Origin of the sequence: Allobosea sp. TWI1241 (assembly GCF_039673065.1) — a bacterium.
In the GTDB taxonomy this organism is placed as follows: Bacteria; Pseudomonadota; Alphaproteobacteria; order Rhizobiales; family Beijerinckiaceae; genus Allobosea.
The window spans coordinates 1-56048 of sequence record NZ_JBDJKW010000008.1; the positions used below are offsets into that span (position 1 = coordinate 1).

Sequence of the window (56048 nt, forward strand, 5' to 3'; positions counted from 1 at the left end):
GCCGGCGGCAAGCCGGCGCGTCCCCTCCTGCGGCGGCGCCGCGCCCGGGGGCAGCGCCTCGGCCAGCACCACCGGCACGCCGAAGGCGGCCGCCATCGTCGCGGCGGCGATGCCGCCGGGGCCGGCGCCGAGGATGCAGAGGTCGGGCGTCAGCGTCGTCGCGCCGGCGATCTCGGTCAAGCCGCTACTCCAGGCTGTCGGTGGTCAGCAGATGCGCAGAGAGCTCGGCGGAATCAAGGCTCCAGGCCGCCGCAGGCCGCGAAAAACCGGAAGGTCGCGCCCGGTCCGCCGCGCTCAGGCGATCTTGCGCGAGGCCTTGCGCGCCGCGATGGCGTGCATCGGCTCCGGCCGGCCGAACAGATAGCCCTGGGCGCGCTGGGCGCCGAGCAGCTGCACGGCGAGCTTCTGGCTCTCGGTCTCGATGCCCTCGACCACCACGCTCATCGAGAGCCGGCGCGCCAGCTGGCAGACCGCCTCGATCACCGCCTTGGAGGCCTCGTCGCCGCTGACATTGCGTGTGAAGCGCCGGTCGATCTTCACCTGCGAGAACGGATAGGTCGAGAGATAGGCCAGCGAGGAATAGCCGGTGCCGAAATCGTCGAGCGCGAAGCGCACGCCGATCGAGCGCAGCTCGTTGATCACCTCGAGCGTGGTCTTGTTGTCCTCGATCAGCAGCGATTCGGTGACTTCGAGGGTCAGGCGCTGAGCCGGGAGCCCGGCCTTGAGCAGCGAATCCTTGACCGTCTGCACGATGCGCTGCGGCTCGCGGAACTGCAGCGGCGAGACGTTGACCGCGACGCCGGCGCCGTCGCTCCAGCTCGCGGCGTCGCGGCAGGCCTGGCCGATCGCCCAGTCGCCCATCGCCGCGATCAGCCCCGACTGCTCGGCGATCGGGATGAAGACGCCGGGCGGCACCATGCCGCGGGTCGGGTGGTGCCAGCGCATCAGCGCCTCGCGCGTCACCACCTCCTGCGAGCGCAGGTCGACGATCGGCTGGTAGTAGAGCGAGATTTCGCCATCGACCGACGCCTGGCGCAGGTCGACCTCGATCTCGTGGCGCTCCAGCATCTCCTCGGCCATGGCCGGGTCGAAGAAGGTCGCGGTGTTCCGCCCGGCCGCCTTGGCCTTGTAGAGCGCGGTGTCGGCATGGCGCAGCAGGTCGGCCGGCGAGCTGCCGTCGGTCGGCGCCAGCGCGATGCCGATGCTGGCGGTGACGTAGATCGTCTTGGTGCCGAGCTCGAAGGCCGGGCACATCGCGTCGATCATGCGCTGGGCGATCGCCTTGACGGTGGCGACGTCGGCCGCCGGCAGGATCAGCACGAACTCGTCGCCGCCGAAGCGCGCCAGGAGGTCGCTGTGCCGGATCGCGCTCTTCAGCCGCGCCGCGGTCTGGATCAGCACCTGGTCGCCGATGTCGTGGCCGAGATTGTCGTTGACCTGCTTGAAGCCGTCGAGATCGATGTAGAGCAGCGCGAAGCCGTCGCCGGTGCGCTCGCGCCGCAGGAAGGCGGCGGCGAGCTGCGAGGTGAACTCGAAGCGGTTGGCGAGGCCGGTCAGCTCGTCGAAGCGCGCCATCTGCTCGATGCGCGCCTCTGTGGCCTTCCGTTCGGTGGCATCCTCGGTCAGCATCAGCACGCCGCCCTCGGCCGCCGGGGCGATCGTCACCACCAGCATGCGCCGGTTGCGCGTCTCGAACTCGTAGACCGCCGGCTCGCGCGTCGCCTTGACCTGGTCGAGCGTCGCCTTGATGGCGCGGACCTGGTCGGCGGTGGCGATCTGCCGCTCGATCAGGAAGCGGGCGATCGCGGTGATCGGGGTGCCGGGGAGGGTCAGCGTCTCGGGCAGGCCGTAGAGCGCCGCATGCGGCGCGTTCGACACCGCCAGGCTCAGCCTGGGGTCGAACATGGCGAGCCCGTGGATCATCGTGTTGAGCGCGGTGTCGAGCGTCAGGTTCTGCGAATGCAGCGCGGTGGCGAGCCCGCGCGACTGCTTGGTCGCCTCGCTCAGCGCCAGCAGGTTGCGATGCAGCGAATTGGTGATCGCGATATTCGCGGCCACGTACAGGAAGGCGAAGTAGCCGATATAGTGGTAATAGGGGTTGTGGGCGAGCGTCAGCCCCAGCGCCATCGGGATGCAGAAGGTGAGCAGCTGCACCGCGACGAATTTCGGCCGGCCGGCATTGCGCGACACGTAGCCCGAGGCCAGCGCGATGGTCGAGGCGACCGAGGTGATATGCGCCGCCGCATCGTCGGTATCGACCAGCGCAGCATAGCAGCTATAGCCGAGGATGGCGCTGAACACCGTGGCGCCGAGGAAGTATTCGCGGTCCCAGGCGCGGGTCTGGGCGAGCGTATCCTCGGAATGGTCGAGCCGGCGATAGCGGATGACGGTGACGATGCGCAGCAGCACCACGGCCGCCACCAGCAGGGTCAGCGTCAGGAAGATCGTCAGGCCGGTGGAGAGCCAGCACAGGAAGGGCGTCAGCACGCCGGCGATGCCGCCGGGGATGATCGAGCCGGGCGAGGAGAACAGCGACGCGACGAGCAGGCGGTAGTCGGCGAGATCGAACTCGCCGCCGCTCACCGTATCGGCATCGGTCCGCGCCGGCTTCCTGCGAAGCCAGTTCAGTCCGAAGGGTCGGATCGGCGTCGCCGCCATCGACTGCTGTCCCTCGACGTCCTCGCGGGCGGCCTGCGGGGAGCCCGCATCTCGCCACTGTAGATCGTCTAGAACGCAAAAGTAAAAGTTCGGTTTGGCTCCTCGTATCGATTCTGCCGGTCGGCCGGATCGTCCGGGCAGGGCCGCGCCGGCGGTCCATCCCGGGATCGAGCGCGGGCTCGGTCACGGCGTCGGGTGGGCGGATTACGGATGGAGCGATCCGGCTCCGGCGTCCGGACCGTGCAGATGGTCGTCGGCGATAGGGCGTCAGGCCAGAGCTGCGGATTCGACGATCCGCCTGCCGGGATGCCCGTCGACGACCGCCGCGAGCAGCGCCTGGGCGATCGTCGAGGCCGGATTGACGCGCCAGGATCGCGGCAGGACAGGCCCCAGCACCGCCAGGACGCGCTTGGCGACATCCTCGCCCGCGCGCCGCTCGGAGCGCTCGCCCCCGATCAGGCCGGGGCGCACCAGCGTCAGCGAGGGAAAGTCGAGCGCGGTCAGGTCAGCTTCCAGCTCGCCCTTGACCCGCGAATAGAAGAACGGCGAGCGGCGGTTGGCGCCCTTGGCCGTCACCACGGCCAGCCGCGAGGCACCATGCGCCTTCGCGAGGCGGGCGACCGCGAGCGGGTAATCGTGGTCGACCTTGCGGAAGGCCTCGCGCGATCCGGCCGTCCTGATCGTGGTTCCCAGCGTGCAGATCGCCGCGTCGACCTGCCACCACGCGGCATCCGGCGGCAGAGCGTCGAAATCGACGAGCGGCGCCACGAGCTTGGCATGGCTGATGGCGAGCTTGCGCCGCGACGGAACGACGAGCGTCTCGATCCCAGGCTCGGCGAGCGCCCGTTTCAGGACCTCGCTTCCGACGAGCCCCGTACCCCCGACCAGCAGCAGTTTCATGGCCAGCCTCCCGCGCGCCGGTTCCAGATCTCGGTCTGCTGCTTGCGGAGCATCTCCGCGGCGTCGTGGCGCCGGTCGCGGTCCGAGGTCGCGTCGGCGCTATCAAGCGTCCTTGCGATCGTCCTGGCGACCGGGGATGTCCAGAGGGTCCTGCCCATGCCGCGTCTCCTGTCCTTAGCTAAGTGGCGATGTCGCGGCGCCGGATCGCGACGCGGATCGCCTGCGCCGTGGTGGCGACGCCGAGGCGCCTGCGGATCCGGCGCAGATGGTTCTCGACCGTGCGCCCGGACAGGCCGAGCGCCGCCGCGATCTCGCTTTGGCGCCGGCCTGCCGCGACCCAGCTCAGGATTTCGCGCTCCCGGCCGCTGAGGTCGGTCACCGGCGCCTCCGCCTGCGCGTCCAGAAGACGCCGCATGGCCGCGAAGGCCGCCCGCCCGACCAGGGTCAGCGCGATCCGCGCCGGCGGCGAGGCGTCGATGCGTTCGCCGCCGAGGCTGACCGCGCCTTCGAGACCCAGAGGGCCGAAGACGGGGATCTGCAAGCCGTGAACGCCCTGTCCGCGTGGCGTCGGCACGACGCGGTAGAGGTCCTCGCTGCCCCGCGTGGTCTTGGTCCAGAAGAAGGGAGCCTGGACCTCGACGATATGCCGGTTGACCGGGCAGCGCCGGATATAGGTCTCGGCATCGACGACCGTCCCGTCGCCGAACCAGTTCCCCTCGACCCAGTAGATCCGCGCGATCACCTCGTCGCGCGCGGCCGAGGCCGCGAACAGGACGAAACGGTCATAGCCGAACGAGCCGGCGAAGCCGCGCAGCGCTGCCTTGACGGCGGAGATATCCTCCGCGGTCTCGAGCGCCGCCACGAGGCCGATCGCCGCTTCGCCCGGCATGGCCGTCACCGCGGGCCGAGCGCCTTCAGCAGCGCCTCGGCGGCGAGCTTGCCGAGCGCATTGCCGGCGAGCGGGCTGTCGCCCGTCAGCAGCTTGCGGTCCTGGTGCACCGCGCCGGAAATGTCCGTGTTGACGATCTCGACGCCGAGCTTCTGCAGCCTCTCGCCGAATTTCCAGGTCAGGTGCCCGGGCATGTAGCCGATCTCCGGCGTCTTTGCGTCGAGCGCGTCGGGGAAGGCGCAGATCCTGTAGCCGCGATAGATGTCGCTGTCGCCGACCGCCAGGAAGGCCGCGGGCCCGTGGCAGAGCGAGATCACGAAACGGTCGGCCTTGGCCGCCCATTCGAGTACAGCCTTCACATCGGCGCTCTCAGGCAGGCCGATCAGGGCGCCGTGGCCGCCCGGGATGAAGATCGCGGCATAGTCGTCGAGGCCCTTGGCAATCAGGTCGGCGAGCTTCGAAGGCTCCTTGAACTGCGCCCGGTACTTGCCGAAGAAGCCCTTCACCGCCTCGTCCTGCGACGGCATCGCCCAGAACTCGAACTTGACCGGGTTGCCGGACACGGTCGCCACGTCGAAGGCGAAGCCGGCCTTGTCGAGATGGTACATCGGCAGCAGCGTCTCGACCGGGTGGTTGCCTGTCGAGAAGAACGTGCCGTTGTCGGTGAGCAGATAGCGCTCGTCCGCCCCGATCATCAGGATCTTCTTGGGGCCGGTATAGGGAGCGGGGTAGTCGGCGCCGCTCAGATCCGATTTCGGGCTGGTGAACTGGCTCAGCGAATAGGCGGACGGGAAGAAGGCGTTGTCCTCCGCCGGATCGGGTTGCGGGCGCTTGTCCTGGGATGGTGCGTCGGCCATGGCTGCCTCCGTTCGCAAGGTCGGACGCAGAAGGGTAAGCGCGAATCGACGATCCGCAATGAGGGATTTCCCTCAATGCTGTCGGGTGTCCAGTTCCGGCATCCGGCGGACCGGGCGGCGGATGAAGGCGAGCCGGCCCTGACGTCCAGGGCTTGCAGATCCGCAAGACCTGCCGGGCAGGACCTTGCAGGCCTGTCGATCGGCCAGCGGGCGAACCGCGCGACGGTCTCTGGCGATCGCGGGCATTCCGCCGGGCCTGCGACGGGACCGCGCCCAAACCCTGGCCTCGCCGCCCGCGCGGCGACGCCGATCAGTTGCGATAGACCCGCGCCAGCATCCGGTCCTGCGTCTGCGCGATGCGCTGCAGCTTGGAGATCGAGGAGGGCGGCAGCCGCAGCATGCAGTCGGTCCAGATCGCGCCGAGATGCGCGAGCTCCTCCTGCAGGTCGCCGGCCCGGCGGTGGAAGGCGCAGTAGAGCGCCGTCTTGGCCGAGTGCACCGGCAGCGTCTCGGCGGCGAAGCGGCGCAGCCAGTCCTCGCCGGTGCCGGCCGGCACCACCGCTTCCAGCCCGCCGGCCGCCATGAATTCGGCGGCGCTCATCTCCTCGCCCGACATCAGCATGCGCTCGGCGGCGCGCGCGCCCATCCGGCGCGACAGGATCGCCACCGCCGTGATCGGGAAATGGTTGAACTTGATCTCGGGGTAGACGAACGAGGCCTGCTCCTCGGCGATCATCACATTGCAGGAGCGCGGCGCGTCGATGCCGCCGCCGATCGCCTTGGCGTGGATGGTCGAGAGCGTGATCACCTGGCCGCCGAGGCAGCCGGCATTGCGAACCGCGCCGGCGATCGACAGCCGCGAATACTCGGCCAGCGCCGCGCGGTCGTTCTTGGCCAGGCAGTCGAGATAGAAGTCGAGATCGCCGCCCAGCGTGAAGAACGGGCCGGTGCCGCGGAAGGCCAGGAAGCGCACCGGGCTGGCCTGGTAGCGCTCCGGCGCCCCCCACAGATCCATGATCGCCTGCTGGATCTTGCCCAGGCTGTCGAGCAGCTGGAGCGTGAAGACCGGCTTCAGCTCCGGCTTGATCGTCACCCAGACCAGCTTCAGCGCCGGCTCGTAGGCCAGCTGCACCTCCGGCAGGAAGCCGCCCGCCCGCTGCCGGATCCTGCCGACCACATCGTCCGTCCCGGCGGCTGCGACCGAATCGACGATGGGAGACGCACAGACCTGCAACATGACGCCGACCTCCACCTTGCAACGCAACAAACTGATGGGGCGACGGTAGATGAAGTTAACGAAGTGTAAACGAAAAGCCGCAGAAATGGTTAACATCATTAAGCTTTGTCGGCTGTATCTCGGCGCGGCGAGGCCGCCGCGTCCCGGTTGCGGCGCCGAAGAAGCGCCCCGCGGGGACGGTCGTCGGGATGCCGGAGCGCGGGTTTCAATCGTCTTGAATGCGGGGAAACGCGGAGAAAGACGGAGCGCGGCGGGCTTCGCCGTCCGCCCGCCACAATTGCCGGCTTTCGCAAGGGGACGCCGCGTCGCGGCGCCGCTTGTCGGCCGCCGGCCGAGCGGCTAACCATTCCGCATCGTCCGCCGCCCTCGTGCGGCGGCACCACGACGAGCCGATCCTTGAGCCGCCAGACCGACGCCGACGAGCAGAAGAGGGCGCGCCTCGCCGCCGCCCTGCGGGAGAACCTGAAGCGCCGCAAGGCACAGGCCCGCGCGCGCCGGTCGACGGGAGCAGTCGCCGAGGACGAGACCACGCCCGCCCAGGCCGATCCCGACCGGTCCTGACCTTTCACATCCCCCGGCCGGCAGCCGCCGGCCGCGTCAGCAGGACGTGCCACGCATGGACCGCATCCGCATCACCGGCGGCCGCCGCCTCGACGGCGTCATTCCGATCTCCGGCGCCAAGAACGCGGCGCTGCCGCTGATGATCGCCAGCCTGCTCACCGACGAGACACTGACGCTGGCCAATGTGCCGCGCCTGTCCGACGTCAGCACGCTGTCGCGCATCCTCTCCAATCACGGCGTCGACCGTTCGGTCGCCGGCAAGCGCGCCGGGCAGACCGCCGAGACCGGCCAGACCTTCGCCCTGACCGCGCGCCAGATCGTCGACACCTGCGCGCCCTACGAGCTGGTCTCGACCATGCGCGCCAGCTTCTGGGTGCTGGCGCCGATCCTGGCCCGCATGGGCGAGGCGCGGGTCTCGCTGCCGGGCGGCTGCGCCATCGGCACGCGCCCGGTCGACCTGCTGCTGATGGCGCTCGAGCGTCTCGGCGCCAAGATCGAGATCGAGGGCGGCTACGCCGTCGCCCGCGCCCCCAAGGGGCTGAAGGGCGGCGAGATCGTCTTCCCGAAGGTGACGGTCGGCGGCACGCATATGGCGCTGATGGCGGCGGTGCTGGCCGACGGCACCACGGTGATCGAGAACGCCGCCCGCGAGCCCGAGGTCGCCGATCTCGCGGCCTGCCTCGTCAAGATGGGCGCCAAGATCAGCGGCGCCGGCACCTCGCGCATCGAGATCCAGGGCGTCAGCCGCCTCGGCGGCACCCATCACGCCGTGCTGCCGGACCGGATCGAGGCCGGCACCTACGCCATGGCCGTGGCGATGACCGGCGGCGACGTGCTGCTGGAAGGCGCCCGCGCCGACCTGCTGCAGGCGGCGCTCGACGTGCTGGTCCAGGCCGGCGCCGAGATCTCCGAGACGCCGGACGGCATCCGCGTGCGTCGCGGCGACCAGCCGCTGCGCCCGGTCGACGTCACCACCGATCCCTTCCCCGGCTTCCCGACCGACCTGCAGGCGCAGCTCATGGCGCTGATGACACGCGCCGGCGGCACTTCGCGCATCCGCGAGACCATCTTCGAGAACCGCTTCATGCATGTGCAGGAGCTGGCGCGGCTCGGCGCCAAGATCCGGCTGGACGGCGATGCAGCCTATGTCGAGGGCGTCGAGAAGCTGACCGGCGCGCCGGTGATGGCGACCGATCTGCGCGCCTCGGTCTCGCTGGTGATCGGCGGGCTGGTCGCCGAGGGCGACACCACGATCAACCGCGTCTACCATCTCGACCGCGGCTTCGAGGCGCTGGAGGCCAAGCTCGGCCGCTGCGGCGCCCAGATCGAGCGCATCAGCGGTTGACGCCGGCGAGGGCGCTGGCCAGATAGGGCTTGCCATGTCGGATTCCGCCACAGAGCCGCTCAAGCTGATCGCGATGGACGCCGAGGACCTCGCGGTGGTCTCGGCCCATCTGCAGGACGCCGTGCTGCGGCGCGGCGACATCGCCTGGCTGCCGGCCGAGGGCCGCTTCGCCCTGGTGCTGCGCCGCTTCGACTGGGAGGGCGCGGCCCATGGCAGCCGGCGGCGCCGGCTCTCCGCCCTGCATTTCGACCGGGTGACGGCGGCGCGCAGCACCGGCATCGCCCAGGGCGGCGCGGGCGTCGGCGCGGACGCGATCCTGAACCTGCTCGCCGTGACCTTCGCGGTCGGCACCGAGCCGGCCGGCGAGATCACCCTGCATTTCTCCGAGGGCGCCGCCATCCGGCTCGCCGTCGAGTGCATCGAGGCCCAGATGAAGGATCTCGGGCCGGTCTGGGAAGCGGTGGCGACGCCCTCGCATCCCGAAGCCGGCTGAGCCTCCTCATCTCCTCACTTCGCGTCAGGATCACCCCATGCCGATCAGGCTCGACATCAGCGAGGCCGGCTTCGAGCAGGCCTTCTCCGCCCTGCTGGCGATGAAGCGCGAGGTCTCGGAGGACGTCGACCAGACGGCCGCCGCGATCATCGCCGATGTGCGCGAGCGCGGCGACGCGGCGTTGATCGACTACACGCAGCGCTTCGATGCGCTGGCGCTGACCCCGCAGACGCTGCGCGTCACCGCCGAGGAGATCGACGCGGCGGTGGCCGCCTGCGCCCCGGCCGAGCTGGCGGCGCTGGAGACGGCGCGGGCGCGCATCGAGGCCTATCACCGCCGCCAGCTGCCGGCCGATTCCTGGACGCGCGACGTGCTCGGGGTCGAGAGCGGCTGGCGCTGGAGCGCCATCGAGGCGGTCGGCCTCTACGTGCCGGGCGGCACGGCGAGCTATCCCTCCTCGGTTCTGATGAACGCGGTGCCGGCCAAGGTCGCCGGCGTCGATCGCGTGGTGATGGTCGCCCCGACCCCGCGCGGCGAGGGCAATCCTCTGGTGCTGGCCGCAGCGCGCCTCGCCGGCGTCGACGAGATCTACCGGATCGGCGGGGCCCAGGCGATCGCCGCCCTGGCCTACGGCACCGCCAGCATCGCCCCCGTCGCCAAGGTGGTCGGCCCCGGCAACGCCTATGTCGCCGCCGCCAAGCGCCGCGTCTTCGGCAAGGTGGGCATCGACATGATCGCCGGCCCCTCCGAGGTGCTGGTGCTGGCCGATGGCGACGCCAATCCGGACTGGATCGCCGCCGACCTGCTGGCCCAGGCCGAGCACGACACCGCCTCGCAGTCGATCCTGATCACCGATTCCCCGGCGCTGGCCGATGCGGTGGCGCGCGCCGTCGAGAGTCAGCTCGCCACCCTGCCGCGCGCCGCCATCGCCGGTGCCAGCTGGCGCGATTTCGGCGCGATCGTCCTGGTGCGCACGCTCGACGAGGCGCTGCCGCTGGTCGACCGTCTGGCGGCCGAGCATCTCGAGATCATCACCGCCGCGCCGGAGCGGCTGGCGGCGCGGGTGCGCAATGCCGGCGCGATCTTCCTCGGTGGCCACACGCCCGAGGCGATCGGCGACTATGTCGGCGGCTCCAACCATGTGCTGCCGACGGCGCGCTCGGCGCGCTTCTCCTCGGGGCTCGGCGTGCCGGACTTCATGAAGCGCACCTCGCTCCTGAAATGCGATCCCGACAGCCTGGGGGCGCTGGCCGGTGCCGCCGTCGCGCTCGCCGAGGCCGAGGGCTTGCAGGCGCATGCGCGTTCCGTGACGATCAGGCTCAACCGCTGACGCGAGGCCGGCCGTGCCGGTCCGGCCCGCCATGCCCGGAGATGCCATGCCCGGAGACGCCATGCCGGATCGCAACCATCTGATCGGGGTCACGCTCGACGAGAATTCCCTCGGCCGCGGCAGCGCCGACCAGGAGCACGAGCGCGCGGTCGCGATCTACGATTTGATCGAGCGCAACCATTTCGCCCTGCCGGGCTTCGACGGCGGGCCCTATCTCGCCCATCTCGCGCTGGTCGAGCGCCGCCTCTCCCTCGAGGTGCGCGACCAGGCGGGCGCGGTGCTGGTCACGCATCTGCTCTCGCTGACGCCGTTCAAGCGCATCATCAAGGACTATGAGCTGGTCTGCGACAGCTATTACGCCGCGATCCGCACCGCGACGCCCTCTCAGATCGAGGCGATCGACATGGGCCGCCGCGGCCTGCACGACGAGGCGGCGGTGCTGCTGCGCGAGCGGCTGGCCGGCAAGGTCGATCTCGACCGCGAGACGGCGCGCCGCTTCTTCACCCTGATCTACGCCCTGCACTGGAAAGGCTAGCGCTTGGAGACGGCCGTGCCGCGCAAGCTCCAGAGCGTCCTGTTCGTCTGTGCCCACAATGCCGTGCGCTCGCCCATGGCGGAGGCGATCGCCAAGCATTTCTTCGGCCGCTCGATCTATGTCCAGTCGGCCGGCGTGCGGAAGGGCGAGCTCGATCCCTTCGCCGTGGCGGCGCTGGAAGAGATCGGCATTGATGCCAGCCGCCACAAGCCGAAATCGGTCGAGGAGCTGGAGGAGTGGGAAGGGCTCAACTTCGACCTGATCGTCACGCTCTCGCCCGAGGCCCATCACCGCGCGCTCGACCTGACGCGGACCACGGCCGCGGCGGTCGAATACTGGCCCACCGTCGATCCCACCGCGGTGCAGGGCTCGCGCGAGCGCATGCTCGACGCCTATCGCGAGGTCCGCGACGGGCTGGCGGCGCGCATCACCGAGCGCTTGCGCGGCTGAGGACGGACGCCCCGCCATTAGCCGATTCTTAAGCCGCCGGGCCGAGACAGGGGCGCGCCGCGTTTCGGCGCCCGGCTGCTGAACGAGACGATGCCTTCCCTGCCTATCCGTGCTGTCCGCGACGGCGCCATTCTCCTGGCGGTCGCGATCGGGTCCGTCGTCGTGAGCCTCTCCGCCCTGCCGCGGGTCGAGGCTGCCGGCGACGCCCCCTATGTCGTGGTGTTCGCGCCCTGGGTCTCGGGACGTGACGCGCTCCTGCGCTCCGTCGCCACCGGCGCCGGCCTCGTCCGCCAGGGACGCAGCCCCTTCGTCATCGTGCTGGCCGGCAGGCCGGCCACCCGCCCCGCCGGTGCGCTGCTGATGCTGCGCCTGGACGGGCTCGGCTGCTATTTCGTGCCCGCTGCGACGGAGGCCGTTTCATGGTCCTGACCCTGCCCGGCCTGCGCCGGATGATGGCGCGCCTGCTGCTGCTGCTCGCCTGGCTCCATGTGCCGGTGTCGGGCGGGGCCGCCTGGCTGCTCGGCGCCGATCCGGCGCTGCCGGCGCTCGGCGCCGGTGCGCTCGCCGCTGCAGCCTCTCTCGCCTATCTCGTGCGGGGCGCGGCGTTCCTGACGCGCTGCATGCTCGCCATCGCGCTGATTGGCCAGGTCTCGATCCTGGTCGCGGTCTTCTCCGGCCATCCCTGGCAGCCGGACATGCACATGTACTATTTCGCGATGCTGGCCCTGCTCGCCGGCTTCTGCGACTGGCGCCCGATCGTGCTCGGCGCGGCGCTGACCGCGCTGCATCACCTGCTGCTGCAGGTCGTGCTGCCGGGCGCGGTGTTCTACCAGGGCGGCAGCATGGGCCGGGTCGCGCTCCACGCGGTGATCGTGCTGATAGAGACCGGCTTCCTCACCGCCAGCTCCGCCGTGATGGCGCGCATCTTCGCCCAGAACGACGAGAGCCTGCGCCGGGTCGAGGCGGTGGCCGAGCGCGAGCGCCAGGCCTCCGAGCGCGAGCGCGAGCAGGCCGAGATCGCCGCCGCCAAGGCCGATGAATTGCGCGCCATGGTCGCCGAGTTCCGCCGGAGCATGGAGGACGCGATGGCGGTGCTCGACGACTCCGCCGAGCAGATGCAGCACAGCGCGCAGGATCTCTCCGGCGCCTCGCAGAAGGCGCACCAGCAGGTCTCCACCGTGTCGCGCAGCTCGGCGGATACGATGCGCAGCATCGAGCAGACCGCGACGGCGAGCCAGGAGCTGGCGAGCTCGATCACCGAGATCGGCCGCAACGTCACCCATTCGGCGCAGAACGCCCAGGCCGCGGCGCAGCTCGCGCGGGCCGCCAGCGCCGAGATCGAGGCCTTGGCCCGCGACAGCGAGAGCGTCGGCGCCGTGGTCGAGATCATCCGCGGCATCGCGGTGCAGACCAGCCTGCTCGCCCTCAACGCCACCATCGAGGCGGCGCGCGCCGGGCCGATGGGCAAGGGCTTCGCCGTCGTCGCCAGCGAGGTCAAGACGCTCTCGGCCCAGACCGCTGGCGCCACCGCCGACGTCGCCCGCTCTGTCGAGGCGATCCAGACCGCCTCGCAGCGCTCGCTGCGCTCGATCCGCGAGATCGTCGACGCCATCGGCACGGTGGAGAGCGTCTCGGTCGCCATCGCCCATGCCGTCGGTGAGCAGGACCGCGCGACGGCCGAGATCGCCCATGAGGCGCAGGTCGTCTCCGACGGCGCCGGGCGCAGCGCGCGGATGCTGACCGCCTTCGAGGCGGTGACCGAGCGCGCCCATGAGGCGGCGGGCGGGCTGCGCTCCTCCTCCGGCGTCCTGGCCGAGCAGGCCCAGCGCGTCAGGCGCGAGGTGGCGGCCTTCTGCGAGCGCGTCGCGGCCGCCTGAACGGAATTACCAACTGCGGCCGGGGCCGACCGTCCCGACGCTGAGCCATTGCCCCAGCGCGGCGGCGATGTCGGCGAAGCTCTCGCGCCGGCCGAGCGGTTCGGGCGCGACGCCCGGGCCGAAGGCCAGGATCGGCACGTGCTCGCGGGTATGGTCTGTGCCGGGCCAGCTCGGATCGTTGCCATGGTCGGCGGTGATCACCGCCAGGTCGCCCGGGCGCAGCAGCGTCTCCAGGTCCGGCAGGGCGCGGTCGAAGGCCTCCAGCGCCGCCGCATAGCCCGGAATGTCGCGGCGATGGCCGTATTCGGTGTCGAAGTCGACGAGGTTGACGAAGCAGAAGCCGCCATCCGGCAGGCGCGCGAACGCCTCCAGCCCGGCTGCGAACATCGCGGCGTTGCCGAAGGGCTTGACCTCCTCGCCGGTGTTGCGATGGGCGAAAATGTCGCCGATCTTGCCGACGCTCGCGACCGGGCGCCCATGCGCCGCCAGCCGGTCGAGCAGGGTCTCGTTCGGCGGCGGGATGGCGTAGTCCTTGCGGTTGCCGGTGCGCGTAAAGCCGGTTTCTGCCGAGCCCGAGAACGGCCGCGCGATCACCCGGCCGATCCGCAGCGGATCGACCAGAACGCGCACCGCCCGGCACAGCGCATAGAGCCGCTCCAGCCCGAAATGCTCCTCATGCGCCGCGATCTGCAGCACGGAATCGACCGAGGTGTAGCAGATCGGCTTTCCGGTGCGGACATGCTCGGCGCCGAGTTCCTCGACGATGGTGATGCCCGACGCGTGGCAGTTGCCGAGGATGCCGGGCAGGGAACCGGCGCGGATGATGGCGGCGACGAGATCGGGCGGGAACGCCTCCGGCTGGGCCGGGAAATAGCCCCAGGCGAAGGGCACGGGGCAGCCGGCGATCTCCCAATGGCCGGAGGGGGTGTCCTTGCCCTGGCTGGTCTCGACGCCGTAGCCATGGCGCCCTTCGGGGCGCGCCACCGGTGCAATCCCGGCGAGCGGGCGGCCGGTCGAGGCCTCGCAGGCCTGGCCGAGGCCGAGCCGCATCAGGTTGGGTAGGGCGAGCGGGCCCTGGCGCAAGCCGGCGCGGTCGCCGCGCCCCTGCGCGCAGGCCTCGGCGATATGGCCGAGCGTATCGGCGCCGGCATCGCCATAGGCGGCCGCGTCCTCCGCGCCACCGCAGCCGACGGAGTCGAGCACGATCAGGATGGCGCGGGCCATCTCAGTGATCCGCCACCGGGTCGAGATTGAGCGCGGCCGCGAGCAGCGCCCTGGTATAGGCCTCGCGCGGGCGGCTGAAGATCTCCTCGGCCGGGCCTTCCTCCACCACCTTGCCGTTCTGCATCACCACCACGCGATGCGAAAGCGCGCGCACCACCTTGAGGTCGTGGCTGATGAAGAGGTAGCCGAGGCGCCGGCGCGTCTGGAGGTCGCGCAGCAGGTCGACGATCTGCGCCTGCACCGACATGTCGAGCGCCGAGGTCGGCTCGTCGAGCACCACGAATTTTGGATCGAGCGCCATGGCGCGCGCGATGGCGATGCGCTGGCGCTGGCCGCCGGAGAATTCGTGCGGATAGCGGTCCATCGCCACCGGATCGAGCCCGACATCGCTCAGCGCCTGCGCCACGATGGCGCGCTGGCGCTCATAGCTCAGGCCGGGCTGCTGCACGAGCAGCCCTTCGGCGACGATGTCGGCGACCGACATGCGCGGCGAGAGCGAGCCGTAAGGATCCTGGAAGACGACCTGGAGATCCTTGCGCCGCGGCCGGATCTCGGCGCTCTTCAGCCCGTCGATGCGGTCGCCGAGGAAGACGATCGGCCCTTCCGACGAGATCAGGCGCAGGATGGCGAGGCCGAGCGTGGTCTTGCCCGAGCCGGATTCGCCGACCACGCCGAGCGTCTCGCCCTCGCGCACAGAGACCGAGATGCCGTCGACCGCCTTCACATGGCTGGAGACGCGGCGCAGCAAGCCGCTCTTGATCGGGAACCAGACCTTGATCGGCCCGGCCTCGAGCAGCTGGGTGGCATCCGCCCGCACCGGCTCCGGCCGCCCTTTCGGCTCGGCCGCCAGCAGGCGCCTGGTGTAGTCGTGCTGCGGGGCGGCGAAGATCTCGCCGACCGGCCCCTGCTCGACGATCCGGCCCTTCAGCATCACGCAGACCCGGTCGGCGATGCGCCGGACGATGCCGAGATCGTGGGTGATGAACAGGATCGCCATGCCGAGCCGCGCCTGCAATTCCTTGAGCAGGGCGAGAATCTGCGCCTGCACGGTGACGTCGAGCGCGGTCGTCGGCTCGTCGGCGATCAGCAGGTCCGGCTCGTTGGCGAGCGCCATGGCGATCATAACGCGCTGGCGCTGGCCGCCGGAGAGCTGGTGCGGATAGGCGTCGAGCCGGCTCGCCGCGTCGCGGATGCCGACGAGATCGAGCAGCTCCAGCGTGCGGGCGCGGGCGGCCTCGCCGCGCAGGCCCTTGTGCAGCTCGAGGATCTCGCCGATCTGCCGCGCGATGCTGTGCAGCGGGTTGAGCGAGGTCATCGGCTCCTGGAACACCATGGTGATGTCGTTGCCGCGCACCTTGCGCATCGCGTCCTCGTCGGCCGCGAGCAGGTCCTGCCCGTCGAACATCACGCTGCCGGAAGGGTGGCGCGCCGCCGGATAGTTGAGCAGCTTGAGGATCGACAGGGCCGAGACCGACTTGCCCGAGCCGGATTCGCCGACGAGCGCCAGCGTCTCGCCGCGGGCGATCTCGAAGGAGACCCGATCGACGGCGAGCGTCTCTCGCCCGCCCTGGCGGAAGGCGACGGAGAGATCCTGGACGGAGAGGAGGGGCGCGGTCATTCCGGATCGTCCAGTCCTGTGACGCGATCGACGTCGATCCGCGTCATGCCATCGGGCAGCCGAAGCCGTTTGTCAGACGAGACAAAGGCGGCGCAAGCGTTGGACACGGCGCTGGCGACATGGATCGCATCGGCGCCCTTGTTGCCCAGTGCCGTCCTGATATCGGCGCTGCGCCGCAGAATGTCCCGATCGACGGGGACGACGGATAAGGTGTCGTCGGAGACAAGCATCAGTTCGTATAGTTCGACGAGCTCGAGCTGGGCCTTCTTCAACGGGGACACCAGCACTTCGGCAAGCGTCAATTCGCTCGTGTAGAGCTCTACGAGCCCTGCCGAAGCCTGTCCGACCAGAAACGCCAACGCGTCCGACTCGCCCTCGACAGAGCTGATGAAGGCGTTGGCATCCAGATAAATCCGGTTTGGGCTGCCGAGACTCACTAATCCCACTCGTCCCGCAGCGCGCGAATCCGTGCGACCGCTTCCTCGGAGGTGACGGGTTCGATCTCGCCGGAAGCCCTCAATGTGCGCAGGCGTTCCAGCAATTCGGGCCACGACGCCTTGCCCCGTCGGTCCTCACCGGCCTGCGGTTCGGGCTCGGCGTCGATCGTGACCGTCACGGTGCTGACGCCTTCCATCTCCGCCCGCAGGTCCGCAGGCAGCTTCTCGACCGGATAGTGCTCGCGCACGACCTTGTTCATCGCCTGTCTCCTCATGGCGATCATACCACAGCCGTCACGCGAAGGTCTTGCGCGGGTCGAAGGCGTCGCGGACCGCCTCGCCGATGAAGATCAGCAGCGACAGCATCAGCGCGATCACGACGAAGCCCGAGAGGCCGAGCCAGGGTGCCTGCAGGTTGGCCTTGCCCTGCGCCAGCAACTCGCCGAGCGAGGGCGAGCCGGGCGGCAGGCCGAAGCCGAGGAAGTCGAGCGAGGTCAGCGTGGTGATCGAGCCGTTCAGGATGAAGGGCAGGAAGGTCAGCGTCGCGACCATGGCGTTGGGCAGGAGATGGCGCACCATGATGGCGCGGTCGGTCAGGCCGAGCGCCCGGGCGGCGCGGACATATTCGAAATTGCGCGCCCGCAGGAATTCGGCGCGCACCACCCCGACCAGCGCCACCCAGGAGAACAGCAAGAGGATGCCGAGCAGCACGAAGAAGCCCGGCGTGATCACCGAGGCGACGATGATCAGCAGGTAGAGCGCCGGGATCGCCGTCCAGATCTCGATGAAGCGCTGGAAGATCAGATCGGTCCAGCCGCCGAAATAGCCCTGGATCGCGCCCGCCGCGATGCCGACCACCGAGGAGATCGAGGCCAGGATCAGCCCGAACAGCACCGAGATGCGGAAGCCGTAGATCAGCCGCGCCACCACGTCGCGGCCCTGGTCGTCGGTGCCGAGCCAGTTCCATTCGAGGTCGCGGCAGCCGCTGCCGCCCGTGCGCTGCGCCAGCTCGCGGCACTGCGCGTCGGCGAGCATCCAGCTCGGCGGGGCCGGCGCCGGCACGGCCAGGTCGAGATTGTGCGTGCGGTAGGAGAAGCGGATCGGCGGCCAGATCGCCCAGCCGTTGGCCGCGATCTCCTTGGCGATGAAGGGATCGCGATAGTCCGTCGTCGCCAGGAAGCCGCCGAACTTCTCCTCCGGATAGTCGACCGCGACCGGCACCAGGATCTCGCCCTTGTAGGAGACCAGCAGCGGCCGGTCGTTGGCGATCACCTCGGCGAAGAGCGACAGCACGAACAGGGCAAAGAAGATCCAGAGCGACCACCAGCCCCGCCGGTTCGCCTTGAAGCTCTCCAGCCGGCGCCGGTTGATCGGCGAGAGCTTGAGCCAGCCGCGCTGGTCCTGGACCGGTGGCAGGGCGCTCGCGGCCGGGCCGGAGGGCGGCGGGGCGCCGAGCAGTGTGTCGCTCATCTCAGGCCTCCCGCGATTCGAAATCGATGCGGGGATCGACCCAGGCATAGGTCAGGTCGGTCAGGAGGTGCACCAGCAGCCCGATCAGCGAGAAGATGTAGAGATTGGCGAAGACCACCGGATAGTCGCGGTTCACGATCGCCTCGAAGGAGAGCAGGCCGAGCCCGTCGAGCGAGAAGATCGTCTCGATCAGCAGCGAGCCGGCGAAGAGCGCGCTGACGAAGGCGCCGGGGAAGCCGGCGATGACGATCAGCATGGCGTTGCGGAAGACGTGGCCGTAGAGCACCCGGCGCTCCGAGAGCCCCTTCATCCGCGCCGTCAGCACGTACTGCTTGCGGATTTCGTCGAGGAAGGAGTTCTTGGTCAGCAGCGTCGAGGTGGCGAAGGCGCCGAGCGCCATCGCCGTCACCGGCAGGGCGATGTGCCAGAGATAGTCGAGCACCTTGCCGATCGGGCCGAGCTGGGACCAGTTGTCGGAGGTCAGCCCGCGCAGCGGGAAGATCTGCCAGAACGAGCCGCCGGCGAAGAGCACGATCAGCAGGATCGCGAACAGGAAGCTCGGGATCGCATAGCCGATGATCACCACGGCGCTGGTCCAGGTGTCGAAGCGCGAGCCGTCCTTCACCGCCTTGCGGATGCCGAGCGGGATCGAGATGGCGTAGGAGAGCAGTGTCATCCACAGCCCGAGCGTGATCGAGACCGGCAGCTTCTCCTTGATCAGCTGCAACACCGGCGCGTCGCGGAAATAGCTGCGGCCGAAATCGAAGCTGGCATAGTCCTTCAGCATCTTGAAGAAGCGCTCATGCGCCGGCTTGTCGAAGCCGAACTGCTTCTCCAGCTCCTTGATGAAGGCCGGGTCCAGCCCCTGCGCGCCGCGATAGGCAGAGCCGGAATCGGTGGCCTGCGCGCCGGCGTCGCCGCCCGCGCCGCCGCCGATGCGGTCGGCCGCGCCGCTGTTGGGGTTCTGCAGCTGCGAGATCACGCGCTCGACCGGGCCGCCGGGCGCGAACTGCACGATGACGAAGGAGATCAGCAGGATGCCGAACAGGGTCGGCACCATCAGCGCCAAGCGCCGCGCGACATAGCTCAGCATGGGCGCCCGCCCTGCGGCGGCACCCGGCGGGCGCCCCGCCTCGTGCTCCTGCGCGAAGCCATCACGCTCTCCCGATTCGCTGCGCCTTGGCGCGATCGTACCACCAGGTGCCGGGCGCTCCCGAGCCGTATTTCGGCTTGGTTTGCGGCCGCTCGTACATGTCCCAATAGGCCAGCCACTCGGTCGGGTTCCACCACATCGGGATCCAGTAGCGGCCGGCGCGCAGCAGGCGGTCCAGGCATTTCGCCGCCACCACCACCTCGGCATAGCTGCCGGCGCGGCCGATGGTCTCGATCATCGCGTCGATGGCGGGATGCGCGATGCCGCCGACATTGCGCGAGCCGCGGGTCCTGGCGGCCTCTGAGCCGTAGACGATGCGCAGGCTGTCGCTCGGCACCACCGCGCCGCCCATGGCGCGGCTGATGATGTCGAAGTCGAAGCCGTCGAGCCGGCGCTGGTACTGCGCGGCGTCGACGATGCGCGAGACCGCGATGATGCCGAGCCGGCGCAGATTGCGCTGGAAGGGCTGGGTGTGCGGCTGAAGCGCCGGCGAGAAATCGAGGAACTCGATGGTGAAGGGCGTCCCGTCCGGCAGGCGCAGGATGCTGCCGTCGCGCCGGCAGCCGGCCTCGGTCAACAGGTCGTGGGCGCGCTTCAGCAGGGTGCGGTCGCGGCCCGAGCCGTCGCTGACCGGCGGCAGCCAGGGCTCGCCGAAGACCTCGTCGGGCACCTGGCCGCGAAAGGGCTCGAGCAGGGCGAGCTCGGCCGGGGAGGGCAGGCCGACCGCCTTGGAATCCGAATTCTCGAAATAGGAGGTCATCCGCGCGAAGGACGAGAACATGATGTTCCGGTTGGTCCATTCGAAGTCGAAGGCGAGGCCGAGCGCCTCGCGGATGCGCGGATCGGCGAATTTCGCCCGACGCTGGTTGAACACCCAGCCCTGCGAGCCGACCGGATCGGTCTTCGGCAGGCTTTCCTTGCGGACCTTGCCTTCGCGGATCGCCGGGAAGTCGTAGCCCGTCGCCCAGATGCGCGAGGTGAACTCCTCCTGGAAGGTGAGCACGCCGCCCTTGAAGGCCTCGAAGGCGACCTGCCGGTCGCGGAAATACTCCCAGCGCACCCGGTCGAAATTGTTGGTGCCGACATTCACCGGCAGGTCCCTGCCCCAGTAATCGGGCACCCGGTCGAACTCGATGAAGCGGCCCTGCTCGAAGCGCCCGACCTTGTAGGGGCCGGAGCCGAGCGGCGGCTCCAGCGTCGAGGCCTCGAAATTGCGCGTCGACCAGTAGGCCTGCGAGAAGATCGGCAGGCCGGCGACGATCAGGTGCAGCTCGCGGCTGCGCTTCGGCGAGAGCGTGAAGGCGACGACGTCCTCGCCGACCGCCTCGGCCGAGACGACCTCGCGCAGGATCAGCCGGTAGGTCGGATGGCCCTTCTCCTTCAGGATGCGGAACGAGAAGGCGACATCGGCCGGGGTGATCCGGCTGCCGTCGTGGAAGCGGGCCTCGGGCCGCAGGCGGAAGCGGTAGCTCAGCTTGTCGGGCGAGATCGCGACGGAGCGCGCCACCAGCCCGTAGAGCGAGCCGGGCTCGTCGGAGGAGCCGGCCATCAGGCTGTCGAAGCAGGCGTCCATGCCGGCGGCGCCGTCGCCCTGCAGCACGAAGGTGTTCAGCGTGTTGAAGGTGTCGAAGCTCTGGTTGCCGCCGGTGCGCTTGATCTGCAGCGTGATCGCGCCGCCCTTCGGCGCCTGCGGATTGACATAGGCGAAGTGCGGGAAGTCGGGCGGCAGGCCGAGCTCGCCGAAGGTGGAGAGCCCGTGGACCTCGGCCGCCTCGGCAGGCGCCGCGACCGGAGCCTCCACCGGCGGCGCCATGGCGGGCGCGCCGGCCTCCTGGGCGAGCGCGCTCCGCAGGGCGGCCGGGAGGGCGGCGGCCGCGGCGACGCCGCTTCCCGCCGCGATCAGTCTGCGCCGCGTAACCTGCACTGCCGCTCCTTGCTGCGTGGGCGTCGCGCCCGGCCGATTCGCCGGGGAGGGCGAAATCCGCATCGGGACGCCGCATGATGGCGGGGCTTTTGGGGCGACGGCAAGAAAAAAGCCGGGCGCATGGCCCGGCTTGCGGTCGATCCGGGAGAAAAAGCCCTGGCGGGCCTTACTCCTTCGGCAGCGGCTTCGGCGCGTCGGCCAGGGTGTTGAGATAGGCCACCACGTCGGCGCGGCTGTCGGCCTTGCCCAGGCCGGCGAAGGCCATGGTCGTGCCGGGCATGTACTGCTTCGGATTCTTCAGGAAGCCGTCGAGGTTCTCGGCGGTCCAGGCTTCGCTGGCCTTGCCCTTCATCGCGGCGGAGTAGCCGAAGCCCTCGACCGAGCCCTTGGGGCGATCGTAGACGTCGTAGAGATGCGGGCCGACCTTGTTGGCGCCGCCCTTCTCGAAGGTGTGGCAGGCCTTGCAGGCACCGACCGCCTTGGCGCCGCGGGCCGGATCGGCCTTGGCGAGGCGCACCGCGATCGGCTCGTCGGCTGCGGGCGCGGCGGCGGCGCCGGCGGCTCCGTCGCTCGGTTCGGCGCTCGGCAGGTCGTAGCCGGGTACGGCGGGCTTCTTCGGCGCGAAGACGATGCCGGCGACCATGTTGAGGCTCATCACCACCAGCAGGGTGGACAGGCCCGCACCGGCGATCTTGTTCAGTTCGATGTTCATGGTCTTCTCGGGACTCCCGGCTCCGCGGCCACGAAGCAAGATAGCGCTGTCCGCATCCGCTCGCGCGGACCGGCACACGGTAGGCTGCTTAACCGCTTTGCGCGCTTCATTGCAACTCGTATAAGCACGCTCCGCTTTGAGACCATTTGACGCCTCCGCAGAGTTGCGCCCGCCATGTCCAATCCGCTGGTCCTGATCCCCGCCCGCATGAAGGCCTCGCGCCTGCCCGGCAAGCCCCTGGCGGACATTCTGGGCGAGCCGATGATCGTCCATGTCTGGCGCCGCGCGGTCGAGGCCGGCATCGGCGCCGTGGTGGTCGCGACCGACGAGGCGCGCATCGTCGCCGCGGTCGAGGCGGCCGGCGGCCGGGCCGTGATGACCCGCGCCGACCATCCCACCGGCTCGGACCGCATCCGCGAGGCCGCCGACATCGTCGATCCCGAGCGCCGCCACGACGTCATCGTCAACGTGCAGGGCGATTTCCCGACGCTTGCGCCCTCCGCCATCGCCGCCTCGATCGCGCCGCTGGCCGATCCGGCGGTCGACATCGCCACGCTGGTCGGCGAGATCCACGACGCCGAGGAGCGCACCGCGCCGAGCGTGGTCAAGCTCGTCGGCAGCGAGGTCGGCCCGCGCCGGCTGCGCGCGCTCTATTTCACGCGCGCCACGGCCCCTTATGGCGAGGGGCCGCTCTACCACCATGTCGGCATCTACGCCTATCGCCGCGCCGCGCTCGACCGCTTCGTCTCCCTGCCGCAATCGCCGCTGGAGAAGCGCGAGAGCCTGGAGCAGCTGCGCGCGCTGGAGAACGGCATGCGCATCGACGCGATGATCATCGACCAGGTGCCGCGCGGCGTCGACACCCCGCCCGATCTCGAGCGCGCCCGCGCTCTTCTGCAGAGCCGTCCCGGAGCCTGATCCATGCCTGTCGTCGTTTCCTACCAGGGCGAGCCCGGGGCCTTCTCCTCCCAGGCCGCGCTCCAGGCCTTCCCGGATTGCGAGCTGCTGCCCTGCGCCACCTTCGAGGATGCGCTCGCCGCCGTCTCCGAGGGCAAGGCCCGCTACGGCATGATCCCGATCGACAATTCGATCGCCGGCCGCGTCGCCGACATCCACCACCTGCTACCGCGCTCGGGGCTGCACATCGTCGGCGAGCACTTCCTGCCGATCCGCTTCCACCTGATGGGGGTGAAGGGCGCGACGCTGGCGACGATCCAGACGGTGCAGAGCCACATCCACGCGCTCGGTCAGTGCCGCAAGATCATCCGCAAGCTCGGCCTGAAGGCGCAGGTCGCCGCCGACACCGCCGGCTCCGCCCGCCAGGTCGCCGAGGCCGGCGACCTCACCCGTGCGGCGATCGCCCCGCACATCGCCGCCGAGGTCTACGGGCTCGACATCCTGATGGAGGACATCGAGGACGAGAAGCACAACACCACGCGCTTCGTCATCCTGTCGAAATACCCGGAATTCGCCCGCCAGGGCGGCGGCACCACGGTCACGACGCTGATCTTCCAGGTCCGCAACCTGCCGGCGGCGCTCTACAAGGCGCTGGGCGGCTTCGCCACCAACGGCATCAACATGACCAAGCTCGAGAGCTATATGGTCGACGGCCGCTTCTCGGCGACGATGTTCTATTGCGACGTCGAGGGCCATCCCGAGGACGCGCCGCTGCGCCGCGCGCTCGACGAGCTCTCCTACTTCTCCAAGGAGATGCGCATCCTCGGCGTCTACCCGGCCCATCCCTTCCGCGAGGGCATGGCCGAGCCGGCGCAGTAGCGCGGGCCTAAAGATACTCCCGCGCTCGAACAGGCGCGGGAGCGGGGTCTACCTGATCGTCATGGCGTCGGTTCGTTCCGGAAAGGGGAGACCACTTTCCGGTCCGCTGCGCTACGGCGTCTCGCCGTCCACCGCCCAGGCTTCGAGCAGCGTGCGGGCGATGGCTATGTGCTGCGGGCAGCTCAGCCCGTCGGGATGCTCGCCGGCCAGCATGGCGAGCGCCTCCTCGCGGCTGAACCAGCGCCCGTCCTCGAGCTCGGTGCCGTCGAGCACGATGTCGTCGTTCAGCGCCTCGGCCAGGCAGCCGATCATCAGCGAGCTGGGGAAAGGCCAGGGCTGCGAGGCGAGATAACGCACCGCCCCGGTGCGCAGGCCCGCCTCCTCGAGCGTCTCGCGGCGCACCGCATCCTCGATCGTCTCGCCCGGCTCCAGGAAGCCGGCGATGCAGGAATACATCTTCGGCGCGAAGCGCGCCTGGCGCGCGAGCAGGCACTTGTCGCCGCGCACCGCCAGCATGATCACCACCGGGTCGGTGCGCGGGAAATGCAGCGCGCCGCATTGCGCGCATTCGCGGCGCCAGCCGCCGCTGACCATCAGCGACTTGCCGCCGCAATTGGCGCAGAACCGGTGCCTTGCATGCCAGTCGAGGATCGCCTTGGCCTCGCCGAGCGGGCCGACCTCGTCCGGCGGCACCAGCCGCTTCAGGGCGATGCTGCGCAGGTCGCTGACCAGCAGGTCAGGGCGCTCGCGCAGGGTTTCGGCGAGCTGGCGCTCGACCAGCCTTGCGAAGCAGGCCGCTCCGCCGGGCTCGACGCCGAGGAAGACCTCGTCCAGCGCGCGGGCCACAGCATCCGCCTCGCTCTCGGAGAACCAGGCGGTCTGCGTCTCGGGCCCGGTGCGGCGCAGGATCGGGGTCTCGCCCGCGACGAGGATGTGGCGGGTGCCGGGGCTGGCGCGATAGCGCGCCACGGCGTCCGGCTGGTCGCGCTGGTCGCCGCGGCGGTCGAGCGGGTTGAAGGCGAAGCCGGTCAGGGCCGAGCGTTCGCGGGGACGGGAGACATCGGTCATGCCTCTCGTCCTAGCGCGCTTTCGATCCGACCGGAACGGGCCGGCGAGACGATTTCGCATGCGTGCCCGGACTGGCACGCAACGCCCTGTCGCCTCAGCCCTGCTTGCCGGCCTGGCCGCGCAGCAGGTGGATGATGCCGGAGAAATCGGTGCCGCCCTCGCCCCAGGCGTTGTGCAGCCCGTAGAGCTGCGCCGCGGCGGCGCCCAGCGGGGTCGCGGCGCCGCTCGCCTGCGCCGCCTCCTGCGAGAGCTTGAGGTCCTTCAGCATCAGCGCCGAGGCGAAGCCGGGCTTGTAGTCCTTGTTGGCCGGCGAGGTCGGCACCGGGCCGGGCACGGGGCAATAGGTGGTCAGGGACCAGCACTGGCCCGAGGAGGTCGAGGCGACGTCGAACAGCGCCTCGTGCGAGAGCCCGAGCTTCTCGGCCAGCACGAAGGCTTCGCAGACGCCGATCATCGAGATGCCGAGGATCATGTTGTTGCAGATCTTCGCCGCCTGACCGTTGCCGGCGTCGCCGCAATGCACGATGCGCCGGCCCATCTTGGCCAGCACCGGCTCGCCGCGGGCGAAGGCCTCGGCGCTGCCGCCGACCATGAAGGTCAGCGTCGCGCCCGAGGCGCCACCGACGCCGCCGGAGACCGGCGCGTCGAGCGACAGGCAGCCATGCTCGGCGGCCAGCGCATGCGCCTTGCGGGCGCTCTCGACGTCGACGGTGGAGGAATCGATCAGCAGCGTGCCGGGCGTCACCGCCGGCAGGATGTCGGCCCAGACCGAGAGCACGTGCCGGCCCGCCGGCAGCATGGTCACCACGATCTCGGCCTGCGCCACCGCCTCGCGGGCGGACGCCGCGATGCCGACGCCTAGCGCCGCGGCCGCCTCGCGCGAGGCCGGCGCCAGGTCGAAGGCGGTGACCGCGTGGCCCGCCTTGACCAGGTTGCCGGCCATGGGGCCGCCCATATTGCCGAGTCCGATGAAGGCGATGGTGCTCATGGTGGTTCTCTCCCTGAAGTCCTCGAACCGGCATCGTCACGCGGCGGAACCCGTCTCCCTGCGGGAGAGGATTAGTCGCGCCAATCAGTTCCCCTTGGCCCGGCCGACCAGGCCGCGCGCCACGATCATCCGCATCACCTCGTTGGTGCCTTCGAGGATCTGGTGGACGCGCAGGTCGCGGACGATCTTCTCGATGCCGTAATCGGCGAGATAGCCGTAGCCGCCATGGATCTGCAGCGCCTCGTTGGCGACCGCGAAGCCGGTGTCGGTGGCGACGCGCTTGGCCATGGCGCATAGGCGCGTGGCGTCGGGCGCCTTGGCGTCGAGCGCGGCGGCGGCGCGCCAGAGGAAGCTGCGGGCCGCTTCCAGCTCGGTCGCCATGTCGGCGAGCTTGAACTGCAGCGCCTGGAAATCGGCGATCGCCGAGCCGAAGGCCTTGCGCTCCTGCGCATAGGCCAGCGCCTTGTCGAGCGCCGCTTGCGCCCCGCCGAGCGAGCAGGCGCCGATGTTGAGGCGCCCGCCGTCGAGCCCGGCCATGGCGATCTTGAAGCCGATCCCCTCCGGCCCGAGCCGGTTGGCCACGGGGATGCGGCAGTTCTCGAAGATCACCGCCCGGGTCGGCTGGGCGTTCCAGCCCATCTTCTTCTCCTCGGCGCCGAAGGACAGGCCGGGCGTGCCCTTCTCGACCACGACGGTCGAGATCCCGGCCGGGCCGGCCTCGCCGGTGCGCACCATCACGACGTAGATGTCGGAGACGCCGGCGCCGGAGATGAACTGCTTCTGGCCGTCGAGCACGTAGTGGTCGCCGTCGCGCACCGCCTTCGTCTTCAGCGCGGCCGCGTCGGAGCCGGCGCCCGGCTCGGTCAGGCAGTAGCTGGCGAGGTGCTCCATGGTGCACAGCTTCGGCAGCCAGGCCTGGCGCTGCTCGGGCGAGCCGTAGCGGTCGATCATCCAGGCGCACATATTGTGGATCGAGATATAGGCCGAGACCGTCGGGCAGCCGCCGGCCAGCGCCTCGAAGATCAGCGCCGCGTCGAGCCGCGACAGCCCGGAGCCGCCGACATCCTCGGCAATGTAGATGCCGCCCATGCCGAGCGCCGCCGCCTCGCGCATCTCGGCGACGGGAAAGTGCTTTTCCTCGTCCCAGCGCCCGGCCTGCGGCGCCAGCGTCGCGGCGGCGAACCCCTGGGCCATGTCGCGGATGGCGATCTGGTCTTCGGTGAGGGCGAAGGCTGTCATGGCGATGCGTCCTGGGAAGGGGCGGCCAGAGGCCGGACCTCGATGCGCGTCGAGAAGCGCCGTGCCCGGTGGACGCCGTGCGGGTCGGAGAAGGGCCGGCGCCAGCGTGCCCGCGGCAGGATCCGCACCTGCCAGGGCGGCCCGCCGAAGAAGCGGAAGCTCAGAGCGTCCGGGCCGGTGAGCGCGAGCGGCCGGAAGCTGCCGGTGGCGTAGGCGCCGTAGAGCGAGACCCGCTCGAGCGGCCGGGCGGCCGCGTCGAGCAGCAGGATATCGAGCTGCTCCTCGAACGGTATGTCGTGGCTGAGGAAGAGCAGGGCCTCCGGCCCCGCCTGATACTGCGCTTCGAGCACCGCGCCCGGCACCGTGCCGGCCTCGTCGCCGTCGACGAGGAGAACCGCGCGCCGCTCCCCGCCATCGGCGGGATGCGGACGCAGGCCGTAGCGGGCGGTCTCGCGCATCAGGGCAGCGCCCGGCGGACGGCCGCCGCACGGCGCCCGTCCGTGCGGCCCGGCGCCGTGGCGGCATGGTCGGTGCTGGAACGGTGGTCGGCCATGCGCGCTCCCGCCCGTGCTCGCTGCCTGCCGCGGCTCGTCACCCCATGGTCGGGATGACGAAGCTCGCGCCGTCCTTGATACCGCTCGGCCAGCGGGCCGTCACCGTCTTGGTCTTGGTGTAGAAGCGGATCGAGTCCGGGCCGTGCTGGTTGAGGTCGCCGAAGGAGGAGCGCTTCCAGCCGCCGAAGGTGTAGTAGGCCAGCGGAACCGGGATCGGCACGTTGATGCCGACCATGCCGACCTGCACCTTGGAGGCGAAGTCGCGGGCGGCGTCGCCGTCGCGGGTGAAGATCGCGGTGCCGTTGCCGTATTCGTGGTCGTTGGTGAGCTTCAGCGCCTCGTCATAGCTCTCGGCGCGCAGCACGGAGAGAACGGGTCCGAAGATCTCCTCCTTGTAGATGCGCATGTCCTTGGTGACGTTGTCGAACAGGCAGCCGCCGACATAGAAGCCGTTCTCGTAGCCCTGCATGGTGAAGTCGCGGCCGTCGACGACGAGCTTGGCGCCTTCCTCGATGCCGATGTCGACATAGGACTTGATCTTCTCCATCGCCGCCTTGGTGACGACCGGGCCGTAATCGGCGCTGGTGTCGGTCGAGGGGCCGATCTTCAGGCTCTCGACGCGCGGGATCAGGCGCTTGACCAACTCGTCCGCGGTGGCCTTGCCGACCGGCACCGCCACCGAGATCGCCATGCAGCGCTCGCCGGCCGAGCCGTAGCCCGCGCCGATCAGCGCGTCGACGGCCTGGTCCATGTCGGCGTCCGGCATGATGATCATGTGGTTCTTGGCGCCGCCGAAGCACTGCACGCGCTTACCCGCCGCGCAGCCGCGGGCGTAGATGTACTCGGCGATCGGGGTCGAGCCGACGAAGCCGATGGCCTTGATGTCGGCGTCGTCGAGGATGGCGTCGACCGCCTCCTTGTCGCCGTTGACCACGTTGAGGATGCCGGGAGGGCCGCCGGCCTCGATGAACAGCTCGGCCAGGCGCATCGGCACGCCGGGATCGCGCTCGGACGGCTTCAGGATGAAGGCGTTGCCGCAGGCGATGGCGGGGCCGAGCTTCCAGAGCGGGATCATCGCCGGGAAGTTGAACGGGGTGATGCCGGCGACGACGCCGAGCGGCTGGCGCAGCGAGTAGATGTCGATGCCGGGGCCGGCGCCGTCGGTGAACTCGCCCTTCATCAGGTTCGGCACGCCGAGCGAGAACTCGACCACCTCGACGCCGCGCTGGATGTCGCCCTTGGCGTCGGGAATGGTCTTGCCGTGCTCGCGGGCGAGCAGATCGGCCAGCTCGTCATTGTTCTGCGCGATCAGGTCGAGGAACTTCATCAGCACGCGGGCGCGGCGCTGCGGGTTGACCGCGGCCCATTTCGGCTGGGCTTCGCGCGCGTTCTCGACGGCGGCGCGCAGCTCGGCCTGCGAGGCGAGCGCGACCTTGCCGATCACGCTGCCGTCCATCGGCTGGTAGATGTCCGCGGTACGCCCCGAGGTGCCGGCGACGTGCTTGCCGCCGATGAAGTGACCGACCTGACGCATGGATGCCTCCCTCGAAAGTCTCTGTGGCTGTTGACCTGCCCGAGCTTTAGCATTGTCTTTTGTGCACGGCCATGGGCTTGTTGGCGCCGGTGCGGTGCAAAAAAACGAATACCGAAGCCGGATATGGGAGGTGGCCATGGAACGATTCGACTGGGACGACCTGCGCTTCTTTCTCGCGGTCGCCCGTTCCGGCCGCCTCACCGCCGCGGCGCGCCGCCTCGGCGCAGACCATGCCACCGTGTCGCGGCGCATCACGGCGCTGGAGGAGGCGCTGAAGGCCAAGCTGTTCGAGCGCCGGCCCCAGGGCTACGCGCTCACCGGCCATGGCGAGCAACTCCTCGCCAAGGCCGAGAGCATGGAGACCGAGGCGCTGGCCATCCAGAGCGAGATCGGCGGCGCCGACATGGCGCTGTCGGGCATCGTGCGCATCGGCGCGCCGGACGGGTTCGGCGCCTGCTTCCTGGCGCCGCGCCTGCCGGCGCTGACCGGCGCCTATGCCGGGCTGGAACTGCAGCTGATCGCCATGCCGCGCCTGCTCTCGCTGTCGAAGCGCGAGGCTGACGTGGCGATCACGCTCGCCCCGCCCAAGGAGGGCAAGGTGGTGGCGCGCAAGCTCTGCGACTACCGGCTCGGCCTCTACGCCTCGCGCGCCTATCTCGACGCCGCCCCGCCGCTGGCCGAGGCCGAGGACCTCTTCGCCCACCGCATCGTCGGCTATATCGACGACCTGATCTTCACGCCCGAGCTCGACTATCTCGACGAGGTCGCCAAGGGCTTGCGGGCCCAGGTGCAGAGCTCCAGCGTCATCGCCCAGATGAACGCGGTCGCCGCCGGCGCCGGCATCGGCGTGATCCACCATTTCATGGCGCAGGGCGATCCGAGGCTGGTGCGGGTCCTGCCCGAGACCGTCTCGATCGAGCGCTCCTTCTGGCTCCTGGTCCATGCCGACCTGAAGGAGGTGGCGCGGGTGCGCGCCGTGGTCGACTTCATCGTGCGCGAGGCCAAGGCCGCGCGGCCGCTGCTGATGGGCGAGGCGCCGGCGCCCTAGGCGGCGCGGACGCGGTTGCGGCCTTCGTTCTTGGCGGCGTAGAGCGCCCGGTCGGCAGCGACCAGCGCCTGGTCGAGGCTGTCCTGCGGGCCGATGCCGGCGACACCGATCGAGATGGTCAGCGTCGCCTCCTGCTCGCCGAGCGGCAGGGTCTCGTGCGAGACGTCGAGGCGGATATGGTCGCTGAGCCGCATCGCGGCGCGCATGTCGAGCCCCGGGAACAGGATCGCGAACTCCTCGCCGCCGATGCGGGCGAGCAGATGGCCGCGCCCGTCGATCGAGCGGGCGAGGCAGCGCGCCACGCAGGCCAGCGCCTTGTCGCCGCCGTCATGGCCGTGGCTGTCGTTCAGCCGCTTGAAGTCGTCGATGTCGAGCAGCGCGACGGCGCTGGCCAGCCCTTGGCGGCGGGCGCTCTCGATCAGCGGCGTCGCCTGCGCGAAGAAGTGGCGGCGGTTGAACAGGCCGGTGAGCGCGTCGCGCGAGGCGAGGTTGTGCAGCTGCTCGAGCTGCGCCAGCGTCTCGGCATTGCTGGCGATGCGGCACTGCAGCTCTTCCGGCACGAAGGGCATGAAGATGAAGTCGTTGGCGCCCGCCTTGAGGAAGCCGACCGAGACCATGCGGTCGTTCGACGACGAGACGCCGATGATGCGCAGCCGGTCGGCGCCGAAGCGCCGGCGGATATGCCGGGTCAGCGTATAGCCGTCCATGTCCGGCATGTTGAAGTCGCTGACCACGAGGCGGATGTCGGGGTGGCTCTCGAGCAGGCGCAGCGCCTCGGCTCCCGAGGCGGCCTCGGTCACCGCATATTGCTGGATCTTGAGCATGCGGGTCAGGAGGCGGCGCGTGCTCAGCGTGTCGTCGACGACGAGGATGCGGACCTGCCGGTTCGACAGGGCGCGCTTGATCGCGGTGACCAGCGTCTCCAGCGCGAACTCGCTGTCCTTCGGCACATAGTCGATCACGTCGCGCTGCATGATGCGGTTGCGCGTGGCGATGTCGAAGCTGCCGGTGTGGACGATGGTCGGGATGCCGCGCTGCACGGTGAAGTCGATCGCCTCGCCGGACGGTGCGTCCGGCAGGTTGAGGTCGACCACGGCGAGCGTATAGGCGGCGCGGTTCTCGGTGACGGCGGCGTGCAGCTCGTTGAGCGAGCGGCAGGTCACCAGCGGCAGGCCGATCTCGGCCTCGAGCCGGCGGCACAGCGCCAGCGAATAGGTCTTGGAATCCTCGACGACGAGCAGCTTCAGGGCCTGCCCTTCAGGCGGCAGAGAGCTGCGGTCGGCAGTGAAGGAAGCCGTCGAACTCATGTCGTCCCTGACCGTAACCGCGCCGCCTGATGAGGTCTCGCGCTCGCGCCGTCGACGGGAAAGGAGGACGCCCACGGCAGCCTCGACCATCCTGCCGTTCCGTTAATTTCCTCTTAGTCATGTCGGCTGCCGCGGGCGGCGCGGCGGCTAGATCCGCCAGGGCAGGACCGGGCCTGGCAGGCGCCGGCCGAGCGCGTCGAGCCCCAGCATCACGACGAGGATCACCGCCGAGGCGCTGACCGCGACGGCCGCCGCCTCGCCGGCGAGCCCGGCCTCCTTGAGGCTGAACAGCACGACGCCGAGCGTCTCTGTGCCCGAGGACCAGAGCAGCGCCGAGACCGTCAACTCGTTGAAGGCGATCAGGAAGACCATCAGCGCGCTCACTGCCGCCGCCGGCGCCAGCACGGGCGCGACGATGAAGCGCAGCATCTGCCAGGTGGTGACGCCGTCGAGCCGCGCCGCCTCCTCGTGATGCGCCTCGATCTGGGCCATCGCCGCCAGCGGGGCCTTCAGCGCCAGCGGCAGGAAGCGCGCCATATAGGCGAAGAGGATGATGAAGGGCGTGGCGTAGATGCTGACGCCGAGCAGCGGCAGCGGCTTCAGGAAGAGCAGAATGCAGGCGATGGCGAGCACCACGCCGGGCAGCGCGTAGGGCAGCTCGATCGCCACCTCGACGACGCGGCGGAAGCGGCCCATGCGCCGCTCCAGCCCATAGGCGAAGGCGATCGAGAGCAGCGAGAGCAGCAGCGCGGCCGCGCCGGCGAAGAGGAAGGAGTTGCGGAAGGCGCGCATCGTCACGTCCTGCCGCAGCAGCACCTCGGCGAACTTGTCGACGGTCAGGCTCTGCCAGGAGAGCGGCACGCCGAGCGCCGGCGTCAGAGCCTCGCCGATCAGCGCCAGGAAGGGCAGGCCGAGCTTGAGCGCCAGCAGCAGCCAGAGCCCGGCGGCGACCGCGGTGCCGGCGCGGCCGAGCCGCCAGAAGGGTTCGAGCGGGCGCTCGATCTCGACCCGGCCGCGATGGCGGCTGGCCATGAGCAGCCCGGCCAGGATGCCGGCGCCGGCGACGAGCCCGACCAGGATCGAGAGCGCGGCGGCGTCCGGCAGGCCGGCGGGGCCGAAGCTCGAGAGCCGGCGATAGATCAGCGTCGGCAGGGTCAGATAGTTCACCGGCAGGCCGAGCAGGGCCGGGATGCCGAAATTGCCGATGCCGGCGACGAAGGCGAGCAGGCCGGCCGCGACGATCTGCGGCCGCAGCACCGGCAGCAGCACGCGCAGGGTGATCGTCGCGGGGCCGGCGCCTTCCATCTGGGCGGCCTCGACCAGCGAATGCGGCACGGCGCGCAGGCCGCTCCACAGGGTGATCGCCACCAGCGGCGCGTGGTGCAGCGCCATCACCAGGATGATGCCGCCGCGCCCGAGCAGCGGGTTGGGCGTGCCCGGCGCCGCGGCGAGGCCGAGCGCCGAGAGCACCGGGGAAGTCGGCGAGAACAGGCTGAGGAAGGCCAGCGCCGCCACCTGCGGCGCGATCATCATCGAGAAGACCAGGCCGAAGGCGAGCGGCCGGCGGCCGCGCACGTCGGTGACGGCGAGCAGCAGCGCCGCTGTGGTACCGATCAGCAGCGCGCCGAGCGTCGAGCCCGCCGCCGTCTCTAGGCTGTGCAGCGTCGCGGTGACCGCGGCGCGGCTCGCCATCTCGGTGAAGGCCGCCTCGGGGGCGAAGACGCCGCCGGGCGCCGCCGCCGCCAGGACCAGGCGCAGGAAGGGCAGGGCGCCGGTCAGCGCCGCGATCAGCACGAGCACGAGCGGCAGGCCCAGCCCGGGCGGCAGGCTGAGCCCGGGCAAGGCGAGACTGGGCAGGCGGGCCGGCGCCGTCTGGGGCAGGAGCGTCATGGCGCGATGTCCTCGGCGGCGGCCCGGCCGGATCACTCGAAGATCGCGCTGAAGCGCTTGCGCGCCGCCTGTTCGCCGGCCAGCGCCCTGGCGGGATCGAAGGGCATCAGCTTGATCGCGGCGCGGGCGGGATAGCCGGCCGGCAGCGCCACCTCCGGATGGGCGGCGACATAGCCCTGCTTGAGCGCGAGCTCCTGGCCCTGGCGCGAGATCAGGAAGTCGACGAAGGCCTTGGCCGCCTCGGGATTGCTCGTGGTCTTGAGGATCGCGACCGGCTCGCTCACCGCCGAGACGCCCTCGCTCGGGAAGACGAATTCCAGCGGCGCGCCCTTGGCCTTCTCGCGGATCGCCATGAAGTCGACGATCATGCCGTAGAGCTTCTCGCCGGTGGCGACCTGGCGCAGCACGTCGCCATTGCCGCCGGCGGCGAGCGCGCCGTTGCCCTGCAGCTCCTCGTAATAGCCCCAGCCCTTCGCCAGCGAGCCGGTGAGGGTGATGGCGTGGATCAGCGCGGCGCCCGAGGTCAGCGGGCTCGGCATGGCGACGAGGTTCTTCGCCTCAGGCCGGGCGAGGTCGAGCCAGCTCTGCGGCTTCAGCGCGGCCTTGGTGTTGTAGACGATGCCGGTGGTGATCAGCTTGGTGGCGAACCAGGCCTTCTGCGGATCGTGGATGCCGGCCGGATAGGCCGCGACATCGGCCTTGTCGTGGGCGAGCAGCCGGCCTTCCGCCTTCAGCCCCTCCATGGTCACCGAGTCGGCGATCAGCAGCACGTCGGCGCGCGGCACGCCGGCCTCGAACTCGGCCCGCAGCTTGGCCATGATCCGCGGCGTGCCGTCGCGCACGAAGGAGACCTCGACTTTGGGATAGCTTGCCTTGAAGGCGTCGATGGTCTGCTGGGCGTCGGTGTTGGGCTGGCTGGTGTAGAGCACGAGCTTGCCCTCGACGGCCCCGGCGGCCGAGAGGGCGCCCAGCGACAGGCCGATCGCCAGGGCGATGGTGGTGAGCGCGGAAGAGACGAACGGCCGCATGTCTGGACTCCGATGGTGCGGAAATCGGCGGAAACCCCGCCCCGGAGAGGGCGGCCCGCCGCTGTCGTGCGTCGCGGTAACGGCACGGTGTGACAGACCCGTGACGACGCGTCCACAGCGCGCATCGTCGCCACGGTGGTGTCGCCCGCGCAACGGCGAGCGCACGCAGGGCGCCGATCGGCTGCCGCGAGGGCAGGTTGGAGAGGGTCTGAAATTCCGCGGGACGGAGGCTTGTGCGCGTCCGGGCTTATCGACTAGGGTTCGCGCAAGCCGGCATCCAAGATCGAATCTAAACGTTTTAAGTGGGAGGATAGCAATGAAATCCGTACGTTCTTTCGTTACTGGGGCCGCGCTTGCCGCGATCGCCGCCGGCTGGTCCGGCGCGGCGTTTTCGCAGGAGACGGTGACCGCCTGGTTCACCAAGGGCTTCTACAAGGGCGAGGACGACGCGCTGCTCGCCGTGGTCGACCGTTTCCAGAAGGCGACCGGCGTCAAGGTCGAGCTCTCGCTCTACGCCACCGAGGATTGCGTCACCAAATCGGTCGGCGCCGTGCAGGCCGGCACGCCGCCTGACGTCGGCTTCTGCACGACCTATGACTTCCGCACCACCGGCCAGTGGGCCTTCGAGGGCAAGCTCGAGGACGTCACCGACGTGATCGAGCCGATGAAGGCCGAGTTCCAGCCGCAGGCGCTGGCCACCACCTTCCTGATGAACGGCAAGACCGGCAAGAAGGCCTATTACGCCTTCCCGGTCGAGCAGCAGATGATGCACATCACCTACTGGAAGGACATGCTCGAGGAGGCCGGCTTCAAGGAGTCCGACATCCCGACGACCTGGGCCGGCTACTGGGACTTCTGGTGCGACAAGGTGCAGGGCTCCCTGCGCAAGAAGGGCAAGCGCATCTACGGCGTCGGCCATCCGATGGGCGTCGCCGCCTCCGACACCTTCTACTCGTTCCTGACCTTCGCCAACGCGCACAACGCCAAGGTGGTCGACGAGACCGGCAAGATCGTGCTCGACGAGCCGGCCAACAAGGCGGCGATGATCGCGGCCGTGAAGGACTACGCCAACATCTCGCAGCGCGGCTGCACGCCGCCCTCCTCGGTGAACTGGCTGGATCCCGACAACAACGTCGCCTTCCACAACCGCACCACCGTCGCCACGCACAACGCCACGATCTCGATCGCCGGCAAGCACATGGACGACATGAACAATCCTGCGCTGACGCAGGAGCAGCGCGACGCGGCGAAGAAGAACTACTACGACAACATCCGCACCGCCGAGTTCCCGAAGAAGCCCGACGGCAGCCCGATGACCAACCTGGCCGCGGTCAAGACCGCGGTGGTCTTCGCCGACGCCAAGAACAAGAAGCGCGGCAAGGAGTTCATGGCCTTCCTCATGAAGGACGAGAACCTGCGTCCGTTCGTCGAGGGCTCGGCCGGCCGCTGGGTGTCGACCACGCTGAAGGGCATCGAGGCGCCGTTCTGGTCGGATGGCAAGGATCCGCACCGCGCCGTCGTCTACAAGCAGTACAAGGACGGCACCGTGCCGTTCCAGTTCGTCTACAACTACAAGTTCACGGCGGTGAACGCCGAGAACGTCTGGGCCAAGGCGATCAACCGCGTGCTGGTCGACAAGGTGTCGCCGGAGCAGGCGGTCGACGAGATGATCGCCCGCATCAAGCAGATCGCGGGCTGATCCCGGGCGCGATCCCGACGTAAACGAGACGGCACCCCGCGCCTGGCGCGGGGTGCCGATTTGATTGGTGCTCGGCGTGCCGTGAGGACAGGGGCGCCGGATTGGGCCGGCCGGTGGTGCAGGAGCCGCCGGCTTCCGCGAGGGAGACAAGAAGATGGCTGCCACAACGATGGCGACGCCGGCAGGCCACGCCGGCAGTTCGAGCGCGGCGGGACAGGCCCGGGACAGAGCGTTCTGGGGCGTGATGATGCTCGCACCCTACGTGCTCGTCTTCGCGGTGATGGTGGTCTACCCGGTGGCCTACGGTCTCTGGCTCGGGCTGAACTGGGAGTCCTACAAGGCGCTCTTCGCCGATCCCGTCTTCGTCCGCACCCTGGTCAACACGGTCATCTTCCTCTTCGTCGCGGTGAACCTGAAGTTCTTGCTGGCGCTGTGGCTCTCCGGCTTCTTCGTCGCCCAGCGCGCCTGGGTGCGGATCGTGCTGGTTCTGTTCATCCTGCCCTGGGCGGTGCCGTCCATCCCGACGATCCTGTCCTTCCGGGTGATGCTCAACCCCGAGAACGGCATGATCAACCAGCAGCTGTTCCACTGGTTCGGCATCGTCGAGGGGCCGGGCTGGCTGACCAATCCGACGCTCGCCTTCGCCAGCTCGATCTTCGTGCACATCTGGAAGTCGCTGCCGTTCTGGACGCTGATCCTGGTCACGGGGCGCCTCGCCATCGCGCAGGACCTCTACGAGGCCGCCAGCGTCGACGGCGCCAACAAGTGGCAGCAGTTCCGCTTCATCACCTGGCCCTCGCTGGCGACGCTCTACGTCACCTCGACCCTGCTCTCGATGATCTGGACGCTCGGCGACTTCAACAGCGTCTACCTGCTCAACAGCGGCGGTCCGGGCGACCTCAACCACGTGCTCGCCACGCTGGGCATCCGCTATATGCGTAACAACAACCTCGATCTCGGCATCGCCTCCATCATCGTGGCCATGCCGCTGATCCTGCCCATGGTCTGGTTCATGGTGAAGCGTCTGTCGAAGGGAGCCGAGTGATGCGTAGGGTCCTCGACGAAGCCAAGCTCATCCTGGTCGCCATCCCGGTCCTGATCTGGACCCTGCTGCCGATCTACCATCTCTTCGTGCTGTCGATCTCGACGCAGGAATCGATGCTGGCCGGCAAGCTCTGGCCGGACGAGCCGACGCTGCAGAACTTCCAGATCGTCTTCAAGCAGCAGCACTACTACCTGACGCATTTCTGGCTGCAGCTGTTCAACAGCTTCCTGGTGGCGATCACCACCGGCATGCTGACGCTGTTCATCGCGACCTGCGCCGCCTTCGCCATCTCGCGGCTGAAGGCGCCGGGCGGCCGCCACATCATGAACTTCGCGCTCGCGACCTACCTGATCCCGGCCGCCTTCCTCGCCATCCCGATGTACAAGGCGATGGGCATCTTCGGGCTGCTCAACACCCGCACCGCGCTGATCCTGGCGATGGTCGCGCTGGCCTCGCCCTATGCGATCTGGGTGCTGAAGCAGGCCTCCGACAAGCTCCCCAAGGAGCTCGACGAGGCGGCGATCATGGACGGCGCCAGCGCGTTGCAGCTGTTCCGGCTGGTCTACCTGCCGCTGATGAAGCCCTCGATGGTGGTGATCGGCATCTACGCGCTGCTGCTGGCCTGGAACGAGTATCTCTACGCCTTCCTGCTGCTCTCCAGCGAGCAGGCGGTGCCTCTGGCGGTCGGCCTCGGCCTGTTCCTCTCCGCCGACGACGCGCCGTGGAACCTGCTGATGACGGCCGGCCTGATCTACGCCATCCCGCCGGCGGTGATCTATTACGGCTTCCGCAACAACATGGTCTCCGGACTGACCTCGGGCGCGGTCAAGAGCTGACCGCCCGGCCGGGTTGCAGCGGCCCCGCATCCGCCCGGATGCGGGGCCGTTCTGCTTTCGGGCCCCTCGCCAAGCTGTGGCCGCACCGGCATGGTAGGGCCGCTACCACGACACATGCAGATTCCCACGCAGACCCCATGGATGAGATGATGACCGCCTCCAAGCTCGAGCAGCTGCGCGCCATGACCACCGTCGTCGCCGACACCGGCGACATCGAGGCCGTGCGCCGCCTCAAGCCCGTCGACTGCACCACCAATCCGACCCTGCTGCTCAAGGCGGTCGAGACCCCTGCCTATGCCGGCCTCGTCGACGAGGCGATCGCCTGGGGCGCGAAGCAGGGCGGCTCCGGCGCGGTCGAGGCGGTCTGCGACCGGCTCGCGGTGACCTTCGGCACCGAGCTGACCAAGATCGTCCCCGGCCGGGTTTCGACCGAGGTCGACGCCGACCTCTCCTTCGATACTGAGGCGACCATCGCCAAGGCGCGCGCGCTGGTCGCCGCCTATGCCGAGCGCGGCGTCGGCCGCGAGCGCATCCTGATCAAGATCGCCTCGACCTGGGAGGGCATCCAGGCGGCGCGCGTGCTGCAGGCGGAAGGCATCGACTGCAATCTGACGCTGCTGTTCTCGCTGCCGCAGGCGGTGGCCTGCGCCGATGCGAGGGCCTTCCTGATCTCGCCCTTCGTCGGCCGCATCCTCGACTGGTACGTCAAGGCCGGCGGCGGCCCCTACACCGCCGAGACCGATCCGGGCGTCGTCTCGGTCCGCGCGATCTACGCCTATTACAAGGCCTATGGCATCGACACGGTGGTGATGGGCGCCTCCTTCCGCAACACCGGCGAGATCGAGGCGCTGGCCGGCTGCGACCGCCTGACCATCGGGCCGGGCCTGCTCGACGAGCTGGCGGCTGCGACCGGCGATCTGCCGCGCAAGCTCTCGCCCGAGAAGCCCGGCGAGGCGCCGGCCAAGCTCTCGCTCGACGAGAAGGCCTTCCGCTTCGCCATGAACGAGGATGCCATGGCGACCGAGAAGCTCGCCGAGGGCATCCGCGGCTTCGTCAAGGACCTGCGCGGCCTGCGCAAGCTGGTCGCGGCCCGGCTCGGCTGAGGGCGGGCGCGACCATGGCGGGGGAGAAGCCGCGCGTCGCCGTCGTCACCGGCGGCGCCAAGGGGATCGGCCTTGCGGTGATGCTGCGGCTGGCGCAGGACGGTTTCCTGCCGGTCTCCTGGGACCTCGCGCCCGGTGCGGGCGGTGCGCACCTCGCCTGCGACGTCTCCGACGAGGCGCAGGTCGAGGCGGCCATGGCCCGGACCGAGCAGGACTTCGGCCCGGTCGCGGTGCTGGTCAACAATGCCGGCCTCACCGGGCCGTCGACGCCGGTGGCCGAGACGCCGCTGTCGCAATGGCAGCGCATCCAGGCGGTGAACCTGACCGGCACCTTCCTCTGTTCGCGGGCGGTTGCCGCCGTCATGGTGCCGCGCGGCCATGGCCGCATCGTCAACATCGCCTCGCTGGCCGGTAAGGAGGGCACGCCGACGCTGGCCGCCTACAGTGCCGCCAAGGCCGGCGTGATCGCGCTGGCCAAGGCGCAGGGCAAGGAGCTCGCCGGCACCGGCGTGCTGGTCAACGCCGTCGCCCCGGCAGCGATCGAGACCGACATCCTGCAGCAGATGAGTCCTGAGACGGTCGCGACCATGATCGGCAAGAGCCCGCTGAAGCGGCTCGGCACCGTCGAGGAGCTGGCGGAGCTGGTCGCCTGGCTCGCCAGCGACCGCTGCAGCTTCTCCACCGGCGCGGTCTTCGACCTCTCGGGCGGCCGGGCCACCTACTGATCGCCCCTGGCGGGCCGTCCGCGCGGCCATTGACGCCCGGCGCCGGCGGGCGAACACTGCGCCTGCCCGCCGCTAGGCGCGGGCCCCAGAGGGAACCCTCATGTCAGACCCGCTCCAGCCCGGCTCCCCGTCCACGCCGCATCGCGGCGGCTCGCCGCTCTCCACGCATCTGGCGCCGCTCAGGCGCAATTCCGGCTGGCTGCTCGCCGCCGGCGTGGTGCTGATCCTGCTCGGCTTCGCCGCGCTGGTCTTCGCCGCCGCCTTCAGCATCGCCAGCGCGCTCTGGTTCGGGGTCATCGTGCTGGCCGGCGGGCTGGTGCTGCTCGTCGACGCCTTCTCGCAGAAGGGCTGGAAGAGCCGGCTCTGGCACCTGGTCATCGGGGGGCTCTATGTCGCGGTCGGCCTGTTCACCATCGTCAATCCGGTGGTGGCCACCGCCTCGCTGACGCTCCTGGCCGGCGCGGCCTTCGTCGCCACCGGCGTGGTGCGCCTGCTCGTCGCCTTCCAGAACCGCTCGCTGCCCTTCTGGGGCATGATCGCCTTCTCGGGCGTGCTCTCGCTGCTGCTCGGCCTGCTGATCCTGATGCAGTGGCCGGCCTCGAGCCTGTGGGTGCTCGGCACCTTCTTCGGCATCGAGCTGCTCTTCCAGGGCGCCGGCATGATCGCGCTGGCGCGTGCGATCCGCTCGACCTTCGACGGCCGCTGAGGCTCAGCGCGTCAGCACGGCCGCCGGCTCGGCGCTGGTCTCGGCGGCCAGCGTCGGGGCGATCGTCGGGCTCTGGCTGAACGGGCTGAAGTAGGCACGCCCGCCGGCGGCGGCGGCCTGGAGCGTCTGGCGCTGGGCCTTGGGCAGGCGGCGGGTGTCGCCGAGCGCGACGAAGTCGGCGGTGGCGTGCTGGTTGCCGCCGCGCCCGTCGAACACGGCGACGCCGGTGCGGGTGACGACGATGTCGCCCTTCCGCAGCGTCGGGTCGCGCAGATACCAGTGGGGATCGCTGGCGGGGTCGAGCTTCACCGCCGGCGGCGCCGGCTTGCTGCTGGCGGCGACCGGCCGCGGGCGCTGCACCCGCGGCTTGTTCACCGTCATCTCCAGCGGCACGGTCGCCGGCGGGGCCGGGCGGGCGCCGCCGAAGGCGCGGGCCAGATCGTCGAGAAAGCCCGCCTGGGCCGGCACGGCCGGGACGAGCCCGATCGCGCATGCCAGCGTCATCCTCGCGAGAACCTGCCGTGCCATCGCCCTTCTCCCTGTTCCGTCCTCTCCAACGGAGAACGGCCCGGAAAGTTCAATGGCGACGGCAGGGTGGTTTTCGCCTTGCGCTCAGCCCTTGGCGGCGAAGGCTTCTGCGCGGATGGTCGAGAGCGACTTCGCCGGGGTGATCGCCTCGGGATCCAGCATGCAGTGGATGATCGCCGGCTTGCCCGACGCCACCGCGCGCTCGAAGGCCGCGGCGAACTCCCCCGTGGTCTCGACGCGCTCGCCATGGCCGCCGAAGGCGCGGGCATAGGCGGCGAAGTCCGGGTTCTTCAGCGTGGTCGCCGAGACGCGGCCGGGATATTCGCGCTCCTGGTGCATGCGGATCGTGCCGTACATGCCGTTGTCGACCAGGATCACGATCACCGGCAGGTCGTACTGGACCGCGGTGGCGAAGTCCTGCCCGTTCATCATGAAGCAGCCGTCGCCGGCGAAGGCGACCACCGTCCGCTCGGGGAAGAGCCGCTTGGCGCCGATCGCGGCCGGCACGCCATAGCCCATCGAGCCCGAGGTCGGGGCGAGCTGCGTCGCGAATTTGGTGAAGCGGTGGAAGCGGTGCACCCAGGTGGCGTAGTTGCCGGCGCCGTTGCACAGGATCGCGTCGGCCGGCAGGGTGCGCCGCAGCCAGGTCACCATCTCGCCGGGGTGGAAGGCGCCGGGCACCGGCGCCGGCTGCTCGCTCCAGCCGAGATAGGCCTCGTGCGCTTCCGCCGCCGCGCCGGCCCAGGCGATCTCCTGCGGCGGGTGGACGGTCTCCAGAGCGGCGCAGAAGGCGGTCGGCGAGGCGTTGATCGCCAGCTCCGGCCGGTAGACGCGGCCGAGCTCCTCCGGGTCGGGATGGACATGCACCAGCGGCCGGCCGGGATCGGGAATGCCGAACAGCGTGTAGGACTGGCTCGGCATCTCCGAGAGGCGCCCGCCGACCATCAGCACCAGGTCGCTGTCCTTGATCCGCTGCAGCAGCTTGGGATTGGGGCCGATGCCGAGATCGCCGGCGAAGCTGGGATGGTCGGCCGGGAACAGCATCTGCCGGCGGAAGGAGACCGCGACCGGCAGGTCGAAGCGCTCGGCGAAGCGCTGGAAGCGCTCGATCGCCTGCGGGTTCCAGCGCGAGCCGCCAAGGATGGCGATCGGCGCCTTGGCCGCCCAGAGCCGCTTCTGCAGGTCGATGGTCTGCAGCAGCGAGGGATGGGTCTCGGTGACCTGGTAGGGCTGCGCGTCGGCGACCGTGGCGAGGTCGGTCAGCACGTCCTCCGGCAGGGCGATCACCACCGGGCCGGGCCGGCCGGCGGTGGCGACATGGAAGGCGCGGCTGATGATCTCGGGAATGCGGGCGGCGTCGTCGATCTCGGTCGCCCACTTCGTCATGGTGCCGAAGACGGCGCGGTAGTCGAGCTCCTGGAAGGCCTCGCGCTCGCGCATGCCGCGCTCGATCTGGCCGACGAACAGGATCATCGGCGTCGAATCCTGATGGGCGATGTGGATGCCCGGCGAGGCGTTGGTGGCGCCGGGACCGCGGGTGACGAAGCAGATGCCGGGCTTGCCGGTCAGCTTTCCGGCCGCTTCCGCCATCATCGCCGCGCCGCCCTCGGCCCGGCAGATCGTCACCTTGAGATCGGCGTCGTGCAGCGCGTCGAGCACGGCGAGATAGCTCTCGCCGGGAACGCAGAAGGCGTCGGTCGCGCCATGGATCAGCAATTGATCGACGAGGATCTGCCCGCCTGTCCGTTCAGCCATGGTGCGGCCCTCCCCAGGCCGGATCGTTCAAAATTTCGTCGGCGTGCTCGCCGAGTTGCGGGCTCGGGCGGGCGGCGACCTGGCGCACCCCGTCCATGAGGATCGGCGAGGCGACGGTCGGGATCGTGCCGTCCCTGGCGCCGGCGCTCGGCAGGTCGACGCGCACGCCGCGCGCCTGCACCTGCGGATCGGCGAAGACCTCGTCGATCGTGTTGATCGGGCCGGCCGGCACGCCGACGGCCTCGAGCCGCGCCAGCAGGTCGAGCTTGGCGAAGCGGCCGGTCAGCGCCTGCAGCCGCGCCGTCAGCGCCACGCGGTTGGCGACGCGCGAGCGGTTGTCGGCATAGTCCGGCTCATTGGCGAAGCCGGCATCGCCGAGCGCCTCGCAGAGCTTGCGCCACTGCCCGTCATTGCCGGTGGCGATGATGATGTGGCCATCGGCGACCGGGAAGACGTCGTAGGGCACGATGTTCGGATGGGCGTTGCCGAGCCGCGGCGGCGCCTGGCCCGAGACGAGATAGTTCATCGCCTGGTTGCCGAGCACCGCGATCTGCGAATCCAGCAGCGCCATGTCGAGCGTCGCGCCCTCGCCGGTGGCGTCGCGCCGGCGCAGTGCGGCCAGGATGCCGGTGGTGGCGTAGAGGCCGGTATAGATGTCGGCGACGGCGTAGCCCGCCTTCATCGGCGCGCCCTCCGGCTCGCCGGTGACCGACATCGGCCCGCCCATGCCCTGGACCAGGAAGTCGTAGCCGGCGCGCGGAGCGTAGGGCCCGTCCTGGCCGAAGCCGGTGACCGAGCAGTAGACCAGCCGCGGATAGGCCTTGCGCATCGCGGCGGCGTCGAGCCCGTATTTCACCAGCCCGCCGACCTTGAAATTCTCGATGACGACATCGGCGTGGGCGGCGAGGCGATGCACCAGCGCCTGGCCTTCCGGCGTGCGGAAATCGGCGGTGATTGAGCGCTTGCCGCGATTGGCGGAGTGGAAATAGGCGGCCGAGAGATGCGCCTCGCCCGTGCCCGCGACGAAGGGAGGGCCCCATTTGCGGGTGTCGTCGCCTTCCGGCGCCTCGACCTTGACGACATCGGCGCCGAGATCGGCGAGCAGCTGGCCGATCCAGGGCCCGGCGAGGATGCGCGCCAGTTCCAGCACGCGCAGGCCGGCGAGGGGAGGGGCTGAGGTCATCGCGCGCTCGTTCCCCCCCCGCTCACGGTGGGGAGGGCTGGGCTGGAGGGACGGAAAACGCGGCGCAGTGTGTCGGGGGGCAGCCGAAACGTGCCTGCGGGAAGCCGTCTCAACCGGTCGCTCGGCCCCCCAGCCGACCCTCCCCACCGTGAGCGGGGGGAGGGCAGGGTCTTTATCGGCCATCGTCGCGTTCATGACGATCGACTGAGTGTCAGAAGAACGCCTGCAGGCCGGTGACGGCGCGCCCGAGGATCAGCGCGTGGACGTCGTGCGTGCCCTCATAGGTGTTCACCGTCTCGAGGTTCGCGGCATGGCGCATCACGTGATACTCGATCTGGATGCCGTTGCCGCCGTGCATGTCGCGGGCCTGGCGGGCGATGTCGAGCGCCTTGCCGCAATTGTTGCGCTTCACCAGGGAGATCATCTCCGGCGCCAGCTTGCCCTCGTCGAGCAGGCGGCCGACGCGCAGCGAGCCCTGCAGGCCGAGCGTGATCTCGGTGACCATGTCGGCCAGCTTCTTCTGGTAGAGCTGCGTCTGTGCCAGCGGCTTGTTGAACTGCTTGCGATCGAGCCCATACTGCCGGGCGCGGTGGAAGCAGTCCTCGGCGGCGCCCATCGCGCCCCAGGAGATGCCGTAGCGGGCGCGGTTGAGGCAGCCGAACGGACCCTTCAGGCCCGAGACGTTCGGCAGCAGGTTCTCCTCCGGCACGATGACGCCGTCCATGACGACCTCGCCGGTGATCGAGGCGCGCAGGGAAAGCTTGCCGCCGATCTTCGGGGCGGAGAGGCCCTTCATGCCCTTTTCGAGGATGAAGCCGCGGATCTGGTTGTCATGCGCGGCCGACTTCGCCCACACGACGAAGACGTCGGCGATCGGCGAGTTCGAGATCCACATCTTCGAGCCGGTCAGCCTGTACCCGTCGGCGACCTTCTCGGCGCGGGTCTTCATCCCGCCCGGATCGGAGCCGGCATCCGGCTCGGTCAGGCCGAAGCAGCCGACCCATTCGCCCGAGCCGAGCTTGGGCAGGTACTTCTTGCGCTGCTCCTCGCTGCCATAGGCGTAGATAGGGTACATCACCAGCGAGGACTGCACGCTCATCATCGAGCGATAGCCGGAATCGATGCGCTCGACCTCGCGGGCCACCAGCCCGTAGGAGACGTAGTTGGCGCCGGCACAGCCATATTCCTCGGGCACCGTGACGCCGAGCAGGCCGAGCTCGCCCATCTCGTTGAAGATGGCGCGGTCGGTCTTCTCGTCGAGATAGGCCTCGGCGACGCGCGGCATCAGCTTCTCCTGCGCGTAGTCGCGCGCGGAATCGCGGATGAGGCGCTCATCCTCGCTCAGCTGCTCGTCGAGCAGGAAGGGGTCTTCCCAGGTGAACTGCGCGAGCCTGTCGCTGGCCATGTGTCTCGTCTCCCCTTGTCTCGTGCACACCATCGGTCCGGGCTCGCTGCTGCGCAGCGCCCCGGAACGACGGTGTGGTTCCTCGGTTCAGCTCTCAGGCGTCCACGTCGAAGCTGACGCCCTGCGCCAGCGGCAGCGTGGTGCCGAAGTTCACGGTGTTGGTGGCGCGGCGCATATAGGCCTTCCAGGCGTCGGAGCCGGCCTCGCGGCCGCCGCCGGTTTCCTTCTCGCCGCCGAAGGCCCCGCCGATCTCGGCGCCCGAGGGGCCGATATTGACGTTGGCGATGCCGCAATCCGAGCCCTCGTCGGAGACGAAGAGTTCCGCCTCGCGCATGTTGAGCGTGAAGATCGAGGAGGACAGGCCGGCGCCGACCGCGTTCTGCATGGCGATCGCCTCGTCGAGCGAGGCGTATTTCATCACATAGAGGATCGGCGCGAAGGTCTCGCGCTCGACCGGGCCGGTCTGCGACGGCATCTCGACAAGGGCCGGGCGGACATAGAACCCGCCGGCGCCGACATCGACCTTCTCGCCGCCATGGACGGTGCCGCCGGCGGCGCGCGCCTCCGACAGCGCCTTCTGCATGCCCTGATAGGCGCCCTCGTCGACCAGCGGGCCGACCAGCACGCCGGCCTTGCGCGGGTCGCCGATGGTGACCGAGCCGTAGACCTTGACCAGCTTCGGCACGAGCTGGTCGTAGACGCTTTCGTGCACGATCAGGCGGCGCAGCGTGGTGCAGCGCTGGCCGGCGGTGCCCATCGCGGCGAAGGCGATGCCGCGCAGCGCGATGTCGAGATCGGCGGAGGGGGCCACGATCGCGGCGTTGTTGCCGCCGAGTTCGAGGATGGCGCGGGCGAAGCGGGCGGCGAGCTTCTGGCCGACCTCCTTGCCCATCCGGGTCGAGCCCGTCGCCGAGACGACCGGCACGCGGTGGTCCTGCACCAGGATGTCGCCGATCTCGCGGCCGCCGATCAGCACCTCGGAGAGGCCGGCCGGGGCCTCGGGGCCGAAGCGCTTCATCGTCTTCTCGACGATGGCCTGCACGGCGAGCGCGGTCAGCGGGGTCTTCTCCGACGGCTTCCAGACGACGCTGTCGCCGCAGACGAAGGCCAGCGCCGCGTTCCACGACCAGACCGCGACCGGGAAGTTGAAGGCCGAGATCACGCCGCAGACGCCGATCGGGTGCCAGGTCTCCATCATGCGATGGTTCGGGCGCTCGGTCGCGATGGTCAGGCCGTAGAGCTGGCGCGACAGGCCGACGGCGAAATCGCAGATGTCGATCATCTCCTGGACCTCGCCGAGGCCCTCCGAGGTGATCTTGCCGGCCTCGAGCGTCACCAGCAGGCCGAGATCGTCCTTGGCGGCGCGCAGCTCCTCGCCGAGCAGGCGGACGAACTCGCCGCGGCGCGGCGCCGGCACCTTGCGCCAGGCGAGATAGGCCGACTGGGCCCGGCCGATTGCGGCCTCGGCTTCCGCCGGAGTGGTCTCGCGCAGCGTCGCCACCGTCTCGCCGGTGATCGGCGAGCGGGCGGCCAGGCCGGAAGTGGAATAGGCCGTGTCGGCGACGCCGAGCCGCTTCAGCAGGGCGAGGGCATCGGTCGGCAGGGAAGAGGTCATGAGCGTGGTCCTGGACAAGCGCGGCGAGCCGGGGCGCTGCCGACCGGGGCGACCGCTTGGCCGGTTCCGGGGCACAGCGCCCTGATCCGGGCGGCCTCGCGGCCGCCCGGCCATTCGCGGGAGAATGCCCTCTTTCGGTCCTGCGGGGCAATCGATATGTTCTCACGACTTGATCAGGAAAACTCATGACCGTCGAGATCGTCCCGGGCCGTCTCTCGGTGCCCTCGCTCTCAGCGCTCGCCGCTTTCGAGGCGGCGGCGCGCCATGGCAGCTTCACCCGCGCCGCCGAGGAGCTGAGCCTGACCCAGGGCGCGGTCAGCCGGCAGATCGCGCTGCTGGAGCAGACCCTCGGGCTCCAGCTGTTCGAGCGTGTGCGCAAGCGCGTCGGCCTCACCGCGGCCGGCGCCGCCTATGCCGAGGAGGTGCGCGACGGGCTCTCGCGCCTGGCGGCGGCGACGCTCTCGGCCATGGCCTTTCGCGGCACCGGCGGCCTGCTCAATCTCGCCAGCCTGCCGACCTTCGGCACGCGCTGGCTGATCCCGCGCCTGCCGCGCTTCACCGAGGCGCATCCCGGCATCACCATCAACTTCTCGACGCGGCTGGTGCCGTTCGATTTCGCCCATGACGAGGCCGACGCCGCCATCCATTTCGGCCATCCGGTCTGGCCGGGCGCGCGGCTGCACCGGCTGATGGGCGAGGAGGTCGTGCCGGTCGCCGCGCCGGCGCTGCTCGCCCGCGCCGGCATCGCCGAACCGGCCGACCTGCTGCGCCTGCCGCTGCTGCAGCAGTCGACGCGGCCGCGCGCCTGGGCGAGCTGGCTCGAGCAGCAGGGGCTCTCGCGCGACAAGCTGGTGATGGGCCCGCGCTTCGAGCAGTTCGCCATGGTCTCGCAGGCCGCGGTCGCCGGGCTCGGCGTCGCCATCGTGCCGCGCTTCCTGATCGAGGAGGAGTTGCGCAGCGGCGCGCTGGCCGTCGCGGTCGATCGCCCGGCCCGCGGCCCGGAGGGCTATTACCTCGTCTATCCCGAGGCGAAGGCGACGCTGCCGGCGGTCGTCGCCTTTCGCGACTGGCTGCTCGGCGAGTGCGAGGGGATGAGCTGACGATGCGTGCCGCTTGTCCGGGAGTTCGCTGGGCATAGGCGCTGGGTCGATGCCCCGATGGTCGCGGACGGACCGCAGCGGCAGCGGTCGCGCCCGATCGACGACGTCGTGGTCATGGGTTCCGGGCTCGCCGCTGCGCGGCGCCCCGGAATGACGGCGCGACAGGCTGAAAGACCGCCTGTCGATCCGGCAGGGGACGCAACGCGCGTGATGCACGCCGCTCGCCGTAATGCCCGCCGCTCGGCAGGCCGCATCACGCCCCGGAACCACCGCCGTCATTCCGGGTCGGGCCGAAGGCCCGAGCCCGGAACCCATGACCACGCGGCCGCTCCAGCCCCCACGCCGGGTGACACCCCGCCGCCGGCCGCCCTCACTTCGCCCCGGACCAACCCCGTCATTCCGGGGCGGGCCGAAGGCCCGAGCACGGAACCCATGACCACGCCGCCGCTCCAGCCGACACGCCGGGCGACACCCCGCTCCCGACCGACCCCACACTTGCCCAAGCGCCCCTCTCGACAAGCGCCTGCGCAGCCGTCATTCATGCGCAAAGGTCACGAACCCTGCTCCGCGAAGGTCAGCCATGCCCATGGTTTCGGATACCGCCGACGTCGTCATCGTGGGAGGGGCCGCGATCGGCTCGTCCGTGGCCTGCCATCTCGCCGCCGATCCCGGCTTTCGCGGCAAGGTGATCGTGATCGAGAAGGATCCGACCTACCGGCTCTCGGCCTCGGCGCTCTCGGCCGCCTCGATCCGCCAGCAGTTCTCCAGCCCGGTCAATATCCGCATCTCGCTCTTCGGCATCGAGTTCCTGCGCCGGATCGGCAGCCATCTCGCGGTCGCGGGCGAGGCGCCGTCGATCGACCTGCACGAGGGCGGCTATCTCTATGTCGCCTCCGAGGCCGGGCGGCAGATCATCGAGGATAATCAAAGGCTTCAGCAGCAGGAGGGCGCCGATGTCGCGCTTTATGCTGCAGCGATGCTGCGCAGCAAATTCGGCTGGCTGAACACCGAGGACCTCGCCTGCGGCAGCTATGGCGTCAGCGGCGAGGGCTGGTTCGACGGCTGGGCCCTGCTCCAGGCCTTCCGCAGGAAGGCCCGCTCGCTCGGCGTCGAATACCGCCAGGGCGAGGTCGCGGCCTATGTTGTCGAGGGCGGGCGCGTCACCGGCGTCGAACTCGCCGACGGCTCCCGCATCGCCTGCGCCGCCGCGGTCAACGCCTCCGGAACGCATGGCGCCCGGCTCGCCGCCACCGCCGGCGTCGCGATCCCGGTCCGCTCGATGAAGCGCTATGTCTACAGCTTCACCTGCAAGGGCGCGGTCGAGAACTGCCCGCTGCTGATCGACACCTCCGGCGCCTATGTCCGGCCTGAAGGGCAGCGCGGCGCCGACGGGCAGATGTTCATCTGCGGCGCCTCGCCGCCGGCCGCGCTCGACCGCGAATGGATCGAGACCGACCCGGATGTCGAGGATGTCGACTGGTCCTTCTTCGAGGAGCATGTCTGGGCGCCGCTCGCCCATCGCGTCCCGGCCTTCGAAGCGATCCGCCCCGGCCGCGCCTGGGCCGGCCCCTACGACATGAACGGGCTGGACGGCAACGCCATCCTCGGCCCGGCGGTCGGCGTGCCCAATCTCTACCTCGCCAACGGCTTCTCCGGCCATGGTTTGCAGCAGTCGCCGGCGGTCGGGCGCGGCCTGGCCGAGCACATCGCGCATGGCCGCTATCTCAGCCTCGATCTCGCCGATCTCGGCCATGCGCGTATCGTCGCCGGAAGGCCGCTGACGGAAGCCAACATCATCTGAGCCGCGAGCCGGCCGCGCGGAGGAGACGGACATGATCGACAAGGGCTTCGTCACCACCATGGCGCGCTACAACGCCTGGCAGAACGAGAACCTCTACGGCGCCGCGGCCACGCTCGACGATGCGGCGCGCCGGCAGGAGCGCGGCGCCTTCTTCGGCTCGATCCACGGCACCTTCTGCCATCTGCTCTGGGCCGACCGCATGTGGCTGTCGCGCTTCGCCGGCACGCCGAAGCCGACCGTGCCGGGCAGCGACTCGGCCCGGATGATCGCAGGCTGGGACGAGCTCGCCGCCGAGCGCCTCTTGACCGACCGCGCCATCGCCGACTGGGCGCAAGGCGTGGACCCGGCCTGGCTGGCCGGCGATTTCAGCTGGGTCTCAGGCATCTCGCGCCGCGAGCTGACGCGCCCCGCAGCCCAGCTCGTCATGCATTTCTTCAACCACCAGACGCATCATCGCGGCCAGGTCCACGCCATGCTGACCGCGGCCGGCGCCAGGCCCGGCGACACCGACCTGATGCTGATCGACCTGCGCGCCTGAGCGCGCTCACCCCGGCTCGCCGGCGCTGGCCAGCACGCCGCGCCCGACCTCGGCCAGCAGTGCGCCCAGTGCCTCGAAATCGCGACGCCGCGCCGAGGTGCGCCGCCAGACCAGCCCGATCGCCCGGCTCGGCGCCGGCTCGCCCAGCCGCGAGACCCTGACCGGCAATCCGGGCCGGATCTCGACCGGCAGCGCCATGGCCGGCAGCAGCGTCGCGCCGAAGCCGTTCGCCACCATCTGCACGATCGTCGACAGGCTGGACGCCCCGTATTGCCGCCGCGTGGCCGGACTGGCCACGCTGCAGAAGCTCAGCGCCTGGTCGCGCAGGCAATGCCCCTCCTCGAGCAGCAGCAGGTTCTCCTGCGAGAGCGCGGTCTCCGGCGTCAGCGCCGGCCCGGTCGCCGGTGCGCCGGCCGGCAGCACCAGCAGGAACGGATCGTCGAACAGATGCAGGCTCTCCAGCCCGGCGCGGTCGACCGGCAGCGAGAGCAGCGCCACGTCGAGCCGGCCGGCCGCGAGATCCTCCAGCAGCGTCGCCGTCTGCGTCTCGCGCAGGCCGAGCGCCAGCGCCGGATGGCGCGCCTGCAGCAAAGGCAGCGCCGCCGGCAGCAGATAGGGCGCGATCGAGGGGATCACCCCCAGCTCCAGCCGCCCGCTCAGCGTCTCGGAGCGCTGGCGCGCATGCTCGGCCAGGTCCTGCACCTCCATCAGGATGCGCCCCGCCCGCGCCGCGATCTCGGCGCCGGGCTCGGTCAGCGCCACGGCGTTGCGCCGTCGCTCGACCAGCTGGATGCCGAGGCGCGCCTCCAGCTCCTGCACCTGCACCGACAGCGCCGGCTGGCTGACGCCGCATTCGCGCGCGGCCCGGCCGAAATGGCGGTGGCGTGCCACCGCCGCGAAAAAGCGCAGCTGCTTCAGGGTGATCATATCGATAATGTAAACCTATCGTAGCGCCGTGAAAACGGTATTGGACATGATCGTCCAAACGTCATCTTGTTTTCTCCAATTCCAGCCAGGCTGGCCGCCCGCCGGCCGGCCGGCTCACGCATCTTGTTAAGGAGGACGCGATGTCGAAGACCCCGACGATGACCACGAGCGCGGGAGCGCCCGTTCCCGACAACCAGAACTCGGTCTCGGCCGGCCCGCGCGGTCCGCTGCTGCTGCAGGACTACCAGCTGATCGAGAAGCTGGCCCACCAGAACCGCGAGCGCATTCCCGAGCGCGTCGTCCACGCGAAGGGCTGGGGCGCGCACGGCACGCTGACCATCACCGGCGACATCTCGAAGTACACCAGCGCCAAGGTGCTGCAGCCGGGCGCCGAGACCCCGCTGATCCTGCGCTTCTCGACGGTCGCCGGCGAGCTGGGCGCCGCCGATGCCGAGCGCGACGTGCGCGGCTTCGCCATCAAGTTCTACACGCCCGACGGCAACTGGGACTTGGTCGGCAACAACACGCCGGTGTTCTTCGTGCGCGACCCGGTGAAGTTCCCCGACTTCATCCACACCCAGAAGCGCCACCCCAAGACCAATATGCGCTCGCCCACCGCGATGTGGGACTTCTGGTCGCTCTCGCCCGAGAGCCTGCACCAGGTCACCATCCTGATGTCGGATCGCGGCCTGCCGGTCGCGCCGATGTTCATGAACGGCTACGGCTCGCACACCTATTCGCTGTGGAACGAGGCGGGTGAGCGCTACTGGGTGAAGTTCCACTTCAAGACCATGCAGGGCCACCGCCACTACACCAACGAGCAGGCCGAGCAGGTCATCGGCCGCACCCGCGAGAGCTACCAGGAGGAGCTCTACGGCACGATCGAGCGCGGCGAGTTCCCGAAGTGGAAGGTCCAGGTCCAGATCATGCCCGAGCTGGACGCCGAGAAGACCGCCTACAACCCGTTCGACCTGACCAAGGTCTGGCCGCATGCCGACTATCCGCCGATCGACATCGGCGTGCTGGAGCTGAACCGCAATCCGGAGAACTATTTCGCCGAGATCGAGCAGCTCGCCTTCTCGCCCTCGAACATCGTGCCCGGCATCGGCTTCTCGCCCGACAAGATGCTGCAGGGCCGGATCTTCTCCTATGCCGACGCCCATCGCTACCGGCTCGGCACGCATTACGAGACGATCCCGGTCAACCAGCCGAAATGCCCGTTCCATCACTATCACCGCGACGGGCAGATGAACGTCTATGGCGGCATCCGCACCGGCAATCCCGACGCCTATTACGAGCCGAACTCCTTCGGCGGCCCGGTCCAGGCTCCTGCCGCCAAGGAGCCGCCGCTGCGGCTTTCGGGCGATGCCGACCGCTACGACCACCGCGTCGGCAATGACGACTATTCGCAGCCGCGCGCTTTGTTCGAACTCTTCGATCCCGCCCAGCGCGAGCGCCTGTTCTCCAACATCGCGGCCGCGATGGGCGGCATCCCGCAGCACATCGAGGAGCGCCAGCTGGCGCATTTCGACAAGGTCCATCCCGACTACGGCAACGGCGTGCGCCGCGCGCTGGCCCGGGCCGACGGGCGCGAGCGTCCGGCGATCTCGGTGACGCCGAACACCCCGCAGAGCGCCGCCGAGTGAGGCGCGTCCTCGGCTGACGCATCAGGCCGCGGCGCAAGCCGCGGCCTTTTTCATGCGCGGTCGTCGCCCGTGCTCGCCCCGCCGGCCGCGCCGGCTATACTCCGCCGCACCAGCCGCCGCAGGAGCCTTGCCGATGACCGACCGGACCGACGCCGAAGCCCGCATCACCGCCTGGCTGGGCGAGCGCCGCGAGGCGATGATCGCCCTGCTGCGCGAACTGGTCGACACCGATTCCGGCTCGCACGACAAGGCGGGCGTCGACCGCGCCGGCGCCGTGCTCGCCCGCTTCCACGAGGCCAACGGGCTCGCCGTCGAGGTGATGCCCGACACCCGCTATGGCGACGCGATCCGCGCCACTTTGGCCAGCGAGAGCGCCAACGACCGCCGGCCGGTGCTGCTGCTCGGCCATCGCGACACCGTCTTCCCCCAAGGCGAGCCACAGCGCCGCCCCTTCACCATCCGCGAGGACCGCGCCTACGGGCCGGGCGTCGCCGACATGAAGGGCGGGCTCGTCATCGAGGCCTTCGTCGCCGCCGCCTTCGCCGCATGCGGCGGGCTCGACGCGCCGCTGGTCATGCTCACCACCAGCGACGAGGAGATCGGCTCGCCCTTCTCGCGCCCGCTGATCGAGGCCGCCGCCCGCGAGGCGCGCTGCGTGTTCAACGCCGAGCCGAGCCGCCTGCCGGTCGGCAGCGAATTCGGCCGAGACCGGCGCCAGTCGATCACCAGCGGTCGCAAGGGCGGCGTGTTCATGCGCGCCCAGTTCACCGGCCGCCCGGCCCATTCCGGCGTCAACTACGAGAAGGGCGCCTCGGCGATCGTCGATCTCGGCCACAAGATCCCGCGCCTGCAGGGGCTGACCGATCTCGACGCCGGCATCACCGTCAATGTCGGGCTGATCGGCGGTGGCCAGACCGTCAACACCATCGCGCCCGACGCCTGGTGCGAGATCGACCTGCGCTACCGCACGCCGACGCAGCGGGCGCAGATGATCGAGGCGATCCGCGCCATCGTCGAGACGCCCGCGGTCGCCGGCACCACGGCCGCGCTCACCGTCAAGGGCGAGTTCGTGCCGCTGGAGCAGACGCCGGACTCGCTGGTGCTCTACGACATCTACCGCGAGGCCGCCGCCGGCTTCGGCATCGCGGTCACGGCGGAATACACCGGCGGCTGCGCCGATTCCGGCTTCACCGCCGCCCAGGGCTGCCCGACCCTGTGCAGCGTCGGGCCGGTCGGCGGCATGGCCCACACGCCCGACGAGTTCCTCGAGCTCGAGAGCCTCGTCCCGGCGGCGCAGACGCTGGCACTCGCCGTGATGCGCGTCGCCGCCCGCGTCGACTGAGGCCAGCGGGCGCTCCGCGCAGGGTCTGGCGCCTCGCGCGGCAAGGCACCGCCTGCGCGGCAAATCACCGCCCGCGCGGGAAGTCACCGCCTCGCACGGCGAGGCGCTGCCCGCGCGCGGCTCACCGCCTGCTCGGCAAGTCACCGCATGGGCGGCAAGGCACCGCCCGCGCGACGGCTCGCCGCCCGCACGATCGCCGCCGTCACGGTCTCGGCCCCTCCTGACCGGCCGGGGGCGCGGCCGCCACGCACGCCAATGCGTCCCGCCCGGCCAGCGGCCCAGCCGCCGCGCAGGCCGATGCGGCCCGCCCGGCCGGGTGGCGGCGGGGCGGGGGAGAGAGCACGGGGCTGGCGGAGCGCCGCGAGGCGCCAGATCGACAATCCGCTTCCATTGAGCCAGGAAGCGGCGCGGAAGGATTGAGCCACCTTCCGCACGCCCCGTGGCGCTCCGCCTTCGGCGATTTCGGACTCCGGGCCGCGCGTCCCGGCCGGGCCGCCTCGATGCCGTGGCTCCCGCGACGCCAGGTCGGCTCTTCGCCTCGTCGCGTCCCGTTTCACCACGGCGCCGGACGGCGCGGCACTCTAGCGAGCTCCTCGCGCAGGGGCCGTATTACCCCCAGGGCGGTTCCCGAAGCCTCCCGGGAGCGGGGCGTAACCCCCGCCCGCAGGCGCCGACCCCCACCCAGCCTCTGGCATACCTCCGGACGGCCGCCCCGTTTGGGTGATGGGCGAGGGGAGTATGCGGGAGGTCGGGGCGGTGGGGATAAGATTGCCGTCAAAAAGCCGCGCATGACATCGCTCAAAACGCTCTCTACAACACTCAGTAAGAGCATTAGAGATATTGAAAAGCTCGGTGTTGGTGATTCTAACCAACAGCACGGGTCATGCGATTGATTGTTCGCTGCGCTGGGGAGACGACATGGCCGACGAACTTGGTGAGATTCTAAAGTCAATTGACGAACTTGCAACGCGAGCCAAGCTGTCGCGTCAGCGGGCATTTGCAGCGTGGTATGCTATCAATTTCCGCGATCTTGATGAGGATGACGCTCTCGAAGCAGCAGCTGCTGATGGCGGGAACGATCAGGGCATCGATTTAATTTTTGCCGATGACGCAAGCGAGCAGATCGTTGTCATTCAAGCCTACTGTCCGGAGCGAATGGACAAGGCCACACCAAAGAACAAATGGGATGCTCTTGTCGCCTGCTTAGCCTTTGTACAGCATCCTGAAGCTTTAGCGCAGGCGGGGCGTCCTGACTTAGCGGAGATGGTCGGAGATCTTACGCGCGAGAATCCTAATTATGATGTTAGTCTCTCTTTAATATCATTAGGTAAATCAAGCGAACAGATTTTTAAATCTGTAGCAACTCATCAGAAAAGCGCGCCTAAAAATGTCGTATATTCGTGGCATCCACAAGAGGTGATAGTCGAAAGCTACCGGGCGCTCGTGGAGTCTTCTGAAGGTGTGGCCGAGGACAGTCTTAATTTTACTGGCGGCTACCTTAAGGACGAAGGTGATTATGGGCGAGCATGGTTAGGCTCTGTCAGCGCAAAAGAGCTCATCAGGCTGCATGGCGAGCATGGCACTAAGCTGTATGCGGGAAACATCCGTCTCTTTCTCGGAGCTCGGAAGGGTGGCATCAATGAGCAGATCATTGCTACGGCCAAGGATGCCCCAGGTAATTTCTGGGCGCTGAATAACGGAATAACGATTGTCGCTGACCATGCTGATGAAATTGATGCGGGAAGCACCTCTTTGAAGCTGAAGCGTTTCAGCATTGTCAATGGATGCCAGACAACAAACAGCCTCGTACGCGCCGGATCAGAATCGGCCAAGGTTTTGGCTCGAGTGATTGCTGCAAAATCAAATTTGCGAAATGATATTGTCAGATTTAATAACTCCCAGAATGCAATCAAAATCTGGACAGTTAGGGCGGCCGACAAAACACAGCAAAATCTGCAGCGCCAATTTAAGAAATTTGGAATCGAATATGCC

At 69.6% G+C, this 56048-nt stretch carries 51 protein-coding genes and 1 pseudogene (1 of these 52 running past the window's edge); 23 read left to right on the forward strand and 29 right to left on the reverse strand.

Annotated features, from left to right (window positions below; all coding sequences use genetic code 11):
- The 7 genes and pseudogenes from ABE438_RS11875 to ABE438_RS11905 form a co-directional block, all read right to left on the reverse strand.
- Positions 1-180, reverse strand: a pseudogene (locus ABE438_RS11875) (FAD/NAD(P)-binding oxidoreductase); the annotation flags it as partial.
- A 114-nt stretch (positions 181-294) separates the two neighbouring features.
- Positions 295-2658: a putative bifunctional diguanylate cyclase/phosphodiesterase gene (locus ABE438_RS11880; RefSeq protein WP_346502837.1), complete on the reverse strand. Its 2364-nt coding sequence runs from the start codon at positions 2656-2658 to the stop codon at positions 295-297.
- A gap of 267 nt (positions 2659-2925) precedes the next feature.
- Positions 2926-3558: an NAD(P)H-binding protein gene (locus ABE438_RS11885; protein ID WP_346502838.1), complete on the reverse strand. Its 633-nt coding sequence runs from the start codon at positions 3556-3558 to the stop codon at positions 2926-2928.
- A complete protein-coding gene (locus ABE438_RS11890; RefSeq protein WP_346502839.1) occupies positions 3555-3716 on the reverse strand; it encodes a hypothetical protein in 162 nt (53 codons plus the stop codon). Before ABE438_RS11890 ends, ABE438_RS11885 begins: the two co-directional genes overlap by 4 nt.
- Before the next feature lie 20 nt (positions 3717-3736).
- Entirely contained in the window at positions 3737-4447 is a 711-nt protein-coding gene (locus tag ABE438_RS11895; protein ID WP_346503004.1) for a PA1136 family autoinducer-binding transcriptional regulator, read from the reverse strand.
- 5 nt (positions 4448-4452) lie between these two features.
- Positions 4453-5304 (reverse strand): glyoxalase III HchA, encoded by an 852-nt coding sequence (hchA, locus tag ABE438_RS11900; protein ID WP_346502840.1) that lies wholly within the window; start codon positions 5302-5304, stop codon positions 4453-4455.
- Positions 5305-5614: 310 nt separating this feature from the next.
- The gene (locus ABE438_RS11905; protein ID WP_346502841.1) at positions 5615-6541 is read right to left on the reverse strand and encodes an enoyl-CoA hydratase-related protein; all 927 of its coding nucleotides are present in this window, start codon (positions 6539-6541) and stop codon (positions 5615-5617) included.
- A gap of 396 nt (positions 6542-6937) precedes the next feature.
- Between ABE438_RS11905 and ABE438_RS11910 the strand changes: the two genes are divergently transcribed.
- The 8 genes from ABE438_RS11910 (at position 6938) to ABE438_RS11945 (ending at position 13132) form a co-directional block, all read left to right on the forward strand.
- Positions 6938-7102, forward strand: coding sequence for a hypothetical protein (locus ABE438_RS11910; protein WP_346502842.1), 165 nt, complete (start codon positions 6938-6940; stop codon positions 7100-7102).
- A gap of 55 nt (positions 7103-7157) precedes the next feature.
- Entirely contained in the window at positions 7158-8447 is a 1290-nt protein-coding gene (gene murA / locus ABE438_RS11915) for a UDP-N-acetylglucosamine 1-carboxyvinyltransferase (protein ID WP_346502844.1), read from the forward strand.
- Positions 8448-8481: 34 nt separating this feature from the next.
- On the forward strand, positions 8482-8940 hold the full coding sequence (locus ABE438_RS11920) for a DUF2948 family protein (protein ID WP_346502845.1): 459 nt from the start codon (positions 8482-8484) through the stop codon (positions 8938-8940).
- A 37-nt stretch (positions 8941-8977) separates the two neighbouring features.
- Positions 8978-10270 (forward strand): histidinol dehydrogenase, encoded by a 1293-nt coding sequence (gene hisD / locus ABE438_RS11925; RefSeq protein ID WP_346502846.1) that lies wholly within the window; start codon positions 8978-8980, stop codon positions 10268-10270.
- Positions 10271-10331: 61 nt separating this feature from the next.
- On the forward strand, positions 10332-10805 hold the full coding sequence (locus ABE438_RS11930) for a UPF0262 family protein (protein ID WP_346502847.1): 474 nt from the start codon (positions 10332-10334) through the stop codon (positions 10803-10805).
- Between the two features lie 15 nt (positions 10806-10820).
- Positions 10821-11255: an arsenate reductase ArsC gene (locus ABE438_RS11935; RefSeq protein WP_346502848.1), complete on the forward strand. Its 435-nt coding sequence runs from the start codon at positions 10821-10823 to the stop codon at positions 11253-11255.
- A 90-nt stretch (positions 11256-11345) separates the two neighbouring features.
- The gene (locus ABE438_RS11940; protein ID WP_346502849.1) at positions 11346-11684 is read left to right on the forward strand and encodes a hypothetical protein; all 339 of its coding nucleotides are present in this window, start codon (positions 11346-11348) and stop codon (positions 11682-11684) included.
- Positions 11675-13132, forward strand: coding sequence for a methyl-accepting chemotaxis protein (locus ABE438_RS11945; RefSeq protein WP_346502851.1), 1458 nt, complete (start codon positions 11675-11677; stop codon positions 13130-13132). The genes ABE438_RS11940 and ABE438_RS11945 overlap by 10 nt, the downstream gene beginning before the upstream one ends.
- A 6-nt stretch (positions 13133-13138) precedes the next feature.
- On the opposite strand, the gene ABE438_RS11950 is transcribed toward ABE438_RS11945, so the two are convergent.
- The 8 genes from ABE438_RS11950 to ABE438_RS11985 form a co-directional block, all read right to left on the reverse strand.
- A complete protein-coding gene (locus tag ABE438_RS11950) occupies positions 13139-14356 on the reverse strand; it encodes a phosphopentomutase (RefSeq protein ID WP_346502852.1) in 1218 nt (405 codons plus the stop codon).
- Position 14357: 1 nt separating this feature from the next.
- Positions 14358-15974, reverse strand: coding sequence for an ABC transporter ATP-binding protein (locus ABE438_RS11955; protein WP_346502853.1), 1617 nt, complete (start codon positions 15972-15974; stop codon positions 14358-14360).
- Positions 15971-16411 (reverse strand): type II toxin-antitoxin system VapC family toxin, encoded by a 441-nt coding sequence (locus ABE438_RS11960; protein WP_346502854.1) that lies wholly within the window; start codon positions 16409-16411, stop codon positions 15971-15973. Before ABE438_RS11960 ends, ABE438_RS11955 begins: the two co-directional genes overlap by 4 nt.
- Complete coding sequence (locus tag ABE438_RS11965; protein WP_346502855.1) at positions 16411-16671, reverse strand: hypothetical protein; 261 nt, start codon at positions 16669-16671, stop codon at positions 16411-16413. The genes ABE438_RS11960 and ABE438_RS11965 overlap by 1 nt, the downstream gene beginning before the upstream one ends.
- A 34-nt stretch (positions 16672-16705) precedes the next feature.
- On the reverse strand, positions 16706-17905 hold the full coding sequence (locus ABE438_RS11970) for an ABC transporter permease (RefSeq protein ID WP_465248608.1): 1200 nt from the start codon (positions 17903-17905) through the stop codon (positions 16706-16708).
- A complete protein-coding gene (locus tag ABE438_RS11975) occupies positions 17883-18974 on the reverse strand; it encodes a microcin C ABC transporter permease YejB (RefSeq protein WP_346502857.1) in 1092 nt (363 codons plus the stop codon). Before ABE438_RS11975 ends, ABE438_RS11970 begins: the two co-directional genes overlap by 23 nt.
- Before the next feature lie 61 nt (positions 18975-19035).
- Complete coding sequence (locus tag ABE438_RS11980; RefSeq protein WP_465248605.1) at positions 19036-20958, reverse strand: extracellular solute-binding protein; 1923 nt, start codon at positions 20956-20958, stop codon at positions 19036-19038.
- 166 nt (positions 20959-21124) lie between these two features.
- A complete protein-coding gene (locus ABE438_RS11985) occupies positions 21125-21670 on the reverse strand; it encodes a c-type cytochrome (protein ID WP_346502858.1) in 546 nt (181 codons plus the stop codon).
- A 174-nt stretch (positions 21671-21844) separates the two neighbouring features.
- Here ABE438_RS11985 and ABE438_RS11990 point away from each other — a divergent pair, with 174 nt between their 5' ends.
- Together ABE438_RS11990 and ABE438_RS11995 are read left to right on the forward strand one after the other, a co-directional pair.
- Positions 21845-22588, forward strand: coding sequence for a 3-deoxy-manno-octulosonate cytidylyltransferase (locus ABE438_RS11990; protein WP_346502859.1), 744 nt, complete (start codon positions 21845-21847; stop codon positions 22586-22588).
- A gap of 3 nt (positions 22589-22591) precedes the next feature.
- Positions 22592-23446, forward strand: a complete 855-nt coding sequence (locus tag ABE438_RS11995; RefSeq protein ID WP_346502860.1) for a prephenate dehydratase — start codon at positions 22592-22594, stop codon at positions 23444-23446.
- 111 nt (positions 23447-23557) lie between these two features.
- Here the strand turns inward: ABE438_RS11995 and nudC are convergent, their stop codons facing one another.
- From nudC to ABE438_RS12020, 5 genes are all read right to left on the reverse strand, one after another.
- A complete protein-coding gene (gene nudC, locus ABE438_RS12000) occupies positions 23558-24514 on the reverse strand; it encodes an NAD(+) diphosphatase (RefSeq protein ID WP_346502861.1) in 957 nt (318 codons plus the stop codon).
- 94 nt (positions 24515-24608) lie between these two features.
- Positions 24609-25502 (reverse strand): 3-hydroxyisobutyrate dehydrogenase, encoded by an 894-nt coding sequence (gene mmsB / locus ABE438_RS12005; RefSeq protein WP_346502862.1) that lies wholly within the window; start codon positions 25500-25502, stop codon positions 24609-24611.
- Between the two features lie 84 nt (positions 25503-25586).
- Positions 25587-26741, reverse strand: a complete 1155-nt coding sequence (locus ABE438_RS12010) for an acyl-CoA dehydrogenase family protein (protein ID WP_346502863.1) — start codon at positions 26739-26741, stop codon at positions 25587-25589.
- Positions 26738-27199: a hypothetical protein gene (locus tag ABE438_RS12015; protein WP_346502864.1), complete on the reverse strand. Its 462-nt coding sequence runs from the start codon at positions 27197-27199 to the stop codon at positions 26738-26740. Before ABE438_RS12015 ends, ABE438_RS12010 begins: the two co-directional genes overlap by 4 nt.
- Positions 27200-27332: 133 nt before the next feature.
- A complete protein-coding gene (locus ABE438_RS12020; protein WP_346502865.1) occupies positions 27333-28829 on the reverse strand; it encodes a CoA-acylating methylmalonate-semialdehyde dehydrogenase in 1497 nt (498 codons plus the stop codon).
- A 136-nt stretch (positions 28830-28965) separates the two neighbouring features.
- Here ABE438_RS12020 and ABE438_RS12025 point away from each other — a divergent pair, with 136 nt between their 5' ends.
- The gene (locus tag ABE438_RS12025) at positions 28966-29877 is read left to right on the forward strand and encodes a LysR family transcriptional regulator (protein ID WP_346502866.1); all 912 of its coding nucleotides are present in this window, start codon (positions 28966-28968) and stop codon (positions 29875-29877) included.
- Here ABE438_RS12025 and ABE438_RS12030 read toward each other — a convergent pair.
- The 3 genes from ABE438_RS12030 to ABE438_RS12040 form a co-directional block, all read right to left on the reverse strand.
- A complete protein-coding gene (locus tag ABE438_RS12030) occupies positions 29874-31184 on the reverse strand; it encodes a GGDEF domain-containing response regulator (RefSeq protein WP_346502867.1) in 1311 nt (436 codons plus the stop codon). The genes ABE438_RS12025 and ABE438_RS12030 overlap by 4 nt on opposite strands.
- Positions 31185-31331: 147 nt before the next feature.
- Positions 31332-33074 carry an ABC transporter permease gene (locus ABE438_RS12035; RefSeq protein ID WP_346502868.1) on the reverse strand — a complete coding sequence of 581 codons (1743 nt, stop codon included), beginning with the start codon at positions 33072-33074 and terminating at the stop codon, positions 31332-31334.
- 32 nt (positions 33075-33106) lie between these two features.
- Positions 33107-34102, reverse strand: a complete 996-nt coding sequence (locus ABE438_RS12040) for an ABC transporter substrate-binding protein (RefSeq protein ID WP_346502869.1) — start codon at positions 34100-34102, stop codon at positions 33107-33109.
- Between the two features lie 316 nt (positions 34103-34418).
- Between ABE438_RS12040 and ABE438_RS12045 the strand changes: the two genes are divergently transcribed.
- From ABE438_RS12045 to ABE438_RS12070, 6 genes are all read left to right on the forward strand, one after another.
- A complete protein-coding gene (locus ABE438_RS12045; protein WP_346502870.1) occupies positions 34419-35801 on the forward strand; it encodes an ABC transporter substrate-binding protein in 1383 nt (460 codons plus the stop codon).
- Between the two features lie 244 nt (positions 35802-36045).
- Positions 36046-36846 carry a carbohydrate ABC transporter permease gene (locus tag ABE438_RS12050; protein ID WP_346503006.1) on the forward strand — a complete coding sequence of 267 codons (801 nt, stop codon included), beginning with the start codon at positions 36046-36048 and terminating at the stop codon, positions 36844-36846.
- On the forward strand, positions 36846-37682 hold the full coding sequence (locus ABE438_RS12055; RefSeq protein ID WP_346502871.1) for a carbohydrate ABC transporter permease: 837 nt from the start codon (positions 36846-36848) through the stop codon (positions 37680-37682). The genes ABE438_RS12050 and ABE438_RS12055 overlap by 1 nt, the downstream gene beginning before the upstream one ends.
- A 146-nt stretch (positions 37683-37828) precedes the next feature.
- Positions 37829-38785 (forward strand): transaldolase, encoded by a 957-nt coding sequence (gene tal, locus ABE438_RS12060; RefSeq protein WP_346503007.1) that lies wholly within the window; start codon positions 37829-37831, stop codon positions 38783-38785.
- Between the two features lie 14 nt (positions 38786-38799).
- Complete coding sequence (locus tag ABE438_RS12065; protein WP_346502872.1) at positions 38800-39510, forward strand: SDR family NAD(P)-dependent oxidoreductase; 711 nt, start codon at positions 38800-38802, stop codon at positions 39508-39510.
- Positions 39511-39610: 100 nt separating this feature from the next.
- On the forward strand, positions 39611-40216 hold the full coding sequence (locus tag ABE438_RS12070) for an HdeD family acid-resistance protein (protein WP_346502873.1): 606 nt from the start codon (positions 39611-39613) through the stop codon (positions 40214-40216).
- A 3-nt stretch (positions 40217-40219) separates the two neighbouring features.
- On the opposite strand, the gene ABE438_RS12075 is transcribed toward ABE438_RS12070, so the two are convergent.
- From ABE438_RS12075 to amaB, 5 genes are all read right to left on the reverse strand, one after another.
- Positions 40220-40720, reverse strand: a complete 501-nt coding sequence (locus ABE438_RS12075; RefSeq protein ID WP_346502874.1) for a hypothetical protein — start codon at positions 40718-40720, stop codon at positions 40220-40222.
- Between the two features lie 108 nt (positions 40721-40828).
- Positions 40829-42499 (reverse strand): thiamine pyrophosphate-binding protein, encoded by a 1671-nt coding sequence (locus tag ABE438_RS12080; protein WP_346502875.1) that lies wholly within the window; start codon positions 42497-42499, stop codon positions 40829-40831.
- Positions 42492-43682, reverse strand: coding sequence for a CaiB/BaiF CoA transferase family protein (locus ABE438_RS12085; RefSeq protein WP_346502876.1), 1191 nt, complete (start codon positions 43680-43682; stop codon positions 42492-42494). Before ABE438_RS12085 ends, ABE438_RS12080 begins: the two co-directional genes overlap by 8 nt.
- 211 nt (positions 43683-43893) lie before the next feature.
- Positions 43894-45087, reverse strand: coding sequence for an acyl-CoA dehydrogenase (locus ABE438_RS12090; RefSeq protein WP_346502877.1), 1194 nt, complete (start codon positions 45085-45087; stop codon positions 43894-43896).
- A 94-nt stretch (positions 45088-45181) separates the two neighbouring features.
- The gene (gene amaB / locus ABE438_RS12095) at positions 45182-46702 is read right to left on the reverse strand and encodes an L-piperidine-6-carboxylate dehydrogenase (protein WP_346502878.1); all 1521 of its coding nucleotides are present in this window, start codon (positions 46700-46702) and stop codon (positions 45182-45184) included.
- A gap of 185 nt (positions 46703-46887) precedes the next feature.
- On the opposite strand from amaB, the gene ABE438_RS12100 reads away from it, so the two are divergent.
- The 3 genes from ABE438_RS12100 (at position 46888) to ABE438_RS12110 (ending at position 50141) form a co-directional block, all read left to right on the forward strand.
- A complete protein-coding gene (locus tag ABE438_RS12100; RefSeq protein WP_346502879.1) occupies positions 46888-47802 on the forward strand; it encodes a LysR family transcriptional regulator in 915 nt (304 codons plus the stop codon).
- Between the two features lie 580 nt (positions 47803-48382).
- On the forward strand, positions 48383-49603 hold the full coding sequence (locus ABE438_RS12105; protein WP_346502880.1) for an NAD(P)/FAD-dependent oxidoreductase: 1221 nt from the start codon (positions 48383-48385) through the stop codon (positions 49601-49603).
- A gap of 31 nt (positions 49604-49634) precedes the next feature.
- Positions 49635-50141, forward strand: a complete 507-nt coding sequence (locus ABE438_RS12110) for a DinB family protein (protein WP_346502881.1) — start codon at positions 49635-49637, stop codon at positions 50139-50141.
- A 6-nt stretch (positions 50142-50147) separates the two neighbouring features.
- Here ABE438_RS12110 and ABE438_RS12115 read toward each other — a convergent pair whose 3' ends face one another.
- Positions 50148-51068: a hydrogen peroxide-inducible genes activator gene (locus ABE438_RS12115; RefSeq protein ID WP_346502882.1), complete on the reverse strand. Its 921-nt coding sequence runs from the start codon at positions 51066-51068 to the stop codon at positions 50148-50150.
- 140 nt (positions 51069-51208) lie between these two features.
- Here ABE438_RS12115 and katA point away from each other — a divergent pair, with 140 nt between their 5' ends.
- The 3 genes from katA to ABE438_RS12130 all read left to right on the forward strand — a co-directional run.
- Positions 51209-52714 carry a catalase KatA gene (gene katA / locus ABE438_RS12120; RefSeq protein WP_346502883.1) on the forward strand — a complete coding sequence of 502 codons (1506 nt, stop codon included), beginning with the start codon at positions 51209-51211 and terminating at the stop codon, positions 52712-52714.
- A gap of 133 nt (positions 52715-52847) precedes the next feature.
- On the forward strand, positions 52848-54056 hold the full coding sequence (locus tag ABE438_RS12125; protein ID WP_346502884.1) for a M20 family metallopeptidase: 1209 nt from the start codon (positions 52848-52850) through the stop codon (positions 54054-54056).
- Between the two features lie 918 nt (positions 54057-54974).
- A protein-coding gene (locus ABE438_RS12130) for an AIPR family protein (protein ID WP_346502885.1) crosses the window boundary here: on the forward strand, positions 54975-56048 show its 5' portion. 597 nt of this gene lie beyond the right edge of the window; the window shows 1074 of its 1671 coding nt (coding positions 1-1074); the start codon lies at positions 54975-54977; its stop codon lies off the right edge, out of view.

What these genes read in the sequence shown, in the direction of transcription:
- ABE438_RS11880 (WP_346502837.1), bottom strand. Translation starts at nt 2,658, where the DNA reads ATGGCGGCGACGCCGATCCGACCCTTCGGACTGAACTGGCTTCGCAGG.
- ABE438_RS11885 (WP_346502838.1), bottom strand. Translation starts at nt 3,558, where the DNA reads ATGAAACTGCTGCTGGTCGGGGGTACGGGGCTCGTCGGAAGCGAGGTC.
- ABE438_RS11890 (WP_346502839.1), bottom strand. Translation starts at nt 3,716, where the DNA reads ATGGGCAGGACCCTCTGGACATCCCCGGTCGCCAGGACGATCGCAAGG.
- ABE438_RS11895 (WP_346503004.1), bottom strand. Translation starts at nt 4,447, where the DNA reads ATGCCGGGCGAAGCGGCGATCGGCCTCGTGGCGGCGCTCGAGACCGCG.
- hchA (WP_346502840.1), bottom strand. Translation starts at nt 5,304, where the DNA reads ATGGCCGACGCACCATCCCAGGACAAGCGCCCGCAACCCGATCCGGCG.
- ABE438_RS11905 (WP_346502841.1), bottom strand. Translation starts at nt 6,541, where the DNA reads ATGTTGCAGGTCTGTGCGTCTCCCATCGTCGATTCGGTCGCAGCCGCC.
- murA (WP_346502844.1), top strand. Translation starts at nt 7,158, where the DNA reads ATGGACCGCATCCGCATCACCGGCGGCCGCCGCCTCGACGGCGTCATT.
- ABE438_RS11920 (WP_346502845.1), top strand. Translation starts at nt 8,482, where the DNA reads ATGTCGGATTCCGCCACAGAGCCGCTCAAGCTGATCGCGATGGACGCC.
- hisD (WP_346502846.1), top strand. Translation starts at nt 8,978, where the DNA reads ATGCCGATCAGGCTCGACATCAGCGAGGCCGGCTTCGAGCAGGCCTTC.
- ABE438_RS11930 (WP_346502847.1), top strand. Translation starts at nt 10,332, where the DNA reads ATGCCGGATCGCAACCATCTGATCGGGGTCACGCTCGACGAGAATTCC.
- ABE438_RS11940 (WP_346502849.1), top strand. Translation starts at nt 11,346, where the DNA reads ATGCCTTCCCTGCCTATCCGTGCTGTCCGCGACGGCGCCATTCTCCTG.
- ABE438_RS11945 (WP_346502851.1), top strand. Translation starts at nt 11,675, where the DNA reads ATGGTCCTGACCCTGCCCGGCCTGCGCCGGATGATGGCGCGCCTGCTG.
- ABE438_RS11950 (WP_346502852.1), bottom strand. Translation starts at nt 14,356, where the DNA reads ATGGCCCGCGCCATCCTGATCGTGCTCGACTCCGTCGGCTGCGGTGGC.
- ABE438_RS11955 (WP_346502853.1), bottom strand. Translation starts at nt 15,974, where the DNA reads ATGACCGCGCCCCTCCTCTCCGTCCAGGATCTCTCCGTCGCCTTCCGC.
- ABE438_RS11965 (WP_346502855.1), bottom strand. Translation starts at nt 16,671, where the DNA reads ATGAACAAGGTCGTGCGCGAGCACTATCCGGTCGAGAAGCTGCCTGCG.
- ABE438_RS11975 (WP_346502857.1), bottom strand. Translation starts at nt 18,974, where the DNA reads ATGCTGAGCTATGTCGCGCGGCGCTTGGCGCTGATGGTGCCGACCCTG.
- ABE438_RS11985 (WP_346502858.1), bottom strand. Translation starts at nt 21,670, where the DNA reads ATGAACATCGAACTGAACAAGATCGCCGGTGCGGGCCTGTCCACCCTG.
- ABE438_RS11990 (WP_346502859.1), top strand. Translation starts at nt 21,845, where the DNA reads ATGTCCAATCCGCTGGTCCTGATCCCCGCCCGCATGAAGGCCTCGCGC.
- ABE438_RS11995 (WP_346502860.1), top strand. Translation starts at nt 22,592, where the DNA reads ATGCCTGTCGTCGTTTCCTACCAGGGCGAGCCCGGGGCCTTCTCCTCC.
- nudC (WP_346502861.1), bottom strand. Translation starts at nt 24,514, where the DNA reads ATGACCGATGTCTCCCGTCCCCGCGAACGCTCGGCCCTGACCGGCTTC.
- mmsB (WP_346502862.1), bottom strand. Translation starts at nt 25,502, where the DNA reads ATGAGCACCATCGCCTTCATCGGACTCGGCAATATGGGCGGCCCCATG.
- ABE438_RS12010 (WP_346502863.1), bottom strand. Translation starts at nt 26,741, where the DNA reads ATGACAGCCTTCGCCCTCACCGAAGACCAGATCGCCATCCGCGACATG.
- ABE438_RS12015 (WP_346502864.1), bottom strand. Translation starts at nt 27,199, where the DNA reads ATGCGCGAGACCGCCCGCTACGGCCTGCGTCCGCATCCCGCCGATGGC.
- ABE438_RS12020 (WP_346502865.1), bottom strand. Translation starts at nt 28,829, where the DNA reads ATGCGTCAGGTCGGTCACTTCATCGGCGGCAAGCACGTCGCCGGCACC.
- ABE438_RS12025 (WP_346502866.1), top strand. Translation starts at nt 28,966, where the DNA reads ATGGAACGATTCGACTGGGACGACCTGCGCTTCTTTCTCGCGGTCGCC.
- ABE438_RS12030 (WP_346502867.1), bottom strand. Translation starts at nt 31,184, where the DNA reads ATGAGTTCGACGGCTTCCTTCACTGCCGACCGCAGCTCTCTGCCGCCT.
- ABE438_RS12035 (WP_346502868.1), bottom strand. Translation starts at nt 33,074, where the DNA reads ATGACGCTCCTGCCCCAGACGGCGCCGGCCCGCCTGCCCAGTCTCGCC.
- ABE438_RS12040 (WP_346502869.1), bottom strand. Translation starts at nt 34,102, where the DNA reads ATGCGGCCGTTCGTCTCTTCCGCGCTCACCACCATCGCCCTGGCGATC.
- ABE438_RS12045 (WP_346502870.1), top strand. Translation starts at nt 34,419, where the DNA reads ATGAAATCCGTACGTTCTTTCGTTACTGGGGCCGCGCTTGCCGCGATC.
- ABE438_RS12050 (WP_346503006.1), top strand. Translation starts at nt 36,046, where the DNA reads ATGATGCTCGCACCCTACGTGCTCGTCTTCGCGGTGATGGTGGTCTAC.
- ABE438_RS12055 (WP_346502871.1), top strand. Translation starts at nt 36,846, where the DNA reads ATGCGTAGGGTCCTCGACGAAGCCAAGCTCATCCTGGTCGCCATCCCG.
- tal (WP_346503007.1), top strand. Translation starts at nt 37,829, where the DNA reads ATGATGACCGCCTCCAAGCTCGAGCAGCTGCGCGCCATGACCACCGTC.
- ABE438_RS12065 (WP_346502872.1), top strand. Translation starts at nt 38,800, where the DNA reads ATGGCGGGGGAGAAGCCGCGCGTCGCCGTCGTCACCGGCGGCGCCAAG.
- ABE438_RS12070 (WP_346502873.1), top strand. Translation starts at nt 39,611, where the DNA reads ATGTCAGACCCGCTCCAGCCCGGCTCCCCGTCCACGCCGCATCGCGGC.
- ABE438_RS12075 (WP_346502874.1), bottom strand. Translation starts at nt 40,720, where the DNA reads ATGACGCTGGCATGCGCGATCGGGCTCGTCCCGGCCGTGCCGGCCCAG.
- ABE438_RS12080 (WP_346502875.1), bottom strand. Translation starts at nt 42,499, where the DNA reads ATGGCTGAACGGACAGGCGGGCAGATCCTCGTCGATCAATTGCTGATC.
- ABE438_RS12085 (WP_346502876.1), bottom strand. Translation starts at nt 43,682, where the DNA reads ATGACCTCAGCCCCTCCCCTCGCCGGCCTGCGCGTGCTGGAACTGGCG.
- ABE438_RS12090 (WP_346502877.1), bottom strand. Translation starts at nt 45,087, where the DNA reads ATGGCCAGCGACAGGCTCGCGCAGTTCACCTGGGAAGACCCCTTCCTG.
- amaB (WP_346502878.1), bottom strand. Translation starts at nt 46,702, where the DNA reads ATGACCTCTTCCCTGCCGACCGATGCCCTCGCCCTGCTGAAGCGGCTC.
- ABE438_RS12100 (WP_346502879.1), top strand. Translation starts at nt 46,888, where the DNA reads ATGACCGTCGAGATCGTCCCGGGCCGTCTCTCGGTGCCCTCGCTCTCA.
- ABE438_RS12105 (WP_346502880.1), top strand. Translation starts at nt 48,383, where the DNA reads ATGCCCATGGTTTCGGATACCGCCGACGTCGTCATCGTGGGAGGGGCC.
- ABE438_RS12110 (WP_346502881.1), top strand. Translation starts at nt 49,635, where the DNA reads ATGATCGACAAGGGCTTCGTCACCACCATGGCGCGCTACAACGCCTGG.
- ABE438_RS12115 (WP_346502882.1), bottom strand. Translation starts at nt 51,068, where the DNA reads ATGATCACCCTGAAGCAGCTGCGCTTTTTCGCGGCGGTGGCACGCCAC.
- katA (WP_346502883.1), top strand. Translation starts at nt 51,209, where the DNA reads ATGTCGAAGACCCCGACGATGACCACGAGCGCGGGAGCGCCCGTTCCC.
- ABE438_RS12125 (WP_346502884.1), top strand. Translation starts at nt 52,848, where the DNA reads ATGACCGACCGGACCGACGCCGAAGCCCGCATCACCGCCTGGCTGGGC.